Raw genomic sequence first — 53,762 nt, 5'->3', positions numbered from 1 at the left:
CCGGCACCCCGGGTCGGCCACCACCTGACGCAACACCCGCACGAACCGGTCCACCAGCACCTCGACGCTGCCCCGGTCGAACAGGTCCGTCGCGTACTCCAGGGCGGCGGCCAGGCCGTGTCCGGATTCGTCGAGGCCGAAGCTCAAGTCCAGGTCGAACTTGGCCGTGCGGGTGGGGACCATCTCCAGCTCGGCCCGTACGCCCGGCAGTTCGAGTAGGCGGACAGGGCCTTGCCGCGCACTCGGTCCAGCACGTCGCCGAAGGTCGGATTTCCCGACAGGTCGACCCGCAGCACCCAGGTGTTGACGAAGAAGCCGACCAGATCGGCCAGCTCCTCATCCGTGCGCCCGGCGATCGGGGAACCGATCGAGATGTCCTCGCCGCAGCCCAACCGGCTCAGCAGCACGGCGAGCACCGACTGGAGCACCATCGGCGCCGATGCGTCGTGGGCCCTGGCCAGCTCCTGGACGGCGGCCCAGTCCGCGGGCTCGACGGCGAACTCGACGAGACCGCCGTCGTGCGTGGGGACGCGCGGCCTGGGCCGGTCCGCGGGCAGCCGCAGGGGCTGCGGCGCTCCTGTCAGCTCCTGTTGCCAGTAGGCCAGTTGGGCCGAGACCTCGCTGTCGGGATCGTTCTCGTCGCCAAGCACCTCCCGCTGCCAGAGGGTGTAGTCGGTGTACTGGACCGGCAGCTCGTCCCAGGCCGGCTCACGCCCTTCTACACGTGCGGTGTAGGCGGTCGACAGGTCCCTGACCAGGGGCCCCATTGACTCACCGTCGGCAGCGCTGTGGTGCATGGTCAGCGCCAGCACGTGCTCCTGGGAACCGCATCGCAGGAGCACCGCGCGCAACGGTGCTTCGGCGGACAGGTCGAAGCGGTGGCCCGCCGCTCGAGCCACCGCTTCGGTCAGGTCCTCGGGCGTCACCTCGGCGACCGGCACATCGAATTCCAAGTCGTCGGCGGGTATGACCCGCTGGAAGGGCACGCCGTCGGGCCCCTCCACGAACACCGTCCGCAGGCTCTCGTGGCGTACCAGCACATCCCGTACGGCTGCCACCAACGCATTCACATTCAGCGCACCAGCGAACCGGATCGCCACCGGAATGTTGTACGTCGCGGACGGCCCTTCGAACTGGTGCAGGAACCACAGGCGACGCTGCGCAAACGACAACGGGATCATTTCTTCTTTACTCCCCTGGTCATCCGGTTTTGGAGCACGTCGGCGGCCGAGTTCTCGGGCGAGCCACTTCGGAATTCGCCACAAGAACCGTTTTTGATCCGCTGTTGCATCAGGAGAACAGAATTCTCCCGGCGGTGTATTCGGCTTCGGTCAGCTGCCGGGACCGTCCCGTCGACGGGACACGATTATGGGCCGGGGACTGGTCCTCCATTGGCCACTGCTGAACAGTACGGTATAACGATCAGCGTATCCAGAGTGGGCGCCCCTTTCCCGCGCCGTGTTCCAGGGAATCTCCCTTTGTGTGTGTTCCGTTCGTGAGAGGAGCTGGAAAGTGAACCGTGCCCCCCGCCGGGTCACCTCGGAAACGGAGCTCGCGCCGGTCCTGATGCCGACGGACCGGCCGCGTGGACCGGGTGAGCCACCCGAGTGCTCAGCCGTGGAGCATGCCGAACTCGCCGCGGGGACGACGGCCCCGGGCGGCGACCGCGACGCGTTGCTGCTCGCCGGTTTCGCGGCGCTGCTGCACCGCTGCACGGGCCAGGAGCGCATCGTCCTCGACCGGATGGATGCGACCGGCCGGACCGAGCGATCACATCTCGTGGTCACCGGCGGATCGACACTGCGGGAGGTGGTGGAGAGCGCGCGAACGAGGGACGCCTGCGGGGCGTCGCCGGTCGGCGTGCGCTTCGCCGCCCCGGGTGAGGCGTCGCCCCACTTTGACGGGAAGATACCGTACGAGCTCCAGCTGGTGGTGCGCCCCGGCAGCTGCGGGCGCCGCACGCTGGAACTCCACTACGACGCCGCTCTGTTCGACCGCGCCACGGCCGCGCGGCTGCTGGCGCACTACAAGACGCTGGTCCAGGACGCGAACCGGTCCCCGGACCGCCCTGTGGGGCAACTGCGGCTCCTGACCGGTGAACAGCAGCGGCGCATGCTCGTGGAGTGGAACAGGACCGAGGCCGACCTGCCGCACGACACCTGTCTGCACGAGGCGTTCGAGGACCGTGCCCGCCACTCCCCCGACGCCACCGCCGTCGTGCACGGCACCGAGCGGTGGAGCTACGGCCGGGTCAACGCGGAGGCCAACCGTGTCGCCCACCATCTGCGGACGCTCGGGGTCGGGCCGGACGTGCGCGTCGGGCTCTGCCTCGACCGCTCACCGGGCCTGCTGGTGGCGGTGCTCGGCATCCTGAAAGCCGGTGGCGCCTATGTGCCGCTCGACCCGGACTACCCGGCGGAGCGGATCGCCGCGATGGTCGAGGGCACCGCCTGTGCCGTGATGATCAGTCGCCAGGCGCTGACGGCGAACCTGCCCGGCGCGGGCTCCGGGACCCCCATGCTCCTGCTGGACCGGGACGCCGACGTGCTGGCCACCCGGCCGGAGCACGACCCCGACGGCACCGCGGGGCCCGACAACCTGTGCTACATCATCCACACTTCGGGCTCCACCGGTGCACCCAAGCCGATCGCTCTGCGGCACCGCGGAGTGATGAACAACCTCTCGGACCTCAACAGCAGGTTCCGTGTGGGCCCCGGTGACGCGGTGCTCGCGTTGTCCTCGCCGAGCTTCGACATGTCCGTCTACGAGTTTCTCGGGATGACCGTCGCGGGCGGCACCGTGGTAATTCCCGAGCCGGAGCGCGCCAAGGACCCCGCTCACTGGGCCGAGCTGCTCACCGGCCACGGCATCACGGTGTGGAACTCCGCGCCGGCCCTGCTGGGACTGCTGACCGACCACCTGGAGCAGTCCGGCGTCCGGGAACTGCCCGCGCTGCGGCTCGCGATGCTCGGCGGCGACTGGGTACCGGTGACGCTGCCCGACCGGGTGGGGGCGCTCGCGCCGGGGCTGCGTTTCATCGTGCTGGGCGGGGCCACCGAGGCCTCCATCCACTCGACGATCTACGAGGTCGGCGTCGTCGACCCCGGCTGGGCGAGCATCCCGTACGGCCGTCCGATGGCGAACCAGCGCACCTACATCCTCGACGAGGCCCGCCGGCCGGTGCCGCCCGGTGTGCCGGGCGAGCTGTACCTCGCGGGTATCGGTCTCGCCCGCGGCTACCTGGACCGGCCCGAGCTCACCGCGGAGCGGTTCGTCGACTGGTCCTACGGCGAGGTGCGCGGCGAGCGCCTCTACCGCACGGGGGACCTGGCCCGGTACGGCGCGGACGGCCTGATCGAGCTGCTGGGCCGGACGGACTTCCAGGTCAAGATCAACGGCCTTCGTGTGGAACTCGGGGAGATCGAGGCCGTCCTGCGCGGGCATCCCCGCGTACGGGAGGCCGTGGTGGTGGCCCGCGCCGACCAATTGATCGCCTATGTCGTACCCGCGGGACCCGAACCGGCGGACGAAGGGGAGCTGCCCGCTCTCGTGGCGCAGCGGCTGCCGGAGTTCATGGTCCCGCGGGCGTTCGTGACGCTGGGTGAGCTGCCTCTCACCCCGAACGGCAAGCTGGACCGGAGGAACCTGCCCGACCCGGACTTCGCCGGCGCCGCGTACCGTGCGCCGGAATCGGCGGCGGAGCGGGCCCTCGCCGCCGTCGTCGCGCAGGTGCTGGGCCGGGAACGGTTCGGCGTCGACGACGACTTCCTGGCGGCGGGCGGCGACAGCGTCCGCGCCATCCAGGTGGTGACGCGTGCCCGCTCCGCGGGGTGGGAGATCACCCTTCGGCAATTGCTGGAGCACCGGACCGTCGCCGCGCTCGCCCCGCTCGCGACCGGCACGGACGCGGCCGCGGACGCGGACGCGGATGGCTCAGCGGACGCCACGGGACCGTTGATGGACGTGGACGGGGCCGACATTCAGGCGTGGAAGCGGCGCCATGCGGGGCTTTCGGACGTATGGCCGCTGACGCCGATGCAGTCCGGGATGCTGTTCGAGTCGATGCTGAACGACGCGGGCGACGACACCTACCTGATGCAGACGGTGTACCACCTGTCGGGCAGGGTCGACGCGGCCCGCCTGCGCACGGCCGCCGAGGCCTTGCTGGAGCGGTACGCCAACCTGCGCGTGGCCTTCGTCTCCGACTCCGCCGACAACTTGGCGCAGATCGTGGTGGACGGCGTGGAGCTGCCGTGGCGGGAGATCGACCTCGGCGGTCTGGCGGACGGTGAGGGGGCCGGGGCGTTGCGGCGGTTCCTCGCCGAGGACCGGGCCGGGCGTTTCGACCTCGCCGTCCCGCCGCTGATGCGGATGACCCTGGTACGGCTGGGGCCCGACCGTGCCGACCTGGTCCTCACCGCGCACCACGCGCTCATCGACGGCTGGTCGGAGCAAGTGCTCGCGCGGGACCTGCAACGGCTGTACGCCACCGGCGGGGACGCGTCGACGCTCGAACCGGTGCGGGGCTTCAGGGACTTCCTGGCGTGGCTGTCGCGGCTGGACCGTGAGGAGAGCGCCCGGGCCTGGTCCGACGAGCTCGCCGGGCTGGACGGGCCGACCCTGGTGACCCCGGCCGGGGCATCGCCCGATCCGGGCGCGGGCACGGGCGAGATCGCCGTTTCGCTGTCGCCGGCGGAGCTGCGGCTCATGGCCGGGTGCTGCGCCGAGCTGGGCGTGACGGCCAACTCGCTGGTGCAGGGGGCCTGGGCGGTGCTGCTCTCCGCGCTGACCGGCCGTACGGAAGTGGTGTTCGGCGCGACGGTCTCCGGGCGGCCCGGCGCGCTGCGGGGCGTGGAGTCGATGGTCGGGCTCTTCATCAACACGGTTCCGGTAAGGGTCCGCTGTACTCCGGGCGAGACGGCCGCCGGGCTGCTGACCGGGCTGCGGGACCGGCAGACCGCCCTCCTGGACCATCACCACCACGGCCTGACCGAGATCCACCGGGCCACCGGACTCGACGCGCTGTTCGACACCCTGGTGGTGTTCCAGTCCTACCCGGCGGGCCGTGACGGCGCCGTGACGGGCGCGGAGGCCGGGGTCGAGGTCACCGGCGTCGATTCGCTGGGCACCGTGAACTATCCGCTGGCCCTGTTCGTCGAACCGGACCGGCTGACCCTGCAGTACCACCGGAGTCTGTACGACGAGGAGACGGCCGGGGACCTGATGGCCCGGTTCCGTTCGGTCATGAACCAGCTGGCCGCGGCGGCCGATCGGCGCATCGCCGCGGCCGATCGGCGCATCGCCGCGGTCGATCTGCTGCTGGAGGCCGAACACGGGCAGTTCCTGGATCGGTTCGGCGGCGCCGCGACGGCCGGTCCGCGCCCATGCGACACCCTTCCCGTGCTCTTCGAGCGGCAGGCGGCGTCACGGCCGGACGCGGTCGCCGTGGTTTCCGGCGCGCGTTCGCTCACGTACGGAGAGCTGGCGGCCGGGGCCGGACGGCTGGCCCGCGCGCTGGCCGACGCGGGCGTCGGCCCGGAGTCCGTGGTCGCGCTCGCGGTTCCGTGCTCCGCACAGCTGGCGGTGGCGCTGCTGGGGACGCTGATGTCCGGCGCTGCGTACCTGCCGGCCGGCGGCGATCGGACCGACCGGGACGCTGCACCCGGGGTGTCGATGACGCTCACGCAGGCGGACGTCGACCGATGGGCGGACGCGGACGGAGCCGACCGCCCCGGCGAAGGGCTCCTCGCGCCCCCGAAGGGCCGGCAACTGGCGTGCGTGCGTCCCGCGCCCGGGTCCCGGGGCGCCACGACCGGCGTGGCGGTCAGTCATGAGGCGCTCGCCGACGCTGTGCTGCGCTTCGCGGCCGGCGCGGGCCTCACGCCCGGTAAGCGGATGCTGGCGGCCTCGCCACACCCGGCCGCCACCGCTTTCGAGATCCTCGCCGCGCTGTGCGTGGGCGCGGGCGTCGAGGTGACCGACGACCTCGGGGTGCTGGGCCGGCGGCACGGGTGGAAGGGCGACGTGATCAGCACGGCCGCCCCGCTCTTCGCCCAGGTGCTGGACCGCTCCCCCGGCGCCTTCGACGCGGAGACGGTGGTGTTCACCGGGGAAGAACCGCCCGGTCCGTTCGGGGGGCGCGTCAGCGAGGCACTGCCGGACGCGCGGATCGTCCGTACGTACGGGCCGGTCGAGACGGTCTGTGCCACCGCGTTCACCGGCCCCCGGGACGGGACCGGCGCGGGCGACGCCGTGCTCGGCGGGCCGCTCGGCGACATGCGCTGCCGTGTGCTGAGCCCCGGGCTACGGCCCCTGCCGGCGGGCGTGACAGGAGAGCTGTACATCGGCGGAGCGGTGGCGCGCGGCTACGTGGACGACCCCGCTCTGACGGCGCAGCGATTCGTCGCCGACCCCTACGGCCCGCCCGGATCCAGGATGTATCGCACCGGCGACCTGGCCCGGTGGAACGCCGAGGGGCTGCTCGAACACGCGGGGCGCGGCGACGCGCGGGCGAGGGTGCGGGGACGCCGGGTCCGCACGGCCGACGTCGAGAGCGTCCTGGCCGCGCATCCCGGGGTGTCGCAGGCGGTGGTCGCCGCGTGGCGGCCGGCGGACGGCAGCGGTGACGACCGGCTCGTCGGCTACGTCGTGCCCGTGCGGGACGACGGCGGCGCGACGGCCGGGGAGCTGCGCGAGTTCGTGGCCCGGCGCCTGCCGGACCACATGGTGCCCTCGGTGGTCGTGACGGTGGGGGAACTGCCGTTGACGGCGGAGGGAGCCGTGGATCGCGACGCCCTGCCCGGCCCCGGGGCCGATGCCGCCGACGGTGGGTATCGCGAGGGGCGCACCCCACAGGAGAAGGCGCTCTGCGCGATGGTGGCCGAGATCCTCGGCGTCGATCGGGTCGGCATCGACGACAACTTTCTCGCGCTCGGCGTCAATTCGCTGATGGCGGCCAGGATCGTGGGCCGGATGCACCGGACGCTCGAGGTCAAGGGGTCCATCCGGATGCTTTTCCAGAATCCGACGGTCGCGAAGCTGTCCGATCAGCTCCAGGCGGCGCCCACCAGGAACCGTCCGCGTCTGCGCAGGATGCCCGGGAGGCAGGCCTAGCGCCTGTCGTCCCGCAGACGTGGACGCGGCGCGGCCCCGGGTGACCCTGCACACCCGGGGCCGCGCCCCACTTCTTCCGTACACGCGCGGACGCGCGTCTCACGTCTCACCCACTCACCCACTCACGTCTCACGTCTCACGACTCACGACTCACGACTCACGACTCACGACTCAGACGAGGAACGACGCGTCCTGGTAGAGCGTGGGGAAGCGCCGGCACACTTCGGCGACCCGCTCGCGGATCTCCGCACGGTCCTGCGGCGCCAGTACGTAAGTCCGGTCGCCGGTGGGTTCCACCGCGCCGAGGACGCGGTCCAGGAGGTCCGCGCAGACCTCCATGTCCCCCTCGCGCATGCCCCGTTGCGCCGCGATGTTGGTGCCCAGCCGCAGGCCGCTGGTGACCAGGGCGGGCTTGCGGTCTCCGGGGATCCGGTTCTTGTTGGCCAGGATGCCGCAGCTCTCCAGGGCGGATTCGGCCACCGCGCCGGTGATGCCGCGCCGGTAGGTGTCCAGCAGCACCATGTGGTTGTCGGTGCCGCCCGTCAGCACCGACCATCCCCGCTTGTCCAGCGCGACGGCCAGCGCCGCCGCGTTCGCCGCGATGTTCCGGGCCGTCTCGGTGAACTCCGGCTGAGCCACGAGGGCCAGCGCCCTGGCCTTGGCGGCGATGCCGACCGGGTTGGGGGTTCCCTGCGACTGGGGGAACACGCCGCGCTGCATCAGCTTGGCGAGGGGCGTGCCGTCAGGCCCGGGCCGCTCGTAGTCCCGGCCACTGAGGATGAGCCCCCCGCGCGGGCCTCCCAGTTGCTTGTAGGTGCTGGCCGTCGTGATGTGGGCCCAGTCGATCGGGCTCGGGTGCACACCCGCGGCCACGAGCCCCGCGATGTGCGAGATGTCGGCGAGCAGATAGGCGCCCGCGAAGTCGCTGATCTCACGGAAGCGCGCGTAGTCGGGTGTGCGGGGGTACGCGCTCGCGCCGACGATGACCAGCCGGGGCCGGTGTTGCCCGGCGAGCCGGACGACTTGGTCCTCGTCGATGTATCCCTCGTGGTCGAGGCCGTAGTGCACCACGTTGAAGTAGCGTCCCGTGACGGATGCCTTGGCGCCGTGGGTGAGGTGGCCGCCCGAGTCGAGGTCCAGGCTGAGAATGGTGTCGCCCGGGGAGAGCAGCGCGAAGAGGACGGTCAGGTTGGCCGACGAGCACGAGTGCGGCTGGACGTTGGCGTAGCGCGCGCCGAACACCCTCTTGGCGCGCTCCACCGCCAGCCGCTCCACGTCGTCGAACTGTGTCGCCCCCGGGTGGTAGCGCGCTCCCGGATAGCCCTCGGCGGTGGTGTTGGCGAGCGCGGAACCCGCGGCCGACAGCACCGACGGTGCGGCGAGGCTCGCGTGGGCCACCAGCTGCAGTGTGTCGTTCTGGTACGACACCTCGCGGTCGAGCAGGAAGCACAGTGCGGGATCCTCGTTGCGGAGGTCTTCGCTGCCACGGGCCAGCAGGTCCGCGTGGCGTGCGCTCGGCCTGTGGTTCCCCGCGCTGTTCCTGGTCAGGGCCATGTGTGCTCCTCAGGATGGTGGTGGGGTCCGGTCGGCGCCGGGCGGTGGCCGGTGAGGGCCGGCCCGCTCGCTCCGGCGCCACGGCTCACGCGACGGGGGCGAGGACCTCCGTCGATGCGACCTGGATGGTGGGCAGGATCTCCCGTGAACGCAGCACCATGCCGTGGCAGTAGTTGGCGTTGTGCTCCAGGCTGCGCTGCGGCATGTACGGCATCTTCTGCCGGCCGCGGTGGTCGATGTGCAGGGTGACCCGCTCCGTCTCCGGGTCGGCGGCCTGCAGCATCTCCCGCCCCACCAGCAGGCGGAGCAGCTCGGCCGACACCTCGGCCGTGAAGCCCTGCGGGTGCGGCTGCTCGCGCAGGACGATCTCGGTGAACGGGTAGTCCGGTGTGCGCACCGGTTCCCGGTAGACGTAGGCCCGCGCGAGGAGGTCCATCTCGAACGCCTGGCGGGCCATCGGGTCGGCCCACCAGTCCTGGGCCGTGACGAAGTCGGCCAGCAGCCGGTCGAACTCGTCGCGGTGCGAACTGAGGATCATGTGCGCGGTCTTGCCGGTGTTCAGCAGGTCGTAGTTGGCGAGGTCCTGCGTCTGCTGCACGAGGAACCGGCACACTTCCGTGTCCGTCCTGGTGCGGAAGTAGCGGGACACCTGGGCGAACAACTCGCCGTAGGAGATGACGCCTGCCGCGTCGAGGTATCCGGAGAGCACGAACAGGGCCCGCATGTTGTACAGCGTGTACAGCGCGTGGTTGACCCAGTAGCCGTCGCGGCAGTCCTCCTCGGTCACCCACTTCGTGCCGAGGACGACCTCGGCCTCGGAGACGTCGCTGGGCACCACGGCGGTCACGATGCCGAGGGCCTCGCGCTGGCTGTACATGGGTGTGTTGTGCAGGAACAGCTGCGGGTAGACGATGATGGTGTCGGCGTAGGACCGGCACAGACGGGTCAGTCCCTCCTTGAACGATTCGAGGGTCTCACCGGGCAGCGGCCAGATCATCTCCACGTACGAGCTGATGCGCTTCTCGCGCAGCAGACGCTGCAGTCCGATGTAGGTCTCCTCGCGGATGTTCTTGCGGTCCACCATCTCCAGCGTCGACTCGTTCATCGTCTGAAGCGAGATGGGCTGGCTGACCATCAGGCCGCCGCGCACGAAGATCTCGGTGATCTCCGCCATGCGCTCGGGCCGGTTCTTCGCGGCGGCCATGTGAATGATCAGCGGATAGCCGTTCTCCTCGCTGCACTGGACGATGTACTCGCTCAAGGTGACGTCGCGAGGCGACAGGCCCCAGTTCGCGTCAGCGATCATCAGCGCCGAGTACCGGTGCTCGCTGATCCACTTGAGTTCGGCCTTGATGCGTTCCTCTTCGAACTTGTTGACCTTGGAGTTCGTGGCCGCGCCCCAGTAGCAGAAGGTGCAGCGGAACGGGCAGCCACGGTTCGTCTCCATGATGGCGAAGCTGAATTCGTGGTCGTCGAACACCCCGTTGAGGAACGGCGACGGAATGTCCATCAGGTTCTGGATCCTGGGCGACGGCTCGGTGGTGATCAGTTCGCCCCCGGACCAGAAGCTGAGCCCCGGCACCTGCCGCATGTCAGGGGCGTCCGAGTCGAGCTGCAGGATGAGTTCCAGGGACGTGCGCTCCCCCTCGCCGTTGCACACGTAGACGTTCTCGGCGCCGTCACTGAGATAGGTCGCCGCGTGGTTCATGACCTGCGGTCCGCCCAGCAGGTAGTGCGCCTCGGGACGCAGGGCGCGCAGCTCGTCCAGCACCCAGCGGACCAGCTTCATGTTCCAGATGTAGCAGCTGAACGTGTAGAGGTGGGCGTCCCTGGCGGCGAGCTCCCGGACCATCTGGTGCCGGTCCTCGGAGATCGGGTAGGACACGATCTCGAACGTGTAGCCGGCGGCGACGGCCGGGGTGTCCTGTGCGTACGCCTGGATGTACCCCGAGGCGAGCGGCAGGATGTTCTCGTAGGTGGGAAGTTCCACGAGCACGATCTTTCTGCGCTCCGACACGGCTGTCCCGGCATTCGCGACACCGGGGGATTCAAGTCTGGACATGGTCGCGATCTCCTATTCCTTCCGCTCGCCGTTGATGCTCGCGAGATAGGTGGACACGGTGGCCGCGAAGGTCGCCATGTCGCCGTGGTAGTAGAAGTGCTCGCCCGGTATGAGATGCGAGGCGCATTTCGCCGCGCTCAGTTCGTGCCAGTGGTCGATCTCGGCGCCCGGGACGAGCGCGTCGCGGTCTCCGCCGAAGGCCACGATCGGGATGCGCAACCTGCGCCCGGGCTCGCCGTACGAATAGTTGTTGACGAGTTCCAGGTCGGCCCGCAGCGTTTCCAGTGCCAGCCCCATGAGATCCGGCGAATCGAGGATGGCGTCGGGAATTCCGTTGCACGTGTCCATGAGTTCCATCAGATGCTCGTCCGAGATCTCCACGCCGGGCGCCGGGTACGGCTGGAGCCGGTGCGGGGGGACGGCCCCGGATGCGAAGAGAACGGCGGGCGGGCGTCCCGCCAGCTGCCGCCGCCAGCAGAGCTCGAATCCGACGTAGGAGCCCATGCTGTGGCCAAAGACGTGGAGCGGTCCTTGGTGACCGTCCAGCGCGTCGAGAAGCTCGTCGACGATGCGATGGAGATCCGCCTGCGCCGGCTCGCGGGCGCGCGACGCCCGTCCGGGGTACTGGGCCGCGAGAATGCGCAGGTCGTCGGGGAACCAGTCCGCCCACGCGGCGTAGTTCTGTGCCGAACCTCCCGCGTGAGGCAGCACGAGCAGCGTCTCCCGTGCGGTGCCGGGCGTTGCCTTCCGTACCTCCCACAGGCAGGCCCCTGCCTTGCTCACGCGCCGGCCCGGGCGGGCTGACGTCCTGTATCCGCGACCATGCGGTCGATGCGCTCGGCCAGGTCGGCGAGGACCGGGGCGTCGAGCAGGACCCTGACCGTGAACTTGACCTCCCAGGCCGTGCAGGCCTTCAGGACGACGGTGGTGGCCAGCAGGGAGTCCCCGCCGATCTCGAAGAAGTCCTGATCGCGCTTGACCTTCTCCAGCCGCAGCACCTCGGCCCAGATCTCCGCGAGCCGTCGCTCGGTCGGTGTGTTGTATTCGCTGTCTTCCATGTCGCACCCCTGTTCGGGTCGATTCGGTTGGGCGGGCTTTTCCCGGTACGGACGTCCGTGCCGGCCGTGTGACACGAGGGCGTCACGGCGACGGAGCGAGCAGTGCGGCGATGGCGTCCCGGTCGGCCTTTCCACTGGGGGTGCGCGGCAGTTCCGGCACCACGGTGATCGAGACGGGGACGAACTGTTCGGGCAGCAGCTCGGTGAGCGCCTTGAGCACGCGGTCACCGTCGAACTCGTCCGCGCCGACGTCCGACGTCACGGCCGCGCGCAGCTGGCGGGAGCCCTGGGCGAGGTCCACCGCCACCGTGACCGCCTCCACGACGCCCGGCTGCTCCAGCAGGCAGGCGTCCACTTCGAGGGGGTTCACCCGCACCCCGCGGATCTTCACCTCGTGGTCGATCCGGCTCAGCAGGTACAGGGTGCCGTCATCGACGCGCACCAGGTCTCCGGTGCGGAACATCCGGAGGTGGCCGTGCGGGGTCGGTTCGTCGAGGGTGACATACCGCTCGGCGGTGAGCGCGGGCTGGTTCAGATAGCCGGCCGACACCGGTGCGCCGGCGACCAGCAGTTCGCCCACCGACGACTCGTCGGGCCGGGCCGGGACGACGAGGACCTCGCAGCCCGGCAGCGGGCGCCCGATCGGGGGGAGCGTGGGCCAGTCGTCGCTGGAGCCCGTGAGCGTGTGCACGGTCACCATCGCGGATTCGCTCTGCCCGTAGTGGTTGTTCAGCCGGCAGTCCGGCAGACGGCGGAAGAACTCCCGTACGGCCGGGGTGCACACGAGCTGCTCCCCGGCGGTGTTCACCTCCGCCAGTACGAGTTGCTCCAGCGTGTCCGCGGCCTCGGCGGCCACGGCCAGCATGTGCAGAGCGACGTACGGGAGGAAGAGGCGCTCGATTCGGTGGTCGGCGAGCCAGTCCAGCAGGGCGATCGGGTCGCGCCGCAGGGCTTCGGGCATCACGACGAGGGTCCCGCCGCCGCAGAGCGTCCCGAGCACCTCCTGGAACCACACGTCGAAGTTGAGCGGCGCGAACTGGGCTGTACGCAGGTCGGGGCGGACCGAGTGGCGCCACTGCCAGGCCGCCATGTTGTCGACGCAACGATGGGGCAGGGCCACGCCCTTGGGCAGACCGGTGGAGCCGGACGTGTAGATGAGGTACACGGGCAGGTCCGGCCGGCACGGCAGCCGTGTCAGCGCCTCGGCGGCCGCCGGATCGGCCAGGTCCGGTGCCGGGGGGATGCGGACCGCGGGGGCCTCGGGATCAAAAGCAGGTTCGGACCCGCTGAACAGCAGCAGGCAGGCCTCGCTGTCGGCGGCCATGTGCCGCAGCCGTCGCACCGGGTACTCGGCATCGAGAGGCACATAGGTCACTCGCACGCTGAGCGCGGCCAGCATCGCCGCGACAATGGCGGCGCCACGTGGGCCCGTGACGGCAACCCGGTCTCCCGGGCGTACGCCGTTCCGGCCGAGGACCTCGGCGATCCGGGCAGCCCATGTCGCGAGCCCGGCGTAGGTCAGCTCGCCTTCCTCGTCCTTCACCGCGACGGCGTCCGGGCGCATCCGCACGACACCGGCGAACGCGGCGAGCAGGCACTGTGTCTCGGCTTCGCCGCCCCAGAGCCGGTGAAGGTCTCGGCCCGCCTCGGACGTCCTTGGTTCCTTGGTCATCGCTGCCCCCAGGGGCTTGGTCACGTGGGACGGCTAGGGATTGCGCGTCGCGCACCGCGGGTCCGCTGTCCCGTCGGCGGGACAGCGGACCCGCGCACCGGGCCGGTCAGCCGGTCCGGGCGGCCGCGTCCAGGGAGACCACCGGTTCGAGTCCCTGTCCGGCGCGCCTGTGGATGATGGAGTCCGCGATCTCTCCGCTGCGTACGGCGACATTCGACAACAGTGACGACGTGAGGCCGTGGGTGTGCTCGGTGCCGCCCTGGAGGTAGATCCCGCAGGGCAACTCCGGCGTGGTGACGAGCCGGTAGTCACGCTCCGCCCGGTAGCGGCCCGCCTCGTCACGCAGGCAGTAGCGGTCGAGGTCGCCCAGCAGTCCGGTGGGCTGCATCGTGTCGTAGCCGGTGGCGAAGACGAGCGCGTCCACGTCGAGCGGCTCGGACTCGGTGTCGAGCAGCGAGTGCAGACGCACGCGCAGCTCGGTGCCGGCCCGCTGGACGTCGCGCACCCGCGTCAGGTTGAGGAAGTACAGGCGCCTGTCGTTGCGCACGTCCTCGTCGTACGAGCGCCGGTGCAGGTCTCTGATGATCTCGTCGTCGACCACCGAGTAGTTGGTGTTCTTGTGGTAGCGCCAGAACGCCTCGCGTGTCTGCTCGGTGCCGAAGTAGTAGTCGTCCACGGCAGCGGGGTCGAAGACCTGGTTGGCGAAGGGTGTGTCGTCCGCGACGGAGTACCCGTAGGACGGGATGACGGCGTAGACCCGTGCGTGCGGCAGGGCGTCGTGCAGGAACCGGGTGATCTCGGCCGCGCTCTGCCCGGCACCGACCACCGCGACCCTCTTGAGGTCGTGGGTTTCGATCTGCCTGTACTTCTGCAGAAACTCCGAGCTGTGCCACACACGGTCGTCGCGTTCCACCCCGGACGGCATGCGCGGCACCAGCCCCGTGGAGATGACCACGTTGCGCGCGTCGACCGTCCTGCGGACGCCTGTGATGCCCTGGCGGACTTCCACCTGGAGGTGGCCGGACTCCCCGGGAACGGATTCCGGTGCCAGCCGGATCGCCGTGACTTCCGAGCCGTAGGAGACCCGGTCGCTGAAGTTCGACTCCGCCCATTCGAGGTATTGGTGGAATTCCTGGCGCGTCGGGAAGAAGTTCTGGTTGTTGACGAACTGGACCAGCCTGCCCGATGTGTGCAGGTAGGCGATGAAGCTGTACCGCGACACCGGATTCCGGAAGGTGGCCAGGTCCTTCAGGAAAGAGATCTGCATGGTGGCCGAGGGCAGCAGCATGTTTCGGTGCCAGCCGAACGACGGCTGTCGCTCGAAGAACGCGGCGCTGATCGGCCCCGCCGACACATTCGCCTCGTGTTCTTCCAGCGCGATGGCGAGCGACAGGTTGGACGGGCCGAACCCGATTCCCACCACGTCGTACATCTCGCGCGCATAAGCATCCATAGAAGAGTCTCACCCTAGCGTCGTTGTCACAGGGATTTCGCGGCACCGAAGGGGCGGTACGCACCTTTGAACACCGTGACCGAATCTCGATCGAAAGACTACCGACTCTCACCGAGCCTGCTTTTTGCTAGTCTCGAAATCTCGGCCGATGATCCGTCAGACGAATTCAGCATTACGCTGGATAACACGTCGAGCCCAACCTAGAGCGTCCGGGCAAACCGTTCAAGAGGCCTCAGTGCCACGCCCGCAGGATCTGTCCTGCCGACAGGACAGCGAGGAAAGGGTGAATGCCAGATGTTCGTCCCCAGTCACTACCGTGAACCAGACAGTTCCTGGATGATCGACCTGATACGGTCCAATCCGCTGGCGCTGATGGCAATCAACGGCGATCGCGACCGCGGCCCGTTCGCCACGCACCTTCCCGTAATTCCGGATCCGGACATGACCAGCGAATGGTCGGCCGACCTGTCCGGTGCCGTACTGCTGGGCCATATGAACCGGGCGAATCCACAGTGGTCGGCTCTGGAAACGGGTGGCGTCGTCCTGCTGATATTCACAGGACCGCACGGCTACGTCTCACCGGCGGTGTACAAAACGACCCCGGCGGCTCCGACCTGGAACTTCACGTCGGTTCATGTGCACGGCGTGGTCGAGAAATTCGATTCGACCGAGGAGACGCTGGCCGTCGTGCGATCCACCGTGACCGCCTTCGAGGCGGAGTTCGGCGACGACTGGGACATGTCCCGTTCGGTCGGCTACTTCCGCAAGATCGTGCCCGCCGTGGGCGCGTTCCGGATACGGGTGACCGGCGCCGAGGGCATGTTCAAGCTCAGCCAAGAGCAGCCGGCCGAGGTGCGCGACCGCGTGCGGCAGTCGTTCAGCGAGCGCGAGCAGGGGCACTACCGCGAGACGGCCGAGCTCATGGGACGGCTGCCGGGTTAGCGCGGCGCGACGGGGTGGGCGCGGGTGGCTCCCGGAAGGTCGCGAGGAGTCACCCGACTCGCCCCGTTCGCGGTGCGGCTACTGCTGTTCGGCCAGTATCCGCTCCGCTGCGTTGTCGAGGGTCGTGAGCATCCAGTGCTCCAGGTCGGTACCCGCCTGCTGTGCGGCCTTGTGCCAGCACTGCACCCGACTGTCAGGGACCGAGAGCTGCCGCTTCGCCTCGACCTCTGTGCCGTCGTTCGCTTTCTCGCCCTCGCGGGCGAGGCTGATGGCGTTGCGTAACTGTTTGGTGGTCCACTTGTTCTGCTCCGCGCGGTCGAGCCAGGTCTCCTGCTCGTCGACCGGCAACGACGCCACTTCGGCGTGGTGCTGGAAACTCAGCGCGGGACGCCTCCGGTCGAACTCGAACCGCCGGGACACCCAGGCGTAGTTCCGCAGCGTCTGGTACTGGAGTCCGGCGGACCGGATGCCGCGCTGGTAGCGGTCGGTGTAGTGCTCCTTCCCGTACACCAGCCAGTCCCCCAGCCACCAGGTGGACGAATTCACGAGGCTCGATATCTGGCGCCCGGCACGCTCCCAGTCCTCGAAGGACAGGCCGGTCGGCATGTGGAGACCGATTCTGGTGGTGAGTACCTGCTCCTGGGACGAGGCCTCGTCCTGCGATCGCCGCTGTGCGGGAATCGTCTCGCGACGCCCACGGAACAGCGGCTTGCTGACCTTTGCTTCGATGGTCGCAGCCGTCATCACACCTCCACGTAGAGTGCACCGACGTTCTGGTATGTCCTCGTCGACGGCGGATCGGTGTTCTCCTCGTGCCGCCGCCCGGACGACCGGCCCTGGAACCTCCTTGAGCGGGGGTTCGGCCCTGATCACAGTCCAATGCAACGGCAGTCCGTTTCGATAGAGGCCTGCCGGTCAGCTTGGTCAGCTTGGTCAGTCAGACGGTCAGCGACGGTCAGGAGTCTCCGATTCCGCGGGGGTGCGGGTGCCGCGCGGGGGTATTCCTCCGCCCCCGGGCCGCCGCCCTCGGGCGGAATTCTATCGTCCGTTTATTCTTCACGGCCGCTCCGGTTCCACGGGACGGCGGTCGTCTTCACGAAGCCGCCGGCCGAGTGCCGGGCAAGCCGGGCCGGCACCGCCCCGGTGCCCTGCCCGGCGACGAGTGCCCCGACAGCGGCCCCCAACCGGCGAGCCCCGCGAGCGCGGGCCCCCGCCCAGATGACGTCTCGTCAAAGTTCCCTGCACAGCGAGGATTTGACCCCGTTCAGCCGAAGCCGTCGCGCAGGCGCTCCCCGTCCTCGCACCACACCCACGCCCCCGCCCGGCCGTGATCGTGTACGAGTCCGGAGAGGCGGGTATGCCAGTTGCGGCAGTGCGCCTCCGCTCATAGTGTTGGGCCGATCATCGCCGGGAATGTCAGAGATCCTCGCCTTCTCAAGGAGGAAAAATGACCGCCGGAAGGCTTGACATGCGGAACCCTGGGAGACATCGGATCGCCGGCCGCATCTCCACGAGGGAATCCGCCGTGCACGAATCCAGACGTGTGCCTCCCGGGCTTCGGCACACCCCCACGCCGGCGTCAATCCCCCCCACAGTCGAGGCCCCTCATTTATGACCCGGACTTCTTCGTTGCTGGCCTCCTGCCTGGCCCGGCTCGGGTGGTCGCCGGAACAGTTGGCTCGCGAGATAAACAAAAGGTACGGCACCGGAACGATCAGCAACAAAGCCCCCTACAACTGGCTGCAGGGCTCTCTGCCGCGGCGTCAACTCCCCCATCTGATCGCGGAGATACTCACCGACCAACTCGGCGAGCCCATCACGGCGGAAGCGCTCTGGCCCCGGCACTTCCCCGACAGCCGCCCCCAGGGACCGGTCCTCATCGCCCCGTCCGTCCTCCCCACCCCCGACGTCCCCCACACGTCGACCGGCCCCGTCAGCGCCGCAGTGGACTGGCTGGTGGACACGGGCTCCGCCTCGCCCAGCCGGTCCGGTGGATCCGAGGTGCCCGACATTGCGCTTGACATGCTCACCACTCGCATCGGCCAGCTCCGCAAGGTCGACGACATCGCCAGCACCAGGCTCGCCATGGATTGGGCCCTGCAGGACATGCAGTCGGCGCGGAAGCTGGCCGCCGAGCACTCCTACGACACCCAAACCGGCCTGCAACTGCACCGCATCATCGCGGAGCTCGCGCAGCTCGCGGGTTGGCTGGCCGCCGACCTCGGGCTGCGCCGGCGCAGCCAGTCCTACTTCCTCTACGGGCTCGCCACCGCCAGGACCGCCCAGGACCGGCCACTGGCCGCGTACATCATCTCCTGTATGAGTTACTGTGCCACCTGGGAGACCCGGCAGGAGGAAGGACTGCGGTTGATCCGCATCGCGCGCAAAGGTTCGTGCAGGGAGGACTTCAGCATCGGTCACGCCCTGCTCGCGACGCGCGAGGCCCGTGCCCTGGCCCGGCTCGGTGACAAGGCCGGCTGTGTGCGCGCCCTGAACGAGGCTGCCGATCTGAGCCAGGACAACGATTCCTCGGCCGACGCGCCCTGGCTCTCCTGGGTGTCGCCCCCCGTGATGGTGGCGGACGCCGGACGGGCCTGGCTGGAACTCGGGGACTACAGGCGGGCCGAACAGTGCCTGGAACGCGGGCTGGAACTGTTCGGGGAAAGCCAGCCCCGCAACCGGATGCTGCACTGGGCCTCCCTGGCCGAGGCGCGACTGGGACGCGAGGAGTTCGACGGCGCCGTCGAAGCCGCCGACGAGGCGCTGTCGCTGGCGGAGGTGATGACGTCGCAGCGCGCCCAGGTCCGTCTCGCGGATCTGCGGCGAAAGCTGAAACAGTACGACAGTGCCGCGGCGCGTGAAGTCGTGCAGCGCGTCGACGTCCTCCTGGGCACCGACCGGCTGCGGGTCGCGAGTTGAGAAGTCCGTACCGTGAGAAGGACATCAACAGGCACATCAGGATCAGCCACGGGGTGCCGCTCGCCCCGATGACGACGCTGGGCCTCGGCGGGCCCGCGTCGGTCCTCGTCGAACTCCAGGACCCCGCCGACTTCCTGGAGTTCGTCGAATTGGCCCGGACCTGTCCCGGCAGTCCCGTCTGCCTGGGGTCGGGGAGCAACGTTCTGGTCAGTGACCTCGGCTGCGACTCCCCCGTGCTGCGGCTCGGCAACCGGGGGTTGCGGATCGGCGCGACGGACGCCGAAGGCCGCGCCCTGGTGGAGGTGCAGGCCGGGCACCTCCTCACCGACCTGGTCGAAACCGTCATCGCCGAGGGCCTCAGTGGCATGGAGATGCTCGCCGGCATCCCGGGGACCGTGGGCGCCACGCCCATGCAGAACGTCGGCGCGTACGGCCAGGAAGTCTCCGACACTCTCGTCGAAGTGCGGGCCTGGGACTGGGTTCTGGGGCGCCACGTCACCCTGAGCGCGCGCGAGTGCGGCCTGGGCCACCGCAGCAGCGTCTTCAAACGATCCCGCCGCTGGACCCTGCTGAGCCTCGTGTTCGCGCTGCGCCGCTCGGAGTTGAGCGCACCGGTCACCTACGGTGCCGTCGCCGGCGTGCTCGATGTCCCGGTCGGCGGCAGGGTTCCGCTCGCCGATGCCGCCGAGGCGGTGCTCACCGTGCGGCGGCGCAAGGGCATGGTGATGGGCTGCACCGAGACGGATTGCCGTTCGGTCGGCAGCGTGTTCCTCAGTCCCGAGGTCGGACCTGCCGACGCCCGGCGCCTGGGAGCCCGCAACGCCCCGATCAACTCCTTCCCCGACGGCTCGACCCGGGTCAGCGCGAGCTGGCTCATCCAGCAGGCGGGGTTCGGGCTGAACACCCCCATCGTCGACAGCGTGCGCATCTCGTCCCTGCACCCCACACTCGTCGCCGACGAGGGAGCGAGCGCCACCACCTTCCGCGAGGCCATCGACATCGTGCGCCAACAGGTACTGCGGCGCACCGGCGTAGGGCTCACGGTGGAGATCGACCTCCTCGGGACGTGGCACACGGCGGGGAGAGCCGGGGCACCCGGACAAGCCTAGGGACCCACGGCAGGCCCTCAGCACTCGAGGAGCGTGCAGCCCCAGTGCATGCCGCGCCCCATGCCGGCCAGGGCGATCAGATCACCTGCGCGGAAGTCCCCCGACGCGCGGTGACGCCGGAGGTTGAGGATGTGGTCCGCGGCCCCGAAATGGCCGTGCTCCATGGAGAGGTCGAGGTTCGTACGGTCCAGGGGCACTCCGAGCTTGTCGGCCACCTTCGTCAGGGTGCTCAGGTTGTCGTTGAGCAGCACCACTCTGGCCAGGTCGGACACGGACACGCCGATGCGCTTGCAGGCGCGGGCCACCACTTCCCGCACCCGGTCGTTCATCAGATCGATGAACGCCTCGAAACGCTCCGCGTCGTAGTCGAAGAACTCCATCAGATCCCAGGCGTCGCGGGCGGGCGCTGGCTCCTCGCCGCCGCGGAAGGGGTCGGCCGCCCCGCCTTGCTCCAGCAGGAACAGGTCGGCGTAGCGGCCGTCCGTGAGCACCTCGCTGGCCCTCCAGCGCAGGCCGGGGTGGCCGCGACCGGCCACCGCCGCCGCGGCGCCGTCGGAGAACAGCAGGGAGTGGGTGTCCATCCGGTTCCAGTACGCCTCGCACGTCCGGTTGGCCCCGACCACCAGAGCCTTCCGGTACTCGGGGTGGGTGGCGAACCGGCCGGCGAGCAGGTCGAAGCAGGTGATCCCGCCGACGCAACCCTGCGCGACCAGGACCGCCTCGGCGCGGTGGGCACCCAGCCTGTCCTGGAGGCTCGCCGCCGGATCCCAGTACAGGTACTCGGGGATGTCGGTAATGGCGAGGACCACCAGGTCCAGTTCGGCGGCCTCGACGCCGGCTTCGTCCAGGGCCGCGCGGCCGGCGTCCACTGCCAGGTCGGTGAGTCCGACGCCGTCGGGGCTGCGATGGATGGTGCGGTAGCCGTACTCCCGTACGCGCTCGACGTCCTCGGTGTACTCCGAGGCGATGTCGGCGACGGCGTCGGGCTTGCCGAGCGCCGACCCGAAGGCCATCAAGCCGTAGTCCACGTCAGTTCTCCTCCCAGCTGGGCGGGCTCCTCCAGGGCGGCCTTGATCCGCGTGAGGAAGAGGACGGCGTCCCGGCCGTTGACGACCCGGTGGTCGTAGGCGAGGCCGATGTGGACGAACCGGCGCGTCCGTGCGACTCCCGCCTCGTCGATCCGGCATTCATCGCCGACCGCTCCGACCGAGACCATGCACAACTGCGGCCACAGCACGAGTGGCTGGACGAGGACCACGCCGGGGTCGGGGTTGAGCGAGACGGCGATGTTCCCGCCGGTCAGCTCGTGTGCGGTGAACTCCTTGCCCAGCGCCTTCATCCGGAAGTCCATGAGTGTGTCCGCGATCTCCGCCAGTGACCGCTCGTGCGCGCGTGTGACCACCGGTACGTACAGCGAACCGTCCACGTCCACGGTGACGCCGACGTGCGGGGCGTCCGCGAGGGCGACGGTTCGGTCGTCCACGAGGGATCCGAAGAATCGCGGGAAGTCCCGCTGTGCGTCGGCCACCGCCTTGACCACCACCTCCGCGAGACCGAGCACGGCGCCGCCCTCGTCGCTCAGCCGGTCCAGCCGGTCCAGGACGTCGTCGACCTGTGCCTTGACCAGGGTGAAGCCGGCCGGGACCTCGCGATGGCTCTTGGCGACCACCGCCGCGGTGCCCTGCTGGGCACGGTCGAGGCGGTGCACCTCCGCTGCGAGGTCCTCCTGGGGTGCGTCCTCGGTGAGCGGGCGGATCGGCTCCACCGGCCGGTCGGGCGCGGCCGATCGCGTCGGCCGGGCGGGCCGGTCCTGCTCGGGAGCGGCTCGTGGGGCGCGCTCGGGGAGGAGGTGGCCGAGGATGTCGCCGACGGCCAGTTCGTCGCCCACGGCCGCGACGCGGCGCAGGTAGCCGGAGCCCGAGGCGGCGATGTCCGCCTGGGCCTTGGACGTGTCCAGCGCGACGACCTCGGTGTCCGGTTCGACCCACGCGTCCTCGTCCACCAGCCAGTCGGCGACCAGATACGTTTCGTCGTTGTTGTTCAGCTTGGGCACGGTCACGGGAGTCGTCGTTCCGGCCGCCGCCGTTTCGACTGCCGCCGCTTGGGCCTGGGTCGGGCCCGGTTGTGCGGTTTCGCGCAGGGCGTCGCCCCATCCGGCAGCCCGTCGGATCCCGTCCCTGATGTCCTCGGCCCCCAGCAGCACCTCGCGCTCCAGATGGCCGGCCGTGGGGATGATCGAGTCCGCGGAGCTGAGCGAGAGCACCGGGCCGCTCAGTGAGGACCAGATGCGCTCGTGGACGACTTGCGCCACTTCGGACCCCCACGTACCGCCCGCCGTGCCCTCTTCGACCACCGCCACCCGGCCCGCCGACGCGAGCAACGGGAGTACCGGCTCGATGTCCAGCGGGTGGAGTTGCGCCGGGGTCACGACGTGCACCGAGCGGCCGTGCGCCTCACGCAGCGCCCGTGCCGCGTCCAGGGCCCGGTGGGTGACGCCGCCGGGTGCCACGACGACGAAGTCCGCGCTGTCCTCCTCGCCGTCCGGGAACGCGTGGGCCCAGCCCAGGCCCGATCCGGTGATCCGGTAGCGGTAGGCGTCGTCGACCCGGTTCTCCTGGTACATCCGGCGGGTGTAGAGGACCTTGTCCTCGAACAGGATGGCGGGAGCGCCCCGTTGCAGCGCCGTGTGGAGCACCGCCTCGGCGTCGTGGAACGGCGACAGTTCGTAGAGGGCGAGGTTCGGGATGCCGACGAAGTGCTTCTGCGGGCTCTGGCTGTGCGTCGGTCCGTAGCCGCGGTTGCCACCGACGGGACAGCGGACGACGAGCGGGATCGGCACCCGCCGGCCGTACATCGACACCGACTTCGACGCGAAGTTCAGCACCTGGTCGAAGCCGAGCGCGAGGAAGTCGCCGAACATGACCTCGACGATGACCTCGTTGCCGCACAGGGCGAGTCCGCCCGCGACGCCGAGAATGCCCCCCTCGCTGAGCGGGGTCGCCACCACGCGGTCGCCGAACCTGCTCGACAGTCCCTTGGTGATCTTGAAGGCGCCTCCGTACGGGTCGAGCAGGTCTTCACCGAGGAGATAGAGCCGCTCCTCGCGGTCGAACAGGCGGTGCAGCGCGTGGTTGAGGTTCTCCGCGACGCGCGGGGCGACGGTAGTGGCCGCTATGGGTGTCATGCCGAACGTCCCTCCTCCGCCAGGAGTTTGCGCAGGTCGCCGACGCTCCGGCAGGAGCGGGCCCGCCGCGGGGTGATCCGCAGGCCGTACTCGCGTCCGACGGCGGCGATGATCTGCACATGTCGCAGGCTGGTCCAGCTTGCCGTCGCCGTTCCGGTCTCGTCGTCGATCTCTTCCTCGGCCACCCCGAGCACATCGGCGATGATCCTCTCCAAGGTGCTCACAGGGCGGCCCCCGATCCCGTCGCAGCCGTCGACGCCGGCCAGCTCGACGGCGGCCGCGCGCTGATGTCGGCCACCAGGTCGGCGATCCGGGCGCGCTGCCGCACGTCGGCCGCGGCGAACTGCTCGCCGTAGCACCGCGCGTACTGCCCGCTCCACTCCCGTGCGCGCAGGTCGGCCAGCTCCGCCTCGGAGCGGGTGTCGTCGCCCTTGCTGTGCGGGCCGAGCCTGACGGTGTGGAACTGCACGACCGCCGGGACCCTTTCACTCCGTACGGCGGCCACGACCGGGGCCAGTTCGGCGCGGATCACGTTGATGTCCGCGGTGTGGAACTCGTGGTGGCCGATGCCGAAGGAGGCAGCGCGGTCCGCGATGGTGCCGGCCATCTGAGCCGCGGTCGGCGTCGACTGGGCGATCCCGTTGTGCTCGACCACCACCAGCAGCGGCACCCGCCACAACTGCGCCATGTTCAGGGCCTCGTAGACCGCGCCTTCGCCCCAGGTGCCGTCGCCGATGTGGACCACGGCGATCCTGTTCTGCCCGGTGCGTTTGAAATGCAGGGCGACACCGACCGCGACCGGCAGGCTCTGCCCCTGCACACCGGTCGACAGGTAGTCGTCGCGGTAGATGTGCTGGCTGCCGCCGACGCCCGCGCAGACGGCCCCGGCGCGCCCCATGATCTCGGCGAGCAGCCCGTCGGGGTCCTCGAACCTGGCCAGGTAGTGGCCGTGCCCACGGTGGTTGCTGAAGATGAAGTCCTCGCGCAGCAGTGGCGCCAGCGCGACCGGCACGTACTCCTGGCCGAGGCAGGTGTGCGTCGTGCCGTTGAGTTTCCCCGCGCCGAAGAGGTCGAGCAGGGCGAGCTCGAAGTTCCGGATCAACGCGAGGAGTTCGAGATCCTCGTCAGTAAACTGGGTGAGGGCTGCCAACGTGCCGGTTTCCTTCCCGCGCATGTCCGCTCCGTCAGTGTCATACCTCCGACGAGGTGCCGGTCAGGCGCTGTCGGCCCTCATGGTCTCGACCAGGCTCTTCGGCCTCATGTCGGTCCAGTTCTCGTTGATGTATTCGAGGCAGGCCTTGCGACTGTCCTCCTCCTTGACGACGGTCCATCCCGCCGGCACCTCGGCGAAAGAGGGCCACAAGGAATGCTGCCCCTCGTCGTTGACCAATACCAGATAGGTGCCGTTCTCATCCTCGAACGGATTCGACATGCAAATCTCATTTCCGTGAGTGAATTTCCACCACTTGGCGCGCAAAACCGGTTCGCAATGCCGGGCGCCGAATTCACTGAGCTCCGGCAGGCTATACGGCGCCGCCTGCGCTTGACCACTGCGGCGGCGCTGTTGCACGACGGCAGCCGCGGCGGGCCCGTGACGTCACCGGTCACCTGCGGTGTCGTCCGACCGCTGTCCCGCCAACGGGACAATTGACGAGGCGCCGCACGGTCTTGAAGACAACCCGCTCACCGGTCTAGCTTGAGGCGACGCGGGATCACTTGCAGGGACCCTATCGGGCGCGAATCGCCGCGGGGACGCATACGACCGGTCCCGCTGAAGGAACGCGGGAAAGTTCCCTGCCTACGTCCCACCAGCCTTTCGCCATATGCATGCCGCCATGCCTTGCTTCTTGTGTCCGCCCTGCGGACGCCCCTCTTCGACAACGGCGGGCAGCACGCTCACGTCAATGCGGCGGCAGAAAGACCTACGGGAGGAAGTCTCCATGCAGATGCCAGGGACGAACGACGCGGGGAATGGCGCGCCAGACCCGGCGGACATCGAGCGTTCGGTCGTGAAGTGGCTGCGCGACGAACTCGACGACCCGGATATCACCGGCTCCGACAACTTCCTCGACGTCGGCGGACATTCACTGACGTTCTCGAAACTCAACCAGTTCCTCGGCGACTCCTTCGGAGCCGTGCTCGACATGAGGACCACGTACGAGGAGCCGCTCGGCATGGCCGTGACGAAGACCCAGCCGGTCGAAAGCGCCACGTCAACCACCAGGTAAGGGGATCCAGACATGACCAGCAGCACCGAACAGACCGGTCTCGGGCTCTCCCGCGAGGAGCTGGCGTCCTTCCACAAGAACGGCTACATCGGGCCACTGACCATCTACACCCCCGAGGAGATGGACCAGATGTGGAAGACGGTCCAGCGCCAGGCGCTCGACCGGTCCTACGCCGCGTACCCGGAGGTCGACTCCAGCATCGGGGCGCCGAACATCTTCAACTACGACCGCCACCTCGACATCGACCTGCTGGCCCGGCACGTCTGCAACCGGAAGATCGTCGACAGGGTTGCCTCCATCCTCGGGCCCGATCTGCTGTGCTGGCGCACCGAGTTCTTCCCCAAGTACCCCGGGGACGAGGGCACCGACTGGCATCAGGCCGACACCTTCGCCAACGCCAGCGGCAAGCCGCAGCTGCTGTGGCCGGGTGAGTCCGCCGACGACTTCGGGGCGGGCACGCTCACGGTGTGGACCGCGTTCACGGAGTCGACGCGCGAGAACGGATGCCTGCAGATCATTCCCGGCACACAGAACAAGATGAACTACGACGAGACCAAGCACATGGACTACGACGAGGGGCGCATCAACGCCGAGCTCAAGGACGGCGTCCCGCGGGGTTTCTTCGGCTACGACTACCGCCAGCTCCAGGTGGACCCCGACTGGCGGCCGAACGAGGAGGACGCGGTCTCGCTCACCATGGAGAAGGGCCAGTGCGTGATCTTCTGGTCGACCCTCATGCACGCGTCCCTGCCGAACACGAGCGCCGGCAGGAACTACCGGATGGGCTTCGCCACTCGCTACGTACCGACGAAGGTCCGTGTCTACCCGGACACCGACCACATCGAGGAGTACGGCGGCAGCATCTCGCTGGAGAAGTGGGCCGCGGTCCTGGCGCGGGGCGAGGACACCTTCAAGCACAACAAGATCACCACCACGACCCTGCGGGGCACGCCGATCCACTCCCAGTAGCCGCACGGATTCGACGAAGGCGGGCGGTGTGAACGACACGAGCGCGCGTACGCGCATGCGTTCGCGTACGACGGCGACCGGCAGCGGCGGGCGGACGCCGACCGTGGCGTTCATTCCGCCGTCCTGCTGCGGGGCCGGCTATTTCCGGGGTCTGCGCCGGGAACTCGGCGAGCGGGTCGACTTCCGCGCTGTCGAACTGCCCGGCCACGGCCGGCGCTACCGGGAAGCCCTCCTCACCCGGGCCGAACCCGTGATCGCCGATGTGACCGCGCAGCTCGGCGGGCACGTGGACGCGATCTACGGCGAGAGCCTCGGCTCCTACATCGGGCTGGCGGCGGCCGCGTTCGTCCGGCAGCGGCCGGTCCCCCTGCTGATCGCCGCCTCCAACTCACCGCCCTCGGTCAGGGAGCGGATCCGGACCGAGGAGCTGGGTTCCCTCGACGGCGCCGTCGCCACGCTGACCGCGATGGGCGGCGAGATCCCGGCCGAGGTACTGCGCACGCCGGAGCTCGCCGAGCGCCTCTATCCGGTGATCCGCGACGACCTGCGGCTGTCCCAGTCCTTCATCGACCTGACCCGCTCCATGACGACGGCCGGAGACGTCCAGGTCCTCGCCGGTGCCGATGACGACGCGTCGGTTCGGCTGGAGTCATGGGCCGACCACACCACGGGACGGTGCGAGGTGACGGTCCTGCCCGGAGGACACCTGCTCTCGGCCGGCGATCCGTCCGGGGTGGCGGAAGTGATTCTGTCCCTCCTGATCGCGCGGGCCTCCTGACCTCTCGAAAGACGAAAGAGGACCTCGATGGTGACAGCCGCACGACCGGTTCCCTCGATCGGCCACGACCAGATGCTGGTCTTCCTGCTGCAGATCGGCTTGCTGCTGGCGACCGCCGTGCTGCTGGGGATGCTGGCGGTGCGCCTGGGCCTGCCCCCCTTGGTGGGTGAACTCTCCGCCGGGGTGCTGCTCGGCCCCTCCGTGTTCGCAGAGCTCCTGCCCGGCCTCTCGGACTGGCTGCTGCCGCGGGAGCCCGCCCAGACCCATCTGCTCACCGCGGTCGCGCAAGTCGGCGTGCTGCTGCTGGTCGCGATCACAGGCGCCCACATCGACATCGATCTGATCCGCCGCCGGCGCCGCGCCGTCAGCTGCGTCAGCCTCGGCAGCGTGGTGCTGCCGCTGGCGCTCGGCATCGCCCTGGGCTTCCTGCTGCCGGCCTCGCTCATGGCGCCGGACGCCGGCCGGGGTGCCTTCGCCCTGTTCATGGGGGTGGCGATCGCGGTCAGCGCGCTCCCGGTGATCGCCAAGACACTGCTGGACATGCGGCTGTTGCACCGCGACGTCGGCCAGCTCATCGTCGGCTCCGCGGCCATCAGCGACATCGTCGGATGGTTGCTGCTGTCGGTCGTCTCTGCCATGGTCGTCGTGGGAGCGCGGCTCAGCATGATCATGCAGACCGTCGGCTGTCTTGCCGCGGCGCTGGCGATCGCCCTCTTCGTGGTCCGTCCAGTGGCCCGCAGAGTGCTCCAGCACACCGAACGTGCTGGGCAACCGGGAGTCAGCGTCGCGGCCATGGTCGTCATGATCATGCTGTCCGCTGCCGGCACCCAGGCGCTCGGCATGGAGCCGATCCTGGGCGCCTTCCTGTGCGGCATCGTGATCAGCTCGCTCGGCTCGGCGAGCCGCAGGACGCTCGACACGATCCGGGTCTTCGTGATGTCGACGCTCGCACCGCTGTTCTTCGCCACCGCGGGGCTGCAGGTGGATCTGGCGGCCCTGCTGGACTGGACCGTGCTGCTCGCCGCGGCGGTCACGCTGCTGGTGGCCACCGCGGCGAAGTTCGCGGGAGGTTACCTCGGCGCCCGCCTCGGCCGCCTCAGCCACGGCGAGGCGCTCGCTGTCGGTGCCGGGCTCAACGCCCGCGGCGTCGTGGAGATCGTCATCGCCACGGCCGGTCTCCAGCTGGGCATCCTGACCACCGCCACCTACACCATCATCGTCCTGCTGGCCGTGGCCACGTCGGTGATGGCGCCGCCCTTCCTGCGGCACGCGACGCGACGCATCCCGAAGACGTCCGCGGAGGCACGAAGGGAAAGGGAGTTCGCTGGGACCTGAGGGGCCCACCGCTTCCACCAGTACCAAGATCCGGACCCGGCACGGGCCGACACAGGGGGCCGGGTAGGTGGCCTTGTCGCGCAGGACCGTCCTGGCGCGATGTTGAGGACGGAGTCGCTGACGCCGTGGGGTGCGAAGCAGGCGATGGGCTGGGTGCCGTCACTGCACCCGCTGAGCTGAGCGCCGGATATGACCGCGACGGCCCTGAAGACGTTCGCCCGGCTGCATGGGAGTGCGCAGCTCATACCGCCGCCCCAGCTGAATCCCGTGCCGCCCGAGGCGACCTCGTCGGCGGTACCGCCACGGGACGACGGCTTGATCATCTGCCTTTGCTGACTGGCGCCGCCCCGGTCGGTGTACTGGACGACCCTGCATCCGTCGACGGTGGAGGCGCCCTGCACCTCCACCGCCTTGCTGCCGGTTGGCTCCGCCGTTGCGCGCCACTGGCCGACCCGCGCGCCGTCGGCGGTGGATGAGCCGGAGACGTCCTGGGCCTTGCCGCTGTTGCGATTGACCAGGACGTACCAGGCATGGGTGTCCACCGTCGCCGCCGAGGGTGGCCGCCGCCACGGCGGCGCCCCGGGACCACCAGCGATGTCTTCGTGGAACGGCGGGGGAAGCCGCGCCCTAGGTCTTCATCGACTGCCCCCTTCGTTCGTGGCAGGTCCCCTCAGGTGCGGGTCCAGCGCTGGTTGTTGCCGTTCGAGCAGGAGTAGAGCTGGATCAGGGTGCCGTTGGCGGTGCCGCCCGCGACGGTGTCGAGGCAGAGGCCGGACTGGACGCCGACGATGGTTCCGTCGGAGTTGAGGCGCCATTTCTGGTTGTCGCCGCCCCAGCAGCTGTAGATCTGGACTTTGGTGCCGTTGGCGGTGCCGGCGGCGTCCAGGCACTTGTTGCCGTAGACCCTGAGCTCGCCGGCGGCGGTGTAGGCCCACTGCTGGTTGGTGCCGCTGTGGCAGTCCCACAGGTGGAGCTGGGTGCCGTCGGCGGTACTGGCGCCGGGCACGTCCAGGCAGCGGCCCGAACCGACGCCCTTGATCGTTCCGGAATCCGAAGGCGGCGTGGAGGTACCGCCGTTGAGCGCGTTGAGGACGGCGGTGTAGGCGGGCTTCTTGCTGCCGTTGCCGTTGAACAGCAGCGGTGTCTGCTCCGATCGCCAGGAGTCGGTGTCGCGCACACCCCAGACGGTGATGCCGAGGCAGCGCGGGACGGCCAGGCAGTCGTTGGTCACGTTGGCGTAGGTCGTGGCCGAGGCGCCCTGGATGTCGAGTTCGGTGATGGCCACGTCGACGCCGAGGGCGGCGAAGCTCTGCAGGGTGGTGCGGAAGTTGCTGTTGTACGGGCTGTCGTTGTTGAAGTGCGACTGCAAGCCGACGCAGTCGATCGGCACGCCGCGCTGCTTGAAGTCACGGACCATGGCGTACACGGCCTGCGTCTTGGCCCAGGTCCAGTTCTCGATGTTGTAGTCGTTGTAGCAGAGCTTGGCGGCCGGGTCGGCGGCGCGCGCCGTGCGGAACGCGACCTCGATCCAGTCGTTGCCGGTGCGCTGCAGGTTGGAGTCGCGCCGCGCTCCCGAATTGCCGTCGGCGAAGGCCTCGTTCACGACGTCCCACTGGACGATCTTGCCCTTGTAGTGGGCCATCACGCCGTTGATGTGGCCGATCATCGCCTGGCGCAGCGTGCTGCCGCTGAGGCTCTGCATCCAGCCGGGCTGCTGGGAGTGCCAGGCCAGGGTGTGGCCGCGCACCTTCTTGCCGTTCTGCACCGCCCAGTTGTAGACGCGGTCACCGGCGGTGAAGTTGAACTGGCCCCGGTTCGGTTCCGTGGCGTCGATCTTCATCTCGTTCTCGGGCGTCACCATGTTGAACTCACGGCCCGCGATCGACGTGTACGCCGAGTCACCCAGCCGGCCCGAGGCGATGGCGGTACCGAAGTAGCGGCCGCTCTGCGCCGCAGCGGCGCCGAGCGTGTTCTCGGCGGCGTGTGCGCTCGGCGGCGCGACCAGTGCGGCGACCACACCGAGGACACCGACGACCAGCGCCAACAGCAGGCCGTGGACCTTCCGTCGGACAGCGGATCTGGGAAGGGCATACGAGCCCATGATTGTGCCTCCAGGGTAGGAATCAAGGAAGGACTGAAGCGGGGGGAATGCGTCGTCCGCTCCCACTCGGCAGAGGGACGGGGCGGGCCGGAACCCGGACAGCTCGGAACCACTTGGACACCGCGGTCATGGGACCGGGACGATCTCGACCGGCACGGACGGCACCCGGCCGGTCGTCGGATGACGTACGGCGGGTGGAACGTGACGGGGTGGCGCAGGCTTTGGTGCGCGGATCTGTCGTGCAGCTATGCGTGGAACTGCCGTGCAGCGCAGACTCGGTTCGACATCTCGAACTATGACCGGTTCCTCAGGCAGGGATGATTGAGGTATTGACGATGCATCGTCAATACTCCCCGCAGAAGAAGTTTCGGTTCCTCGTCCGAAACTTCCGGAATCCCGGCAAGCCGGACGGCGAACCCACGACGTCGCCGTCGACGGATGCCGCAGGGCCGAGACCTGAGTACTTTCGGTCGGTTCGACAGCTTTTCGGCTCGAAGGGAGGCGCTGTTTGTGGACAGATCGGCGACAGGCCTTGACCAGGGGGCTCCGTATTCCTAGCTTGTGGCGTCAAAGCTTCCGGGAATTCTTCGAAATGTTTCGACACCCCCCTCCGCTCCCGGCACGTCCGCTCCGTGGTTCATCGGGGTCACCCCACCCCCGCCCCCAAGGAGGCCCTCTTATGTGGTTTCGCCACCCGTCCCCGGCTCCTCTGAGACGATTACTCACCGTCCTCGCGCCCTTGCTGCTCGTATCCACCGTCCTCGGTGCCCAGCCCGCCGACGCGGCGACCGTAGACCCCAACGCCTCGTATGTGCTGGTCAACCGCAACAGCGGCAAGGCCCTGGACGTCTACAACATGGCGACCGACGACGGCGCCCGCATCACTCAGTGGACCAGGAACGATCAGAACCAGCAGCAGTGGCGGTTCGTCGATTCCGGGGGCGGCTACTACCGCATCGAGTCCCGCCACTCGGGGAAGGTCCTGGACGTCCACAACTGGTCCACCGCGAACGGGGGCTCGATCGTCCAGTGGGCCGACCTGAACGGCACCAACCAGCAGTGGCGGCTGGCCGACAGCTCGGACGGCTACGTGAGGCTCATCTCGCGGCACAGCAACAAAGCCCTCGAAGTACAAGGCGCCTCCACCGCCGACAACGCGAACGTCGTCCAGTACGACGACTGGGGCGGCACCAACCAGCAGTGGCAGCTCGTCAAGGTCGGCGCCGACAACCCCGGCCCGTGCGACCTTCCGTCGACGTACCGCTGGACATCAACGGGCGCGCTGGCGCAGCCCAAGCCGGGGTGGGTCTCGCTCAAGGACTTCACCGTCGTCCCCTACAACGGCAGGCAACTCGTCTATGCGACGACGCATGACACGGGGACCAGGTGGGGTTCGATGAACTTCGGCCTGTTCACCAACTGGTCGGAGATGGCCTCGGCCGGCCAGAACACGATGTCTGCCTCCACCGTCGCGCCCACGCTCTTCTACTTCGCACCGAAGAACATCTGGGTGCTCGCCTACCAGTGGGGCGGGACCGCCTTCTCCTACCGGACGTCGAGCGACCCCACCAACCCGAACGGCTGGTCGTCCCAGCAGGTGCTCTTCTCCGGAAGCATCCCCGGCCCCGGAACAGGACCCATCGACCAGACGCTCATCGGTGACGGAACGAACATGTACCTGTTCTTCGCCGGTGACAACGGCAAGATCTACCGGGCCGGCATGCCGATCGGGAACTTCCCGGGCAGCTTCGGCACGGCCTCGACAGTGGTCATGAGCGACACGACGAACAACCTGTTCGAAGCCCCGCAGGTCTACAAGCTGCAGGGCCAGAACCGCTACCTCATGATCGTCGAGGCGATCGGCGCGCAGGGCCATCGCTACTTCCGCTCGTTCACGGCCACCAGTCTGAACGGCTCATGGACACCCCAGGCCGCGACCGAGAGCAACCCCTTCGCCGGCAAGGCCAACAGTGGCGCCACCTGGACCAACGACATCAGCCATGGCGAACTGATCCGCACCAGCCCCGACCAGACCATGACCGTCGATCCCTGCCACTTGCAGTTGCTCTACCAGGGGCGCAGCCCCAACTCCGGCGGTGACTACGGCCTCCTGCCCTACCGTCCGGGTCTGCTGACACTGCAGCGCTGACGGCGTGACGCGAGTCCGGCTCCGGTAGGGAGCCGGTGTGGCGGGCTCGGCGGAAGGCCGAGCCCGCCCGGCCTTCACCCTTCGTGACCGGGCGTGCCTGTCGGGGCAGAGGAGGCGTGGACCGATGCCGACGATCTGGCGGCCTGGCGCCTGGACGCGCACGGCGACGCCGTCGGCCGGCCCCTGCGCTTCGGCTACGACCTCACCGGCATCGTCCCGGGGAGTCAGTCGGGCATGGGTTCGGCGTAGTGGCGGAAGCCGTCGCGCTCGTGGTGGATGTCGTACAGGCGCCGGGCCAGGGCCTCGGGACTGCTGTGCTCGGCGTCCGGGCGGATGGCTCCTGGGACGATCAGCTGGGCGGCGTGGATGTTCTCCGCGGCGAGGGCATCGTGGAGCATGCGGGCGTAGGCGCTCTCCGCGGCGAAGGCGACCGAGGTGCCGGCCCGGTCGCGGTGAGGGCGTACGGCGCTGCCCCCGTTGACGAACAGCAGGGTGCCGCGGCCAAGCGCGCGCATGCCGGGCAGGACGGCGTTCACCGCGGTGACCGGGCCCTTGACGGAGAAGGAGAGGGGCGCGTCGAGGTCGTCGGCGCCGGTGTCCAGGACCGGCCGCATGAAGTCGGCGCGGGGCGCGGGGCTGTACTGGAGGATCTCGATGGGCCCCAGGGCCTGCGCGGCCGCGTGCAGGGCGCCCTCCAGGGACTCGATGTCGAGGACGTCGGCGGTGAAGCCGCGTGCCTGGATGCCCTCACGGGTGAGTTCAGCGGTCAACGCCTCCAGCTTCTCCGTGCCGCGCGAGATGAGGGCGACGGTGTGGCCGGCGGTTCCGAAACGGCGGGCGGTGGCGAGCCCGAGGCCGGGTCCGGCGCCGACGAGGGCGAAGGTCGTCATGGTGAGTCCTTGTGAGAGGAGGGGATCGGCTCAGGCCTTGAGGAGGAGGGCATCGATGGCGCGGCGCTCGGCATCGCCGTGCAGTCCGACGTGAGAGGAGCGCCGACTCCACGCGACTCCTCATACGACCACAGGTCCGGGTCGTCCGGCGTCTTGAGCGCGCCTCGGCCGGGACGTGAATGTCTGCTCCGCGCAGGGAAAGGCCTTCCTCCGGTGCCAGGGGTCCACGTGCCGCAGCCGGAGAACGCGCTGCTGATGCAGATCCGGCCGACGTCACCCGTCGCCCCTCGGCGGCATCGATTCCACGCAGGCCCGGCGGGCGCGGCGTCAGCGGAGGTTGTTGCCCCAGAGCGACGTGTCGGTGCTCTTGAGGCTGGGGACGCCGCCGTAGATGCCGCCGTCGGCGGTGACGAGCGGGGCGGAGAGCTGGTCCTCCAGGAGTCCGTCGCGGACCTTGACGATGGTGCTGTCGTGGTCGGTCCTGCCGGGCTTGAACGCCTTCCCGTCGATCGCGGCCTTCAGGTAGTACAGGGCGTACTTGGCGTAGAGGTCGACCGGCTGGGACACGGTGGCGTCGATGTTGCCCTTGGCGATGTGTTTGAGCTCCCTGGGGATGCCGTCGTTGGAGACGACGAACACGTGCTTCTTGTCTTTCGGACCGACCAACAGTCCTTGCTGCTTGAGCACTTGGAGCGTGCCGGACAGGGCCAAGCTGGACTGTATGTAGACGCCCTTGATGTCCGGGTGGGTTGTCAGGACGCTCTGGAGCTTCTCCGCGGCGACTGCCCCGTCCCAGTTGGTGGCCTCTCCGAACACCTTGATGCCGGGGTACTTCGCCTTCATGCAAGCGTTGAACCCCTCGGTGCGGTCACGGCCGTTGATCGATGAGAGGTCGCCCTCGAGCATCACGACCTTGCCCTTGCCGCCCAACCTGGTGCCGAGGTACTTGCAGGCCTTCTCGCCGTAGGCGCGGTTGTCGGCGCGGACCACCATGTCGACTCTTCCGGTGTCGGGGCGAGTGTCGATGGTGACGACCGGGATCTTCATCGCCTCCAGACGCGCCAGGATCGGCCCGATGGCGAAGGTGCTCTGCGGCGCCATCACGATGCCCTGGACGCCCAGGACGATGAGCGTCTCCGCGTTGGCGCTGAGTTTGGCGACGTCGTTCTCCGAATTGGTGGTCTTGAGCGAGAGGCCGAGCTTCTTGGCGTACTCCGGCGTGTACTGGATGTACGAGTTCCAGAAGTCGGTGTCGGAGCGCGGGTAGTCGACACCGACCAACGGCTTGCCGCTCGGTGTGCCCGTGCCGCCGGAGCCGCCGCCGCAGGCGCTGAGCAGCGCCAGCACGGAGAGGGCGGAAACGCTGGAACAAAGGACGGTTCTGAGCCTCATCGGTACTTCCTCGCGCTGGCTCCCGAAGCGCCTGCCGTCTAAGAGAAATACATCATGCCCGGCCGACATAAAATAACATTTTTCCTAATATACACGGGAGGCAATCCATCTCCCGCAGGCACTCATTCCCTGTCCGCATTGACATGCGCAGGTAGCCGCAACGCCGGAGGACAGGTGTGCGGTCAGCGGCTCGCGCCTCGTCATCGGTGCCCCCGTGCTGTGTACACCGGGCACCCGCGCGGGCAGAGTTGAAGAGGGACCGAGGGCGAGGGGGCGTCATGGGCGGGGTCGGCAGGACCAGGCACAGGGGCAGCGGCCCCGGCGACGGCGGGCACGGACACACCGGGCCCGGCATCCCGGCGGCCCAGAACGACGAGGCCGCGCTGCACCGGCTGCGGGCCGTGTCGGTCTCCCACCGCCGCGCGCAGCGGCTGGCCAACGCCCGGCTCTCCGTGTCGCTGCTGCTGGCGGCGGCCGGTCTCGCCGCGGTCCTCGCGCCCGGCCTCGCCGTCCCCGTCACCGTGCTGGGCGGGGTGTGGGCGGTGGCCCACTCCCTGGGGCTGACCGCGTGGGAGAGCGGTGAGGCCCGCCGCGCGGCGCTGCTCCAGGAACTCTTCGACGTCCGACTGTTCCGTTTGGAGTGGAACACCGTCCTGGTCGGCGCCGCCCCCGCGCCGCAGGAGGTCAGCGGCCTGGCCCGTCGCTTCCGGGACCGCGAGGACGACTTGCGCGACTACTACGAGATCCCCGAACTGCCCGCCCCGTACGACGTACTCGCCTGCCAGCAGCAGAACCTGGGGTGGGGCGCACGGGTGCGGCGCCGGTACGCCAGGACCGTGCTCACCGCGCTGCTCGTCTGGCTCGGCGCCGGACTCGTCGTCGGGCTGGCCCTACGGATGAACGTCCTCGACCTGATGATGCTGTGGTACGTGCCCTCCCTCGGCGCGGTACTGACCGGGCTGGACGTGGTCCGTACCCAGAAGGACGTCGTCGCGGAGCGGGAGCGTGTGAGCGCGCTGCTGGCCGCCCGGATCGCCGAGAGCGGGGACCCGGCGGTGCTCACGGCCTTCGCCCGGCAGGTCCAGGACGTGATCTTCCAGTCCAGGCTGCGCCACACCCGGGTGCCCGACTGGTTCTTCCGCCGTTTCAAGGCCGCCGACCGGGCCGACTTCCAGGCCGCGGCGGACGAGCTGTGGCGCACCGTGAGGCGTGCCGCGGTGCGACCCGGATGAGGGTCCGCCGGGGGAAAACGGCATACCAGGGGCCGGGCGGGACGCACTGATGTAGCGTCACCTCCCGAGCGCGCGCGAGTCGCGGCCCCTACCCGGCCAGTGGACGTCATCGGGGGGAAGGCACGGTGGAGTACGAGGAAGGCCTCAGGGCGCTCTTCCCCGACGCGGCCGCTGCCGACGCCCTGGTGCGGTGGGCCCGGTACGGAGGGCATGGCGGCGTCGTCGAGCCACTGTCCTGGCGGGCGTCCGGTGGGGCCAGTGGCGCGCTGCTCGCCGCGGTGGTCGTCTCACCCGAGCCGGGCCCCCTCATCGCCAAGGTGTCCGCCCCCGGAAGGCCGGGCGAGGCGCAGGCGCACGCCCACGCCCAGCAGACCGCGCCCCGCCGGGTGACGCAGCAGTGGGCGACCTGGGACGTCGCGGACGGCCGGGTCCTCACTTTCCAGCTCCCGGCCGGCCACAGCCTGCGCGACGTTCGCACCCTGGCCGCCCTCGACGACCGACTGCCGCAGGCTCTGCGGTATGTGACCCGGTGGTTGCTGACGGAGTGGAACACCACACTCGGCGTGCGCCCCGGCACCACTCCGCTGACGACCCTGCTGGGCGACGAACTCGGCGCCGAATTACAGTCCGGCGGATCGGCGGCCGCCTACGGGGCGCGGGTCGACGGCTTGGCGGAGGAGACTGCCTGGATCCACGTCGACGGCCGGAACCTGCCCAATCCGCTGGCGCTCGCCGTCGGCGGGTCCGGCTTGCCCGACCCGGCCCTGCGCGTCCTGCGGGGCCGCTCCCACGGAGACCTGCACCTCGAGAACGTCATGGTCCCGCTCCGGATGAACGAGCCGAGCGTCAAGGCCTTCCAGCTCATCGACCTCGCCACCTACTCGCCCGACGCGCCCCTGTCACGGGACGTGGCGATGCTGCTCGTCTCCGCACTCGTCCCGGAGGTGCGGCGACTCGCGGCGGGCGGCGTGGGCGCCGGGGATGCCCTGCTGCGTTGCCTCGTTGCCCCGGAAGCAACGCTGCGCGACCACATCGTGCCCTCGACGTGGCGGCTGGTGGACGCGGTGCGCCAGGAGTGTGCCGCGATCGTCGGCAACTGGGCCGACCCGTGGCACGAGCAGTTCCTCGCGTCGCTGATCGCCACCGGACTGAGGTTCAGCACCTACGTGAACGTGGGCGACGCCGCCCGCTGGTGGTTCTTCCGGCTGGCCGCGCACGCGGGGGGCGCGCTCCTCGCGTTGCACGACGACAGCCCTCCGCCGGCGGGCCGCCCCGTCCTCCCGCCCGCACCCGCCTCCGCCGGGGGCACGAACGGTGCCACCGGCAGCCCTGACGGATCCGCCCCGGATCCAAGCGGCGGGACCGTCACTGGGAAGTCCGCCGGCACGCCGCGCCCTCCGGAGCCCGCGAACGAGCTGCGCAAGCTGGAGGTGTACAGCCGCGAGGCCGTCGCCGCTGCCGGGCACCAAGGGGCGTCAGGCATCGGCGCGCTGCCCCTCGACCTGGAAGCGCTGTCCGTCCCGCGGACCCTGGAGCGGTCGCTGCTGCCACTGCTGCGCGAGGGTGGCTCCGCGTGCGTCACCGGCCCAGCCGGAACCGGCAAGACCACGCTGCTGTGGCGGCTGCATCAACAGCTCGCCGCCGACCCGGACGGCCCCCGGCCCTACTTCCTGCGCGCCGGTGACCTGTGGGACGGCGAGCAGGGCACGGAACTCACCCTGGGCACGCTTCAAGCCGCCGCCCAACAGCTCGACGGCCCAACGGTGTTCCTGTTCGACACCGCCGACCTGCTGGTCTCCGACCGGACCGGCATCGTGCGCCTGCAAGAGCTGCTCACCGTCGCGGCCGAGAACTCCGTGGGCGTCCTGATGAGTTGCCGGGAGGAGGAGGCACGCGTCCTCAAGCCGTACGTGAGCGGGTTCGCCCTGCAATGGCGAGGGCTCGGCCCGTACGACGCGGGCGAGCAGGAGGCCGCGATCCGCTCGCACGCCCGTTACTTCTACGAGGGCGAGCCCGAGGTCTCCGTCGACGAGGTCTGCCGCACGGTGGCCAACGCCGCCGTGCACGGTCTGCCGATGCACGAGGTGTGCCGGGCACCGCTGACGCTGCGGATGCTCTTCGAGGCGTTCGCCCCGAAGCCGCCGCTGGTCGAGGAGATCGACGCCACCACCCTCTACGGTCTCTACTGGGAGCACCGCGTCGGACGCGACCAGAGGGCGGGCGACGCGCCCGGCCCCGCCGCGGCGGCCGACCTCTCCGCCACCGGCGAGGAGCTGGCCCGCCTGATGCTCCAGGAGGGACGGCTCGACCTCTCGGCCGACGAGGCGACCGCGGGTATCGCCGAGTCACCCGGGTCGCCCTCACCCGCGGACATCCCCCTGCTGATGACCCGCGGGGTGATCGAGTGCCACGGCTCGGGCGTCCAGCGGTACTCCTACTTCCACCAGACCCTCTTCGAGTACGCCGCGGGACGGAGGCTGTCCCGTGCTCCCCGGCAACTCGGCCACCTGCTCGACTGGTTGAAGGAATACCCCGACGACCACTTCCGCCTGGCGGTCGCCGAACAAGCCCTCGTACAGGCGGGGCGGGCAGGCGGCGCGCGCGCCGAGACCTGCACGGCGCTGCTGACCGGCCTGCTCGACTCCACCTGGGACGACACACCCGCGTTCCACGCGCTGCGCGCCATGCAGCTGCGGGTCTACGCGCGACTGCCCACCCCCGACGCCGCGTTGCGTGCCCGGTTCGCGCCGGTGCTGGCGAAGCTCCCGGCGGTGCTGGGCCGGGTCTATCTGGACGCGCTGCCCGCCACCTGCAACCAGGACCGCGAGCGGGTCGCGGACGAGCTGCTCGCCGTCTGGCGAACGGAGCACCAGGACGTCAGACGGTCGCTGCTGGTCGCGCTGGGCTGGCTCGCGGAGAGCACCCCGGACGGTGTCGTCGCGGTCATCGAACGGTCCTGTCCGTCCCGGGGACGCGGCGGCGACTGCGGCAGCGGCCGGTGCGCACCGAAGACGTGCCTGTGGGCCTGGCTGCTCACCCAGCACAAGACGGAGATCTTCAAATTCGTCTCCGTCCTGGAGGCCCTGGCCGGCAAGCGGCCCGAATGGGTCTGGCCCCGGCTGCGCACCCTGCTGACGGACCTGAGTGGCGACCTGTCCCTGGTGGCCCGGTGCGTACGGCTCGCGGCTCGACCGTACGACTGGCCGGAACGGCCCTACTCCGTCATCCGGCCCGTCGTGCGGCACCGCTGGAGTGCCCATCGCCCGCGTAACAAGAACGGCGTCGAGCTCCAGGCCGCGCTGGGGCGGCTCATCGCGGCCGGCTGGTCGGGCGGCGGGCGACGGCCGTCGCAGGAGGCGGTGCTGACCGCCTCAGCCCGGTCCTGGCAGGATCCTCAGTCGTATCCGCAGGTACGGGCCGTCGGGGTGGTGGCCGCCGAGTCCTCCGCCGAGGAGGTGCGGTCCCTGCTGGATGTGGTGGAACGGGTGGGCGGCCCCGGCGCCATGCCGCTGCTCACCGATGCCCTGCTGCTGCCGCTGCTGACGGACGCCCGTGGCCCGGCCGGAACCATCGGCGGCGATACACCGTCCGGTCCGGCGACCGGCCCGGAGCCGGCCGCCACCGCGGCGGTCAGGGCCTGGCTCGCCGGGCACCTGCGCGCCCTCGACGGCCCGGCCCCGGACGGGTTCGGTCACCGGCTGGCGGAGCACACCTGGAGCCGCCCGATGGACGTGGACACCACCGCCGCGCTGGTGGGCGAAGCGTGGCCACGGACCGGCCCGGGCGCCGGACCGGGCAGGCCGGATCGGGCGGAGGAGCGGCTGCGTCGCGTCTGGCTCGCCGACGACAGCGCCGTCACCCTGCTGGTCGCGGCCGCGGTGGCCGAGCACCCCGAGGCGCTCGACGCCCTCCGGCTGTGGCGCGCCGACCGGGCAGCCGGGCACGACCTGGAGGGGGTGGCCCACCAGCACGCGGTGTCGCAGGTCGATCAAGAGATCAACTCGGGGTTGCAACGGCTGCTGCCCGGCTGTCCGGAACTGCTGGACGAGCTCTTCTCGGGCGGGATGGTCGACCCGTGGATCGATCCCGGCTGGCTCAACGAAGCGCTGCGGCGCGCCGACGTCGGCAGGGAGAGCCCGCGACTGAACGCCGCCCTACGCCGTCACGCCGCTGCTCTGGAGCGGCTGTGCGACTCCACCTGGACCGGCGCCCACGGTCCACAGGTCGCCCGCAAGGCGATCATGCTGCGCGGCAGGCTGGTCACGCGGGGCATCCTCGCCCCGCCGAGCGCGTCTCAGCTGGGCGACCTCCTGGCCAGGGGCGGACACCCTCACCACGTGCGGACCGTGCTGCTGCTGATCGAGACGGTCGTCGGCCACAGCCCCCACCGGTCCCTGGACACGCCGGACTGGCGCTCCCTGGAGGACACGCTCCGGGACGACTTCCTCGGGCCCGCGTACACCGCGGGCCGGGTGCCGCCCGCCCTCGGCTGGTACGAGGACAACCAGGTCGTGGTGCGCCGCTGCCTGACGGGGCTGGTGTGCCGTCACCATCCGCTGGACACACCGCGGCGCGCCGCGCAGGCCTGTGCCGAAGCGGCGCTCCATCTCGCGCGGGCCCGCGAGGTGGACGAGGTGACGGTGCTGGGACGCCTGGTCGAGCGCCTCGCGGACGCCTCGCCCTCGCATGCCGTGCAACTGGTCGTCGATACCGCGACCCGGGTGCGGGAGCTGCCCACCGGCAAGGAGATGTCGCTGGCACAGCGGTGGTACCGACCGCTGACGATCCTCGTCGAACGGGCCGACACCGAGCAGTGGCGACGACTGGTCGAGGGTTGCCTGCCCGGGCCGCAGGAGTTGCTGCGGGTGCTGATCCGGACCAGCATCCGCAAACGCCCGGGCAGCGGCGCCCACTTGCTGAGCGTCGCCGACACCAGCCCGTGGCCGGACGTGGTCCGTGAGACCGTCCGTATCGGCACCCTTCTGAGTACGGCCGGAAGCCGCAGGCGATGGACACCGCCGGCCGACGCATGACGGGCGGACGCGTCGTGAACCCCGGCCGGATCAGCGGTTTCAGCCAGGGCCGCTCCAGAAGCAAACGGCCGTCCCCCTGACCGGTACGGGGATGCTGAGCACCGCGCCGGAGGCCGCTGTCGGGCTCTTCACCCCGTACCGGGCGGTGGTGACGAAGAGGCGGTTGTCAGCGGGGTGCAGACAGACCGACGTGGGGTGCGGGGCGGGGACGGTCAGGGTGTGGAGCCGGCGGCCGTCGGGGTGGTACCGGTGGACCTCACCGGCGCCCCACATCGCGACCCACAGGCAGCCCTCGGCATCGACGGTCATTCCGTCGGGGCCGCCTTCGCCGTCGCGTACTCGGGCGAAGGTGTGCGGGCCACCGGAGAGGTCGCCCGAGGCGGGGTCGACGCTGCAGCGCAGGATCGTACCGGCGGCCGTGTCGGCGACGTACATGGTCGTGCCGTCGGCGGTGAACGCGGGCCCGTTGACGATGCCCAGGCCGTCGAGGACGCGTACCACCGTGCCGTCCGGGTCCGTCCGGTAGAGCGAACCCGCGCCGTGGGCGCCGTCGTAGGCCATGCTGCCGGCCCAGAAACGGCCGGCCGGGTCCGCGACGCCGTCGTTCATCCGGCTGGGGGCGGGGGTGCGGTCCTCGGGGCGGTCCAGCCACTCCGGAGCGCCGTCCGCGGTGAGCAGCGCGATGCCGGTGCCCGCGGCGGCGATCCAGGTGCCAGGCCGGTCGGCCACGGGCGCGACGGCACCCAACGGCACGTCGAGTCCGCACAGTTGTCGCGGGGCCGGTTCGGTGTCGTCGCGCAGTTCGAAGAGCCTGCCGCTGAGGATGTCGACGTACACGTACCGGCCGTCGAACCAGCGGCCGCCCTCGGCGAGTTCGTACGCTCCGTCCACGACGACCGCCGCCGTCCGTGCCGTGTGGGTCATGGTCGGTCTCCTGGTTGGTCAGCGGATGGTCGTGCCGTCGGGCTGGTCGAACAGGGTGAGTTCGTCCCGCGTCGGCAGGCCCTCCCAGTCGCCCCGGGTGGCGACGGCGAACGCCGCGGTGGTGACGGCTCGGTGCAGACGGGCGGGGATGTCCGCGCCGCCGAGCAGACCGGACAGGTATCCGGCCACGAAGGCGTCACCCGCGCCGACCACGTCTATCGCGTCGACCCGGCGTGCCGCGCGGTCGGTCGCCCCGTCCGCGGTGAATGCGGTCGCGCCACGGGCGCCGCGCTTGACGACCACCTCGCCGACTCCTTCGGCCAGAACACCGCGCACGGCCTCCGCTTCCTCCGCACCGGGTCGTTCCAGCACCAGCGGCAGCTCGTCCTCGGAGGCGATGAGCAGATCCGTTCGGGCCAGCAGCGGCCGGAGCGCCGCACGGGCTCGGTCGGCGGTCCACAGCCGGGAGCGGTGGTTGACGTCGAGGCACACGGTGATGCCGGCGTCGCGTGCGGTGGCGGCGGCTGCCAGGACGGCCTCGGCCGCCGAGGCGCTGAGCGCCGGTGTGATGCCGGTGAGATGCAGAACGCGGGTTCCCGGCGCCAGCGCGGGCAGTACGTCGGCCGGTGAGACGGCTGAACCCGCGGAACCGGCGCGGTAGTAGCTGACGCGCGTGAGCGTCCCCAGGCGGGGCTCGGTCAGCAGCAGTCCCGTGGGGCGGCCGGTGTCGTCGGTGACCGCGTGGTCGATGTCGATCCCCTCGGCGCGCAGCGTGCGCAGTACCAGCGCGCCGAGTTCGTCCGCGCCGACCCGGCCGGCCCAGCGCACCCGGTGCCCGAGCCGGGCGAGGCCGATGGCGACGTTGGACTCGGCTCCGGCCACGGACAGCCCGAGGCTGCCGCCGAGGCGCAGCGCGCCGTGTGCGCGCAGCGCCGCCATCGTCTCGCCGAAGGTCACCACTTCGGGCGTGGCCCGGGACTCCGGTGCCGTCATGACGTCTCCCCCGCGGCCACCCGGCGGAATTCGGCCGCACGTGTGCGGAGTCGGTCGAGGTCGCCGCCGTCGGCCGCGTCCCCGACCAGCGGTGAGCCGACACCGACGGCGATGGCGCCCCGGTCCAGGTAGGCGCGGGCGGCCTGTGCGTCCACTCCCCCGACGGGCACGAAGGGCACCTCGGGGAACGGGTCGCGCAGGGCCCGCAGGTAGCCGGGGCCGCCGAGGGTTCCGGGGAAGAGCTTGATCGCGGCGGCGCCCCGGGCGAGGGCCAGTTCGATCTCGGTCGGCGTCAGGGCTCCCATCAGGACCGGTACGCCATAGGGTTCCAGCCCGTCCACCAGCGCCGGGGTGACGAGGTACGACGCACCGACCTCGACGGCGTGGGCCGCGTCCGCCGCCGAGCGCACGGTGCCGGCGCCGAGGATCGCGTCGGGGCCCAGTTCGGCGCGGGCCCGCCTGATCACGGTGAGGGCGTCGGCCGTGGTCAGTGAGACCTCGATGGCCTCGATGCCCTCCTCGGTGAGGGTGCGTACGGTGCGCAGGGCCGCGGCGGGGTCCTTGCCCCGTACGATCGCCAGCAGGCGGTGTGTTCGGAGGGATTCCACCAGGTTCATCGGAGCGGGCTCTCCTTGGGCGGGGCTCGGGGTGTGCGGTTGCGGAGCGGGGCAGGCGGTGGTCACCATTCGGTGAAAGCCCCGTCGGGGCCGCGCCATACGGGGTTGCGCCAGCGGTGCCCGGTCTCGGCGGCGTGGCGTACCGCCTTCTCGTCGATCTCGACACCGAGACCCGGGCGGGAGCCGGCCACGGCGTATCCGCCCTGGAAGCGGAAGGGTTCGGGATCCATCACGTACTCCAGCAGGTCGCACTGCTGGTTGTAGTGGATTCCCAGGCTCTGTTCCTGGATGAGGAAGTTCGGTACGGAGAAGGCGATCTGCAGGCTCGCGGCCAGGGCGATCGGGCCGAGGGGGCAGTGCGGGGCCAGGGCGACATCGTACGTCTCCGCCATGGCGGCGATGCGGCGGACCTCGGAGACGCCGCCGGCGTGCGACAGGTCGGGCTGGGCCACGGCGATGCCGCTGGTCATCACCTGGCGGAAGTCCCAGCGGGAATAGAGGCGTTCGCCGGTGGCGAGCGGAACGCTCGTGGACTCCACCAGGCTTCGCAGATGGTCCGAGTGTTCCGGTGAGACGGGTTCCTCGACGAACAGCGGGTGCAGCGGTTCCAACAGGGGCAGCAGCCGGCGTGACATGGCGGTGGAGGCCCGGCCGTGGAAGTCGACGGCGATGTCCCGTTCGTCGCCCAGCACTTCGCGGACGGCCGCGACACGCTCCACGACCTCGGCGGAGCGGGCCGGGGTGTCGATCGGGGCGAGTTCGGCCGAGGCGTTCATCTTGACGGCGGTGAAGCCCGCCTTCGTCTGCTCCTCGGCCAGCTCCGCGACATCGCTGGGGCGGTCTCCGCCGATCCAGGCGTACATCCGGACGCGGTCGCGTACGGGGCCGCCGAGGAGGCGGTGCACCGGGACGCCGTAGGTCTTGCCGGCGATGTCCCACAGTGCCTGGTCGATGCCGGCGACGGCGCTGGAGAGGATGGGACCGCCCCGGTAGAAGCCACCCTTGGTGAGCACCTGCCAGTGGTCCTCGATGCGCAGCGGATCCCGGCCGACGAGGTAGTCGGCCAGCTCGTGGACCGCCGCGCGCACGGTCTCGGCGCGGCCCTCGATCACGGGCTCGCCCCAGCCGGTGACTCCTTCGTCGGTGGCGACGCGCAGGAACAGCCAGCGCGGAGCGACCAGGAAGGTCTCAAGTCCGGTTATTTTCAAGAATCTTCCTCAGGGAGCGGGTGGGTCGCGAGGTCGGCGTGGTCTTCCTGGGCCTGCACGGCCGCCAGGTCATGGGACGCCTGCGCCAGCAGTGACTCGACGGCTGCCACCGCCGCGTCCGGATCACCCGCCTCGACCGCCGCCAGCAGTTCCCGGTGCACGGGGATGGAGTCGGAGAAGTGCCGGGCGCCGTGCACGATGCGGTCCCGGACGCGCAGACCGGCCTCGATGACGACCTCCATCCGGCTGAGCAGCTCGTTGTGCGCGGCGTCCAGCAGGGCGCGGTGGAAGGCCAGGTCCGCCTCGACCATCGCGTCGGCGTCGGTCCCGGCCGCCGCCATCGCGTCCAGCGCCTGTCGCATCGCGTCCAGGTCGGACGCGGTGCGGCGGGCCGCGGCGAGCCGGGCTCCGGCGGGTTCGACTATCGCGCGGACCTCGGCGAGGTCCCCCAGGAAGGCGTCGGTGGGAGCGCTGCTGCCCTGCCAGCGCAGCAGATCGCTGTCGAGCAGGTTCCAGTCGGCGCGGGGCCGGATGGTCGTCCCGCGTTTCTGCCTCGACTCCAGGAGTCCCTTGGCCGCCAGGACGCGCAGCGCCTCACGGACGACGGTCTTGCTGACACCGAGCTCGGTCTCGAACTTGACGGGGTCCACCACGGAGCCGGGGGGATAGTCGCCGCGGATGATGCGCCGGCCCAGTTCCTCCACCGCCTGGCCGTGCAGCCCCCTGCCGGGATGGGTCACCACGTTCTCCGTTTCCATATCGGTCCTGTTCGCGCGTGCCGCGCACGGTTCTTCGCGCGCGCTGCGCTCACGAGGACTCCTTCATGACGCTCCATCCTCCATCAACCACGAGGCTCGCTCCGGTCACATAGGAGGCGTCCGCCGATGCCAGGAAGGCGACGGCGGAGGCGACCTCCTCCGGCTGCCCGAACCGCTTCGCCGCCGTGGCGGCCACGCTGCGCGCCCGGTCGGGCTCCGGGATCCCGTCCCAGGCGGCGGTGAGGATGGGTCCGGGCAGCACCGTGTTGACGCGGATGTCCGGCCCGTACTCGACGGCCAACTGCCGCCCCAGCGAGCACAGCCCGCCCTTCGCGGCGGCGTAGGCGGCGTGGCCGGGCAGGCCGATGACCGCGTGCACCGAGGAGGTGAGGATCACGGCCCCCCTCGCCTCGCGCAGCATGCCCGCGAAGGTCTTCATCGCACGCCAGGCCGGTTTGAGCAGTACGGCCATCTGACCGTCCCACTCGGCCTCGCTCAGCTCGTGGGCGGGCTTGTTCAGCTGGGCGAAGGCGTTGCTGTGCAGTACGTCCAGCCGCCCGTGACGCTCGCCGACGTGGCGGGCCAAGTTCTCCCAGTCGACGGACGAGGTCACGTCGCAGCGTACGTACTCCGCGCGTCCTCCACTGTCCTCGATGCCTGCGGCGACTGCCTTGCCGGCCGCGTCGTCCACGTCCGTGACCACGAGCGTCGCACCCTCGGCCGCGAGCCTTCGAGCCGTGGCCGCGCCGATTCCGTGCGCTGCGCCGGTGATCACCGCCACGAGCCCGGTCATCCTGCGACATTCCGCCATCGCGTATGTCTCCCCATCTGGTGCCTGCGCCTCTGACGCCTGCACCCACCATAGCTGTTTCAATTAATTATGAATATATCTTGACGGGGTGGCGATGCCGCTCCGAAACTGACCGGCAAGCAACAGGCACCTTCAGCACGAAGCGAGGAAGGACCTCCTCCCATGAGCCGCACCACACACCTCCGCAGAAGCCGGGGCGCACTCGCAGTGACCCTTGCCGCCGCGTCCCTGATGATCTCCGCCTGCGGGGGGTCGACCGGTTCGGAGGACAAGGGATTCCAGAAGCCTGTCAAGCCCGGCCAGAAGGTCGACCTGCGCTTCTGGTCGTGGGTTCCCGGTGTCGACAAGGATGCTGCTGGAGCAGGCGCCCAGCGCGGTGAACTGGCGTGACCGTAACGGGCCCAAGCCGCCGGGGCGGATGCGGCTGTGGAGCTGGCAGGCGGTCGCCCAGGGCGCGGACGCGGTGCTGTACTTCCAGTGGCGCCAGTCCCGGGGCGGCGCCGAGAAGTACCACTCGGCGATGGTCCCACACGGCGGCACCGACACCCGCACGTTCCGTGAAGTGAGCGAGTTGGGAAGCGAGTTGGCCTCCGTGCCGCAGATCGCCGGCACCCGCTCCACCGCCGAGGTCGCCCTGGTGCTGGACTGGAACAGCTGGTGGGCCCTGGAGCTGGACTCGCACCCGCCCACCGCGCTGAACCAGATGGACATCGCGCTCGCCCACTATCGGCCGCTGTTCGAAGCGGGGATCACCTGCGACGTCGTCCCCCCGGACCGGGATCTGTCCGGCTACCGCCTCGTCGTCGCTCCCAACCTGTACCTGCTGAAGGAACAGAACGCCGAGCACCTCACCGAGTTCGTACGCGGTGGTGGCCATCTGCTGGTGTCGTTCTTCTCCGGCATCGTCGACGACTGCGACCGGGTGCACCTGGGCGGATATCCCGCACCGCTGCGCGAGGTACTGGGCCTGCGCGTCGAGGAGTTCTGGCCGCCGACGGAGACGGAGACCGTCGACATCCGCCACCCCGACGGGTCGGTCAGCCGCGCCGACCTGTGGTCGGAGGTCGTCGTGTCCGAAGGCGCCCGAGCGGTGGCCGAGTTCGGCGCCGGGCCGCTGGCCGGGCAGCCGGCCGTCACCCGGCACTCCTTCGGCGAGGGACACGCGTGGTACGTCGCGACGCGTCTCGCGCCGGAGGCCATGCGGGCCCTGGTCGACGACGTCTGCCGTACGGCGAACGTCGGCCCCGTTCTTCCCGGGCTTCCCGAACACGTCCAGGCGACCGTGCGCGAGGGTGACGGCGGACGGTTCGTCTTTCTGCTGAACCACGGTCAGGAAGAGGTGGAGGTCAGGCTTCCCGAGCCGATGACCGACGCCCTGGCCCAGGGCGGGGCTCCCACCGACCGCGTCACGTTGCCGGGAGCCGGAGTAGCCGTACTGAGTGCCAAGGGCTGAGAGCCCGATGGCAGGAGGGGGAGGGGCGGTCCGCCCCTCCCCCTCCTGCCGCACCCTGGCAGGTCACCTGCTCCTGGGGTTCACCGCCTTGCGGAACGCGTCGTAGACGAGCTTGGGGCGCTCCTCGGCGAAGGTGAGCAGACCCATGACGGAAATGCCGTTGTAGGACTGGTTGTACCCGGCCCGCTCCTTGTAGTCCTTGAGCACCCAGTAGGTGAACCCGGCGACGAACGCGCTGCGCGCGGTCACCTGCGCCCAGTGGGCGATGAAGCTCGCCGCCTGCCACTCCTCCGTGCCCTGCGTGGTGTCGGAGCCGTGGGTGCCGGCCACGGCCCAGGTGCCGTTCTCGGTGATCAGGATCGGCTTGTCGGGATACTTCGCGTGCACCGCGTCCAGCGTGGGCCCGAGATCGGCGTCCTTGCCGTGGAAGTAGCCGAAGTACTCGTTGAACCCGATCACGTCGGCGAGGTCGAAGGCGGGGTCGTTGCTGGTGTTGGACGCCCAGGTCACAGGGCGGGCGGTGAGGTCGACCGACTTCACGGCCGCCTTGAGATCGGCGAGCCAGGCCCGGTAGACCGGAGCGCCGTCCGCGTCGATCTCCGACTCGTTCTGCAGGCCCCACAGGATGACCGAGGGGTGGTTGTGCTGGTTCCACGCCATGGTGAGGGCCAGGGCGCGGGCGAGGCCGTAGCGCTCGGTCTGGAGCTTCTCCTGGGAGGTGTTGAGCCACATCGTGTCGATGTCGTCCATCACCAGCACTCCGTGCGTGTCCGCCCAGTCGTAGACGTAGGGGTGGCGGTTGTAGACGCAGTTGCGGACGAAGTTGGCGCCCAGGGCGGTGACATGGCCCAGTTCCCGGTCGTACTCGGCCGGCGTCATCGCTCTGCCGTGTGCGGCCGTCTCCTCGTGCCAGTTGAGCCCCTTGAGGAAGAGCGGCTCGCCGTTCAGCCGCAACTGCGCGTTCGTGACGGTCAGTTCGCGCACGCCGTACACAGTGGACAGGGTGTCCACCCGCGGGCCCGCCGACCTGCCGGCGGTCAGCGTGGCGCGGGCGGTGAGCGTGTGCGGCGAGGCCGGGCTCCATCGCGGGGCATCGGCTATGCGGATCACGACCCGTACGACACCGGCGGAGCGGGCCGCGATCCTGGCCGCGACCTCCGTGGGCCGGCCGCCGCTCCCCCGGCCGGGGTCCAGGGTGAGCCGGCCGTCGAAGTCGGCGTCGCCGTGGTTCTCGACGACCGCGCGTGCGTCGAGCCGCCCGTCCACTGCGGTCACTAGGAGTTTGGTGACGGTGACCCGCGGGACCGCCTCGATCCAGGCCGACCGGGTCAGCCCCGCGTAGGGCCAGTAGTCGACGGGCTTGTACGGCAGCTCGTGGTCGTCGGTGACGGGCTGCGGGGTCGAGGACGTGTAGTCGGTGTAGCTCGCCCGGCGGAAGACCCGCACGGCGATCGTCTGGCGCTTCCCGGGCCGCAGCGCCCCCGCCACCGGAAGGGCGAAGGGCGAGTTGGCGCCTTCGTGCCTGCCGAGGTGCGTGCCGTCGACCCAGACCTCGGCACTGTACCCGGCGGCCAGGAAGGCGATACGTACGTGCCGGGCACGCCAGGAGGCGGGGACGTCGACCGTGGTGCGGTACCAGGCGTACCCGTCGGCGAACGCCGTGCCCTTGCCGAACGGGGCGGTCTCCGAGGCGAAGCCGGGGGTGTTCAGCAGGTCCCAGGCCGCCGGGACGTCGATGAGGCCCCACGCCCGGTCGTCGTGGTGCGGGGACTGCCAGCCCTCGGCGAGCCCCTGGTCGGCGGGGTCGAAGCGGAAGCGCCACCGCTTGTCGAGGGACAGGTAGTCGCGGGTGGACTCGTGGGTGCGCCAGCCGTCGAAGGCCGGGAGCACGGTGCCGTACTGAAAGACGACGCTGGTGCCGCCGACATCGCGTACATGGGTGCCGGAGGGCTCGGTGGCCGGGTGGGGGTCGAGCACCGGGCCGGTCGCGGCGGTGCCGACGGCCGTGCCGTCCGCCGCTCGTGCCGTTGCGGGCCAGGCCGGCAGGGCGACGAAGCCTGCCGCCGCGCCGAGCGCCGCGACGACGGTGCGCCGCGTGGGGTGGGTGGGTTCGCTCATGGCACATGAGCCTGGGCAGTCCCGCCACCCCTGTCAAGGATTATTCATAAATAATGAATTGAGCTAGCGTGGCCTCATGACGACACCGCAGCACGCGACGACATACGCGACCACGGACCGACTCGCCATCACTCTGTGGGACTTCAGCTGGTACACCCAGGCAGGCCCCGGGGAGCCCTTCGCCGACCTCGACGGCGCCTTCGCCGAGACGGTGGAGCGCGGCTTCAACACCGTGCGCGTCTGCGCCCTGCCCTTCCTGCTGTTCTCCGGACGCGTCCAGGAGCCGGACTCCGTCCAGGTCCGCGGCCTGGGCGAGGAGTTCGGACAGCGCACCCGCTGGTACGACGTGCGCGGCGGCTATCCGCTGGACGGCAGGCGGCGCCTCGTCGAACTGTTCGAGGCGGCCGCCCGCCACGACTGCAAGGTCATCGTGTCCTCCTGGGAGTACCAGCAGTCCCCCAGCTTCGCCGACACCGACGCCTGGCACCGCGCCCTGGCCGAGGTGCCCGGCCCGGACCGCGCCGAGGCGGTGGCCGAAGCGCTCGCCACCCTGCTGGACTTCCTCGACGAACGCGGGCTGTCCGACGTCGTCGCCTACGTCGAAGTGCACAACGAGGTCGACAACTGTGACCTGGTACCGGCGGACGGCACCCCCGGCCACTACGCCCGACTGCGCGGCCCCCTCGAACGCGCGGTGAAGCTGTTGCAGGCGCGCCACCCCTCCATCCCCGTGACCTACTCGCTGGGCGAGCCCTGGCCCGGCGAACTCGACGACCTGCCCGAGCAGGCGCAGATCGCGCACTTCCACTTCTACGTCTACGGCGTGCTGGGCGCCCTGTACGAGGCGGTCGGTCTCGGGCACGGCACCGAGGCGGCGCCCGAGACCGCGACTTGGCCCACCCCTGAACTGGCCGCCATGCTGCGCCCGGACGCGCCCGACTTCGCCGACTACCAGCCGGACGAGCCCTGGCGGCTGGCCGCCACGGGGATACCGCGCGAACTGTTCTACGCGCACGACTGGGTCGACCCCGACCGCTGGGACCTGTGGCTCTACGAGAACTATCCGCCGCACCGGCAGGCCATGCGGGAGACGCTGGCCTCGTGGGTCGACTCCGTCGCCGACTTCGCCCGCCGCCGTGGCATCCCCGCCGTCCTCGGTGAGGGTGTCGTGGGCTACACCCCGCTGCTGACGCGCTTCGAGGAGGACGCCGTCGGCAAGGACATCGCCGAGTTCGTCGTGGACCGCTGCCTCGCCGCGGGCTTCCAGGGCGTCGTCCTGACATCCAACGCTGCCCCGCACCACCCCATGTGGCACACCGACCAGGACTGGATGCGACGGGTCAACGCCCGCATCACCACTAAGGCGGCGTGATGCCGAGTCGCTCCGCGAGTTCGTGGGCGCCGACGCCGTACGTCTCCCGGATCCGTACGCCGTCGGGGCCGACGTCGAAGACGCCGCAGTCGGTGTAGACGCGGCTGACACAGCCGACGCCGGTGAGCGGATAGGTGCACTTCGGCACCAGCTTGGGCTCTCCGGAACGAGTGAAGAGCGTCATCATCACGTAGACGTCCTTCGCGCCGATCGCGAGATCCATGGCACCGCCGACCGCGGGAATGTCGTCGGGCTTGCCGGTGTGCCAGTTGGCGAGGTCGCCGTCGAAGGCGACCTGGTACGCCCCGAGGACGCAGACGTCGAGGTGTCCGCCGCGCATCATCGCGAAGGAGTCGGCGTGATGAAAGTACGCCGCCCCCGGCAGCTCGGTCACCGGGACCTTGCCGGCGTTGGTCAGATCGGGGTCGACCGCGTCGCCCTCGGCCTTCGGGCCCATGTTGAGCATGCCGTTCTCGGTGTGCAGCACCACCCCGGAGCCCGCCGGCAGATGGTTGGCGATCTTGGTGGGCTGCCCGATACCCAGGTTGACGAAGGCGCCGGCCGGGATGTCCCCGGCCACGACGGCGGCCAGCTCGTCCATCGAGAGCCGGTGGTCGGCGCCCGTCGGCGCCCCGGAGTACGTGGTGGTCATCGTGCCCCCTGCACGGTGTAGTGGCGGGCCGCCACCTGGACGACCCGGTCGACGTAGATGGACGGGGTGACGACGGCCTCGGGGTCGAGCGTCCCGGGCTCGACGATCTCGTCGACCTGCACGATCGTCGTCGTCGCGGCCGTGGCCATGACCGGCCCGAAGTTGCGGGCCGTCTTTCGGTAGACGAGGTTTCCCAGCCCGTCCGCGACGTGCGCGCCGATCAGCGCGTAGTCGCCCTTGATGGGGTACTCCAGCAGGTACTTCCGGCCGTCGATCTCGCGCTCCTCCTTGCCCTCGGCCAGCGGTGTGCCGACCGCGGTCGGACAGTAGAAGGCGCCGATGCCGGCACCGGCCGCACGCATCCGTTCGGCGAGGTTGCCCTGCGGCACCACCTCGAGCTCGATCTTCCCCGCGCGATAGAGGCCGTCGAAGACCCAGGAGTCGGCCTGGCGCGGGAAGGAGCACAGCACTTTGCGCACCCGGCCGGCGGCCAGCAGCGCGGCCAGCCCGACGTCGCCGTTGCCGGCGTTGTTGGACACGATCGTGAGGTCCTTGGCACCCTGCCGGATGAGCGCGTCGATCAGGTCGAACGGCATCCCGGCCAGGCCGAAGCCGCCGACGAGGACGGTGGACCCGTCCTCGATCCCGGCGACCGCCGCGTCGGCGCTCTCGAGTATCTCCGCCCTGCTCACCGGGCCGCCTCCGTGACGTCGCAGTTCTCCAGTACGACGGCCAGACCCTGGCCCACCCCGATGCAGATCGCGGCGACGCCGTAGCGCTGCCTCGTCTCGCGCAGCACCTTGGCCAGTGTGGCGAGAATGCGTCCGCCCGAGGCGCCCAAGGGGTGGCCGATCGCGATGGCGCCGCCCTTCTGGTTGACGATGGCGGGTTCGACCTTCCATGCGTCGAGGCAGGCGAGCGACTGCACGGCGAAGGCCTCGTTGAGCTCGACCGCGCCCACCTGGTCCCAGCCGATCCCGGCCCGGGCCAGCGCACGGTTGGCCGCCTCCACCGGGGCGTAGCCGAAGGCCTGCGGCTCCAGCGCCATCACGCCACGGCCGGCGATGCGGGCGATCGGGTCGGCCCCGATGGTGGCCGCGGCCTGCTCGCTGCCCAGCAGCACCGCGGAGGCACCGTCGTTGAGCGGGCTGGCGTTGCCCGCGGTGATGGTGCCGCCCTGCTCCGGAGTACGGAAGACCGGCTTGAGCCCGGCCAGCACCTCCGGCGTGGACCCCGCCCGGATGCCCTCGTCGCGGGTCAGGCCGACACCTTCGACCGGCGCCACCAGGTCGTCGTAGAAGCCTGACTCCCAGGCCTCGTGGGCGAGTTGATGGGAGCGTGCGGCGAATTGGTCCTGCCGCTCGCGGGAGATCCCGAAGCGCTCCTGGAGCTGCTCGTTGGCCTCGCCGAGGCTGACCGTCCACTCCTTCGGCATCCGCGGGTTGACCAGCCGCCAGCCGAGCGTGGTCGAGACCGCGGTGACATCGCCGGCCGGGAACGGTTTCGCTGACTTGGGCAGCACCCACGGCGCACGCGTCATCGACTCCACGCCGCCGGTCAACACCACTTCGGCATCGCCGGACTCGATCGCCCGGCCGGCCATCATCGCCGCGTCGAGGCTCGAGCCGCACAGCCGGTTGACCGTGGTGCCCGGCACGCTCGCCGGAAGCCCGGCGAGCAGCG

The 53,762-nt window shown here is 70.2% G+C and carries 41 protein-coding genes and 1 pseudogene (1 of these 42 only partly in view); 15 read left to right on the top strand and 27 right to left on the bottom strand.

What is annotated here, in order from left to right; all coding sequences use genetic code 11:
• Positions 1-183 (bottom strand): hypothetical protein (locus IG99_RS49580; protein WP_037672896.1); only part of this gene is annotated, 183 nt, incomplete at its 3' end.
• The gene (locus IG99_RS12605) at positions 144-1,181 is read right to left on the bottom strand and encodes a condensation domain-containing protein (protein WP_037672895.1); all 1,038 of its coding nucleotides are present in this window, start codon (positions 1,179-1,181) and stop codon (positions 144-146) included. The genes IG99_RS12605 and IG99_RS49580, both read right to left, overlap by 40 nt.
• A gap of 331 nt (positions 1,182-1,512) precedes the next feature.
• On the opposite strand from IG99_RS12605, the gene IG99_RS12600 reads away from it, so the two are divergent.
• Entirely contained in the window at positions 1,513-7,113 is a 5,601-nt protein-coding gene (locus tag IG99_RS12600; protein WP_051865248.1) for a non-ribosomal peptide synthetase, read from the top strand.
• 171 nt (positions 7,114-7,284) lie between these two features.
• Here the strand turns inward: IG99_RS12600 and IG99_RS12595 are convergent, their stop codons facing one another.
• The 6 genes from IG99_RS12595 to IG99_RS12570 all read right to left on the bottom strand — a co-directional run bounded on the left by IG99_RS12595 (position 7,285) and on the right by IG99_RS12570 (position 14,912).
• Positions 7,285-8,667 (bottom strand): serine hydroxymethyltransferase, encoded by a 1,383-nt coding sequence (locus tag IG99_RS12595; protein ID WP_051865247.1) that lies wholly within the window; start codon positions 8,665-8,667, stop codon positions 7,285-7,287.
• Between the two features lie 85 nt (positions 8,668-8,752).
• Positions 8,753-10,729, bottom strand: coding sequence for a B12-binding domain-containing radical SAM protein (locus IG99_RS12590; protein WP_078947671.1), 1,977 nt, complete (start codon positions 10,727-10,729; stop codon positions 8,753-8,755).
• Between the two features lie 12 nt (positions 10,730-10,741).
• Positions 10,742-11,512: a thioesterase II family protein gene (locus tag IG99_RS12585; protein WP_051865242.1), complete on the bottom strand. Its 771-nt coding sequence runs from the start codon at positions 11,510-11,512 to the stop codon at positions 10,742-10,744.
• Complete coding sequence (locus IG99_RS12580) at positions 11,509-11,787, bottom strand: phosphopantetheine-binding protein (protein WP_037672890.1); 279 nt, start codon at positions 11,785-11,787, stop codon at positions 11,509-11,511. Before IG99_RS12580 ends, IG99_RS12585 begins: the two co-directional genes overlap by 4 nt.
• Before the next feature lie 82 nt (positions 11,788-11,869).
• The gene (locus tag IG99_RS12575; protein ID WP_199815501.1) at positions 11,870-13,483 is read right to left on the bottom strand and encodes an AMP-binding protein; all 1,614 of its coding nucleotides are present in this window, start codon (positions 13,481-13,483) and stop codon (positions 11,870-11,872) included.
• 82 nt (positions 13,484-13,565) lie between these two features.
• On the bottom strand, positions 13,566-14,912 hold the full coding sequence (locus tag IG99_RS12570) for a lysine N(6)-hydroxylase/L-ornithine N(5)-oxygenase family protein (protein WP_037672889.1): 1,347 nt from the start codon (positions 14,910-14,912) through the stop codon (positions 13,566-13,568).
• 294 nt (positions 14,913-15,206) lie between these two features.
• Here IG99_RS12570 and IG99_RS12565 point away from each other — a divergent pair, with 294 nt between their 5' ends.
• A complete protein-coding gene (locus IG99_RS12565; protein WP_037672886.1) occupies positions 15,207-15,854 on the top strand; it encodes an FMN-binding negative transcriptional regulator in 648 nt (215 codons plus the stop codon).
• A gap of 78 nt (positions 15,855-15,932) precedes the next feature.
• On the opposite strand, the gene IG99_RS12560 is transcribed toward IG99_RS12565, so the two are convergent.
• A complete protein-coding gene (locus tag IG99_RS12560; protein ID WP_199815500.1) occupies positions 15,933-16,598 on the bottom strand; it encodes an LmbU family transcriptional regulator in 666 nt (221 codons plus the stop codon).
• Positions 16,599-17,465: 867 nt separating this feature from the next.
• On the opposite strand from IG99_RS12560, the gene IG99_RS12555 reads away from it, so the two are divergent.
• Both IG99_RS12555 and IG99_RS12550 read left to right on the top strand, forming a co-directional pair.
• Positions 17,466-18,773 carry a tetratricopeptide repeat protein gene (locus IG99_RS12555; protein ID WP_037672883.1) on the top strand — a complete coding sequence of 436 codons (1,308 nt, stop codon included), beginning with the start codon at positions 17,466-17,468 and terminating at the stop codon, positions 18,771-18,773.
• A complete protein-coding gene (locus IG99_RS12550) occupies positions 18,770-19,882 on the top strand; it encodes a UDP-N-acetylmuramate dehydrogenase (protein WP_234311824.1) in 1,113 nt (370 codons plus the stop codon). The genes IG99_RS12555 and IG99_RS12550 overlap by 4 nt, the downstream gene beginning before the upstream one ends.
• 17 nt (positions 19,883-19,899) lie before the next feature.
• On the opposite strand, the gene IG99_RS12545 is transcribed toward IG99_RS12550, so the two are convergent.
• Genes IG99_RS12545 through IG99_RS12525 form a run of 5 tightly spaced genes read right to left on the bottom strand, consistent with a single transcriptional unit; the run spans position 19,900 to position 24,498 of the window.
• Positions 19,900-20,910 carry a 3-oxoacyl-ACP synthase III family protein gene (locus IG99_RS12545; protein WP_037672882.1) on the bottom strand — a complete coding sequence of 337 codons (1,011 nt, stop codon included), beginning with the start codon at positions 20,908-20,910 and terminating at the stop codon, positions 19,900-19,902.
• On the bottom strand, positions 20,895-23,066 hold the full coding sequence (locus IG99_RS44800) for a 2-oxo acid dehydrogenase subunit E2 (RefSeq protein WP_063768308.1): 2,172 nt from the start codon (positions 23,064-23,066) through the stop codon (positions 20,895-20,897). Before IG99_RS44800 ends, IG99_RS12545 begins: the two co-directional genes overlap by 16 nt.
• A complete protein-coding gene (locus IG99_RS12535; protein ID WP_037672881.1) occupies positions 23,063-23,290 on the bottom strand; it encodes an acyl carrier protein in 228 nt (75 codons plus the stop codon). The genes IG99_RS44800 and IG99_RS12535 overlap by 4 nt, the downstream gene beginning before the upstream one ends.
• Positions 23,287-24,240 (bottom strand): thiamine pyrophosphate-dependent dehydrogenase E1 component subunit alpha, encoded by a 954-nt coding sequence (locus tag IG99_RS12530; protein WP_051865240.1) that lies wholly within the window; start codon positions 24,238-24,240, stop codon positions 23,287-23,289. The genes IG99_RS12535 and IG99_RS12530 overlap by 4 nt, the downstream gene beginning before the upstream one ends.
• Before the next feature lie 39 nt (positions 24,241-24,279).
• Positions 24,280-24,498, bottom strand: a complete 219-nt coding sequence (locus IG99_RS12525; RefSeq protein WP_037672880.1) for an MbtH family protein — start codon at positions 24,496-24,498, stop codon at positions 24,280-24,282.
• Between the two features lie 508 nt (positions 24,499-25,006).
• On the opposite strand from IG99_RS12525, the gene IG99_RS12520 reads away from it, so the two are divergent.
• From IG99_RS12520 to IG99_RS12505, 4 genes are read left to right on the top strand one after another with little or no spacing between them, the layout of a single operon-like run.
• Entirely contained in the window at positions 25,007-25,294 is a 288-nt protein-coding gene (locus IG99_RS12520; RefSeq protein ID WP_037672879.1) for an acyl carrier protein, read from the top strand.
• A 12-nt stretch (positions 25,295-25,306) separates the two neighbouring features.
• Positions 25,307-26,263, top strand: coding sequence for a chlorinating enzyme (locus IG99_RS12515; protein WP_037672878.1), 957 nt, complete (start codon positions 25,307-25,309; stop codon positions 26,261-26,263).
• A 28-nt stretch (positions 26,264-26,291) separates the two neighbouring features.
• Complete coding sequence (locus IG99_RS12510; RefSeq protein WP_037672875.1) at positions 26,292-27,041, top strand: thioesterase II family protein; 750 nt, start codon at positions 26,292-26,294, stop codon at positions 27,039-27,041.
• 27 nt (positions 27,042-27,068) lie between these two features.
• The gene (locus IG99_RS12505) at positions 27,069-28,376 is read left to right on the top strand and encodes a cation:proton antiporter (protein WP_037672873.1); all 1,308 of its coding nucleotides are present in this window, start codon (positions 27,069-27,071) and stop codon (positions 28,374-28,376) included.
• Positions 28,377-29,046: 670 nt separating this feature from the next.
• Here the strand turns inward: IG99_RS12505 and IG99_RS12500 are convergent.
• Positions 29,047-30,477, bottom strand: a complete 1,431-nt coding sequence (locus IG99_RS12500; protein ID WP_037672871.1) for an endo-1,4-beta-xylanase — start codon at positions 30,475-30,477, stop codon at positions 29,047-29,049.
• Between the two features lie 679 nt (positions 30,478-31,156).
• Between IG99_RS12500 and IG99_RS12495 the strand changes: the two genes are divergently transcribed.
• Both IG99_RS12495 and IG99_RS48710 read left to right on the top strand, forming a co-directional pair.
• A complete protein-coding gene (locus IG99_RS12495) occupies positions 31,157-32,626 on the top strand; it encodes a non-reducing end alpha-L-arabinofuranosidase family hydrolase (RefSeq protein ID WP_037672869.1) in 1,470 nt (489 codons plus the stop codon).
• 93 nt (positions 32,627-32,719) lie between these two features.
• Positions 32,720-32,875, top strand: coding sequence for a hypothetical protein (locus IG99_RS48710; RefSeq protein WP_158973177.1), 156 nt, complete (start codon positions 32,720-32,722; stop codon positions 32,873-32,875).
• Here IG99_RS48710 and IG99_RS12490 read toward each other — a convergent pair.
• Both IG99_RS12490 and IG99_RS12485 read right to left on the bottom strand, forming a co-directional pair.
• On the bottom strand, positions 32,851-33,516 hold the full coding sequence (locus IG99_RS12490; RefSeq protein ID WP_037672868.1) for an SDR family NAD(P)-dependent oxidoreductase: 666 nt from the start codon (positions 33,514-33,516) through the stop codon (positions 32,851-32,853). The genes IG99_RS48710 and IG99_RS12490 overlap by 25 nt on opposite strands.
• 327 nt (positions 33,517-33,843) lie before the next feature.
• Positions 33,844-34,908, bottom strand: coding sequence for a sugar ABC transporter substrate-binding protein (locus IG99_RS12485; RefSeq protein ID WP_037672867.1), 1,065 nt, complete (start codon positions 34,906-34,908; stop codon positions 33,844-33,846).
• Between the two features lie 278 nt (positions 34,909-35,186).
• Between IG99_RS12485 and IG99_RS12480 the strand changes: the two genes are divergently transcribed.
• Both IG99_RS12480 and IG99_RS12475 read left to right on the top strand, forming a co-directional pair.
• On the top strand, positions 35,187-36,140 hold the full coding sequence (locus IG99_RS12480; protein WP_037672866.1) for an S-4TM family putative pore-forming effector: 954 nt from the start codon (positions 35,187-35,189) through the stop codon (positions 36,138-36,140).
• A gap of 125 nt (positions 36,141-36,265) precedes the next feature.
• Positions 36,266-41,173 carry an NACHT domain-containing protein gene (locus tag IG99_RS12475; RefSeq protein ID WP_037672863.1) on the top strand — a complete coding sequence of 1,636 codons (4,908 nt, stop codon included), beginning with the start codon at positions 36,266-36,268 and terminating at the stop codon, positions 41,171-41,173.
• Between the two features lie 39 nt (positions 41,174-41,212).
• On the opposite strand, the gene IG99_RS12470 is transcribed toward IG99_RS12475, so the two are convergent.
• From IG99_RS12470 to IG99_RS12445, 6 genes are all read right to left on the bottom strand, one after another.
• Positions 41,213-42,097, bottom strand: a complete 885-nt coding sequence (locus IG99_RS12470; protein ID WP_051865239.1) for an SMP-30/gluconolactonase/LRE family protein — start codon at positions 42,095-42,097, stop codon at positions 41,213-41,215.
• Positions 42,098-42,115: 18 nt separating this feature from the next.
• Positions 42,116-43,090, bottom strand: a complete 975-nt coding sequence (locus IG99_RS12465) for a sugar kinase (RefSeq protein ID WP_037672861.1) — start codon at positions 43,088-43,090, stop codon at positions 42,116-42,118.
• Positions 43,087-43,707 carry a bifunctional 4-hydroxy-2-oxoglutarate aldolase/2-dehydro-3-deoxy-phosphogluconate aldolase gene (locus IG99_RS12460; protein ID WP_037672859.1) on the bottom strand — a complete coding sequence of 207 codons (621 nt, stop codon included), beginning with the start codon at positions 43,705-43,707 and terminating at the stop codon, positions 43,087-43,089. The genes IG99_RS12465 and IG99_RS12460 overlap by 4 nt, the downstream gene beginning before the upstream one ends.
• 62 nt (positions 43,708-43,769) lie before the next feature.
• A complete protein-coding gene (dgoD, locus tag IG99_RS12455) occupies positions 43,770-44,915 on the bottom strand; it encodes a galactonate dehydratase (RefSeq protein WP_037672857.1) in 1,146 nt (381 codons plus the stop codon).
• Complete coding sequence (locus tag IG99_RS12450) at positions 44,912-45,673, bottom strand: FadR/GntR family transcriptional regulator (RefSeq protein WP_051865238.1); 762 nt, start codon at positions 45,671-45,673, stop codon at positions 44,912-44,914. The genes dgoD and IG99_RS12450 overlap by 4 nt, the downstream gene beginning before the upstream one ends.
• A 49-nt stretch (positions 45,674-45,722) precedes the next feature.
• Entirely contained in the window at positions 45,723-46,466 is a 744-nt protein-coding gene (locus IG99_RS12445) for an SDR family NAD(P)-dependent oxidoreductase (RefSeq protein ID WP_078947669.1), read from the bottom strand.
• 180 nt (positions 46,467-46,646) lie between these two features.
• Here IG99_RS12445 and IG99_RS12440 point away from each other — a divergent pair, with 180 nt between their 5' ends.
• Together IG99_RS12440 and IG99_RS12435 are read left to right on the top strand one after the other, a co-directional pair.
• Positions 46,647-46,874: a hypothetical protein gene (locus tag IG99_RS12440; RefSeq protein WP_037672851.1), complete on the top strand. Its 228-nt coding sequence runs from the start codon at positions 46,647-46,649 to the stop codon at positions 46,872-46,874.
• Positions 46,834-47,937, top strand: a pseudogene (locus tag IG99_RS12435) (beta-galactosidase); the annotation flags it as partial. The gene IG99_RS12440 and the pseudogene IG99_RS12435, both read left to right, overlap by 41 nt.
• Positions 47,938-48,000: 63 nt before the next feature.
• On the opposite strand, the gene IG99_RS12430 reads toward IG99_RS12435, so the two are convergent.
• Positions 48,001-50,055 carry a glycoside hydrolase family 2 protein gene (locus IG99_RS12430; RefSeq protein WP_037672846.1) on the bottom strand — a complete coding sequence of 685 codons (2,055 nt, stop codon included), beginning with the start codon at positions 50,053-50,055 and terminating at the stop codon, positions 48,001-48,003.
• A gap of 76 nt (positions 50,056-50,131) precedes the next feature.
• On the opposite strand from IG99_RS12430, the gene IG99_RS12425 reads away from it, so the two are divergent.
• Positions 50,132-51,427: a cellulase-like family protein gene (locus IG99_RS12425; protein WP_037672844.1), complete on the top strand. Its 1,296-nt coding sequence runs from the start codon at positions 50,132-50,134 to the stop codon at positions 51,425-51,427.
• Here the strand turns inward: IG99_RS12425 and IG99_RS12420 are convergent.
• The 3 genes in view from IG99_RS12420 to IG99_RS12410 are tightly spaced (each overlapping or abutting the next) and all read right to left on the bottom strand, a layout consistent with a single transcriptional unit that may run on beyond the window.
• Positions 51,414-52,079 (bottom strand): 3-oxoacid CoA-transferase subunit B, encoded by a 666-nt coding sequence (locus IG99_RS12420; RefSeq protein WP_037672842.1) that lies wholly within the window; start codon positions 52,077-52,079, stop codon positions 51,414-51,416. The two genes, IG99_RS12425 and IG99_RS12420, sit on opposite strands and share 14 nt — an antisense overlap.
• Entirely contained in the window at positions 52,076-52,771 is a 696-nt protein-coding gene (locus IG99_RS12415; RefSeq protein ID WP_037672839.1) for a 3-oxoacid CoA-transferase subunit A, read from the bottom strand. The genes IG99_RS12420 and IG99_RS12415 overlap by 4 nt, the downstream gene beginning before the upstream one ends.
• On the bottom strand, positions 52,768-53,762 hold the 3' portion of the coding sequence (locus tag IG99_RS12410) for a thiolase family protein (protein WP_037672836.1). The gene runs 211 nt beyond the window's last position; 995 of the gene's 1,206 nt are visible here — the last part of the coding sequence; its start codon lies beyond the right edge, outside the window; its stop codon occupies positions 52,768-52,770. Before IG99_RS12410 ends, IG99_RS12415 begins: the two co-directional genes overlap by 4 nt.

This window comes from Streptomyces griseus subsp. griseus (genome assembly GCF_000720255.1).
In the GTDB taxonomy this organism is placed as follows: Bacteria; Actinomycetota; Actinomycetes; order Streptomycetales; family Streptomycetaceae; genus Streptomyces; species Streptomyces griseus_I.
This window is presented reverse-complemented; position numbering and strand designations above follow the sequence as displayed.

Bases quoted from the DNA above. Each gene is read 5' to 3' on its own strand.
- IG99_RS12570 (WP_037672889.1), bottom strand. From the start codon at position 14,912: ATGGATGCTTATGCGCGCGAGATGTACGACGTGGTGGGAATCGGGTTC.
- IG99_RS12515 (WP_037672878.1), top strand. From the start codon at position 25,307: ATGACCAGCAGCACCGAACAGACCGGTCTCGGGCTCTCCCGCGAGGAG.
- IG99_RS12485 (WP_037672867.1), bottom strand. From the start codon at position 34,908: ATGAGGCTCAGAACCGTCCTTTGTTCCAGCGTTTCCGCCCTCTCCGTG.
- IG99_RS44800 (WP_063768308.1), bottom strand. From the start codon at position 23,066: ATGACACCCATAGCGGCCACTACCGTCGCCCCGCGCGTCGCGGAGAAC.
- IG99_RS12590 (WP_078947671.1), bottom strand. From the start codon at position 10,729: ATGTCCAGACTTGAATCCCCCGGTGTCGCGAATGCCGGGACAGCCGTG.
- IG99_RS12430 (WP_037672846.1), bottom strand. From the start codon at position 50,055: ATGAGCGAACCCACCCACCCCACGCGGCGCACCGTCGTCGCGGCGCTC.
- IG99_RS12595 (WP_051865247.1), bottom strand. From the start codon at position 8,667: ATGGCCCTGACCAGGAACAGCGCGGGGAACCACAGGCCGAGCGCACGC.
- IG99_RS12495 (WP_037672869.1), top strand. From the start codon at position 31,157: ATGTGGTTTCGCCACCCGTCCCCGGCTCCTCTGAGACGATTACTCACC.
- IG99_RS12465 (WP_037672861.1), bottom strand. From the start codon at position 43,090: ATGACGGCACCGGAGTCCCGGGCCACGCCCGAAGTGGTGACCTTCGGC.
- IG99_RS12530 (WP_051865240.1), bottom strand. From the start codon at position 24,240: ATGCGCGGGAAGGAAACCGGCACGTTGGCAGCCCTCACCCAGTTTACT.
- IG99_RS12555 (WP_037672883.1), top strand. From the start codon at position 17,466: ATGACCCGGACTTCTTCGTTGCTGGCCTCCTGCCTGGCCCGGCTCGGG.
- IG99_RS12500 (WP_037672871.1), bottom strand. From the start codon at position 30,477: ATGGGCTCGTATGCCCTTCCCAGATCCGCTGTCCGACGGAAGGTCCAC.
- IG99_RS12440 (WP_037672851.1), top strand. From the start codon at position 46,647: ATGAGCCGCACCACACACCTCCGCAGAAGCCGGGGCGCACTCGCAGTG.
- IG99_RS12560 (WP_199815500.1), bottom strand. From the start codon at position 16,598: ATGACGGCTGCGACCATCGAAGCAAAGGTCAGCAAGCCGCTGTTCCGT.
- IG99_RS12445 (WP_078947669.1), bottom strand. From the start codon at position 46,466: ATGACCGGGCTCGTGGCGGTGATCACCGGCGCAGCGCACGGAATCGGC.
- IG99_RS12525 (WP_037672880.1), bottom strand. From the start codon at position 24,498: ATGTCGAATCCGTTCGAGGATGAGAACGGCACCTATCTGGTATTGGTC.
- IG99_RS12520 (WP_037672879.1), top strand. From the start codon at position 25,007: ATGCAGATGCCAGGGACGAACGACGCGGGGAATGGCGCGCCAGACCCG.
- IG99_RS12580 (WP_037672890.1), bottom strand. From the start codon at position 11,787: ATGGAAGACAGCGAATACAACACACCGACCGAGCGACGGCTCGCGGAG.
- IG99_RS12505 (WP_037672873.1), top strand. From the start codon at position 27,069: ATGGTGACAGCCGCACGACCGGTTCCCTCGATCGGCCACGACCAGATG.
- IG99_RS12460 (WP_037672859.1), bottom strand. From the start codon at position 43,707: ATGAACCTGGTGGAATCCCTCCGAACACACCGCCTGCTGGCGATCGTA.
- IG99_RS12450 (WP_051865238.1), bottom strand. From the start codon at position 45,673: ATGGAAACGGAGAACGTGGTGACCCATCCCGGCAGGGGGCTGCACGGC.
- IG99_RS12420 (WP_037672842.1), bottom strand. From the start codon at position 52,079: ATGACCACCACGTACTCCGGGGCGCCGACGGGCGCCGACCACCGGCTC.
- IG99_RS12565 (WP_037672886.1), top strand. From the start codon at position 15,207: ATGTTCGTCCCCAGTCACTACCGTGAACCAGACAGTTCCTGGATGATC.
- IG99_RS12480 (WP_037672866.1), top strand. From the start codon at position 35,187: ATGGGCGGGGTCGGCAGGACCAGGCACAGGGGCAGCGGCCCCGGCGAC.
- IG99_RS12490 (WP_037672868.1), bottom strand. From the start codon at position 33,516: ATGACGACCTTCGCCCTCGTCGGCGCCGGACCCGGCCTCGGGCTCGCC.
- IG99_RS12605 (WP_037672895.1), bottom strand. From the start codon at position 1,181: ATGATCCCGTTGTCGTTTGCGCAGCGTCGCCTGTGGTTCCTGCACCAG.
- IG99_RS12470 (WP_051865239.1), bottom strand. From the start codon at position 42,097: ATGACCCACACGGCACGGACGGCGGCGGTCGTCGTGGACGGAGCGTAC.
- IG99_RS12425 (WP_037672844.1), top strand. From the start codon at position 50,132: ATGACGACACCGCAGCACGCGACGACATACGCGACCACGGACCGACTC.